This is a genomic window from Fodinibacter luteus (assembly GCF_039541575.1).
Taxonomy (GTDB): domain Bacteria; phylum Actinomycetota; class Actinomycetes; order Actinomycetales; family Dermatophilaceae; genus Fodinibacter; species Fodinibacter luteus.
Genome location: NZ_BAABGM010000010.1, coordinates 1 through 56,711, shown reverse-complemented (window position 1 = coordinate 56,711; position 56,711 = coordinate 1). Strand labels below are relative to the sequence as shown.

The following is a 56,711-nucleotide window of genomic DNA, read 5'->3' as shown; positions in this document are numbered from 1 at the left end:
GCGCCGGACATCGTCGGGTTCGGGTTCACCGACCGACCGGAGGGGTTCGACTACTCCCTCGACTCGTGGCGCGCGCACCTCCTCGGCTTCGCCGACGCGCTGGGGCTCGACCGCTTCTCCATGGTCGGCAACAGCTTCGGGGGCGCCCTCGCCCTGTCGATGGCGGCCCACGCACCGGAGCGCGTCGACCGGCTCGTCCTCATGGGCGCGGCCGGGGTGTCGTTCCCCATCACCGAGGGCCTGGACCGGGTCTGGGGCTACGAGCCGTCCCTGGAGACGATGCGCGGCCTGCTCGACGTCTTCGCCTTCGACCCCGCGTTCGCGACCGACGAGCTCGCCGAGCTGCGCTACGCGGCCTCCGTCCGCCCGGGGTTCCAGGAGTCGTTCGCGGCGATGTTCCCCGCGCCACGCCAACGGTGGGTCGACGCCCTCGCCACCCCGGAGGACGTCATCGCCGCCCTGCCGCACCGCACCCTCGTCGTCCACGGCCGCGACGACCGGGTCATCCCGCTGTCGAACTCCTACCGCCTGCTCGAGCTCGTCGACGACGCGCAGCTGCACGTGTTCGGCCGCTGCGGGCACTGGACCCAGATCGAGCACGCGGGCGAGTTCAACCGGCTCGTCGGCGACTTCCTCGCCTGAGGCAGACTGGGGGTCATGACCGACCCCACCCCCGCGACGCCCGAGCGCCAGGCGGAGGTGACCCTCCACGGCGGTGAGCTGCCCTGGCGGCCGGTGTCGCCCGGGCTGACCCGGGTCCGGCTCATCACGCTCGCCGCCGTGCTGCTGCCGGTCCTCGTCGCCGCCCTCGTCGTCGGGCTCCTCGTCACCCGCTGGGCCCTCGTCGGAGCCCTCGCCGTCGTGCTCGCCGGCCTGTGGGGTGCGTGGCTCGTCGCGCGGCAGGTCAGCGCGATCTCGTGGGTCGAGCTCGACGAGGAGATCGTCATCCGCAAGGGCCGCCTCTTCCGCTCGCTCGTGAGCGTCCCCTACGGCCGCCTCCAGTACGTCGACATCCAGTCCGGCCCGCTCGCCCGGGCGCACGGCATCGCGTCGTGCGAGATCCACACCGCCTCGCCGGAGAGTGGTGGCTCCCTCCCCGGCCTGCCGGTCGCCGAGGCCGAGGCCCTGCGCGCCCGGCTCGCGGCGCGCGGCGAGGCGCAGCGGGCCGGCCTGTGACCGCAGCCGGTCCGCAGCCCCCGGGGGAGTGGCAGCGGCTCCACCCGCTCTCACCCCTGCTGCGCGGCGGGCTCGTGCTCCTCGCCCTCCTCGGGTACGCCGCCTCCCAGGTCTTCGACAGCGTCCTCGCCTCGGTCGGGTTCGGTGGCATGGTGCCCGGTCCCGACCTCGACGAGGGGCCCGGGGGAGAGGGGCCGTTCGAGCAGGCGATCGCCCACCCGCTGCTCGCCCTCGTCGCCCTGCTGCTCTTCCTCGCCGTCATCGCGCTCGTCAACTGGGTCTCCTGGCGCTTCTCGCGGTTCCGGGTGGGGGGCGGGCAGGTCGAGCTGCGTCAGGGGGTGCTCTTCCGCCAGCACCGCCAGGTGCGCCTCGAGCGGGTGCAGGCCGTCGAGCTGTCCCGGCCGCTCCTCGCGCGGATGCTCGGCCTGGCGAGGGTCGTCGTGCAGTCCGCCGGGGGCTCGGACTCCACGCTCACCCTGTCCTTCGTCGACCTGGTCCGCGCCGAGGCGCTGCGCGAGCACCTCCTCGACCTCGCCGGACGGTCCGACGAGGCGACGACGGCCGGCCGGGCGGCGCCCACGACCCCGGACGCCGTCATCGGTGCCGGCCACCCCGTCCTCGAGGTGCCGAACGGCCGTCTCTTCGTCGCGACGATCCTCCACGGCTCGACGATCCTCCTCGGGGTCGTCGTCGTCGGCGCCCTGCTCGTCGCGGGGGTGCGCAGCGTCGGACCCCTCGCCCTCGCCGGCGTGCCGGCCCTGCTCCCCGTCGCCATCGCCGTCGGCCTCAACCGCGCCAAGGAGCTGCTGACCCACGGCAACTTCCGGCTCGCGGACGCCGGCACCGGGGTGCGGGTCCAGGAGGGGCTCACCGACCTGCGCACGACGACGATCCCGCTGCACCGCATCCAGGCCCTCGAGCTCGTGCAGCCGCTGTGGTGGCGGCCGGTCGGGTGGTGGCGGATCCGCGTCAACGTCGCCGGTTCCGGCGGCTCGGGTGACGGGGAGGGGGAGCGCGAGACGACCCTGCTGCCCGTGGGCACCCTCGACGAGGCGCTGCGCGTCCTCGGCCTCCTCGCGCCCGGCGTCCCGGCGCCCGGGTGGACGGTGGCCGTGCTCGGCGACGGGCCGGACCCGGGCTGGCGGGGGCTGCCCGAGCGCGCCCGGGTGCTCGACCCGGTCGCCTGGCGTCGCGCGGCGTGGGCCGACGCCGCGTCGGCGGTGCTGCTGAGGTCGGGCCGGCTCACCCGCCGGGCCGTCGCCGTGCCGCACGCCCGGATCCAGTCGGTGACCCTGCGCCAGGGGTGGCTGCAGTCCCGGCTGCGGCTCGCCACCGTGCACGTCGTGCCCGCGCCGGGTCCGGTGGCCCCGGTGCTCGCGCACCTGGACTGCGACGAGGCCGAGCTGCTCCTCGCCGACGTCACCGAGCGGGCCCGGGTCGCCCGGCGCCGGAGCGGTCCGCGACCCGGATCGCTTGCACCCGACCCACCGGGGTTGGTGGACTGGACCCGGCACCCGCCGCCCCCCGAGGAACGAGAGAGGCACTGAGACCGTGAACACCCCCGCTCCACCGCCGGCCGACCCCGGCCCGAACGGCTCGTCGGCCGTCGAGCGCCTCGGGATCGCCCGCGACCAGGTGGTCCAGGAGTTCGGCTACGACTCCGACGTCGACGACGAGTTCCGCTACGCGGTCGAGGACCTGTGCGGCGCCGAGATCGAGGACGAGGACTACACGGGCGGCGCGGACGCCGTGCTCCTGTGGTGGCGCGACGGTGACGGTGACCTCGGTGACGCACTCGTCGACATGGTCGGGGTGCTCGACGACGGGGGCTTCGTCGTCCTGCTCACCCCCAAGGCGACCGACGAGGAGGTCGACCCCAGCGACATCGACGAGGCTGCCGTCACGGCGGGCCTGCACGCCGCAGGCACGTTCAACGCGGCCGACGGCTGGCGGGCCCACAAGCTCGTCGCACCCAAGGCGCCGCTCCGGCGGTAGCGGCCTCCCGGCATCCGCCCGGACGTGCGACACACCCGGGCGGTCGGACCTGCTCCGGCTGGCAGGATGGACGCATGACCACGTCCACCGTCACCCCCCTCGCCGTCGGGCAGGTCGCGCCCGACTTCGCCCTGCGAGACCAGAACGGTGTCGAGGTCTCCCTGTCCGAGCTCACCGCGACGAAGAACGTCGTCATCGTCTTCTACCCGTTCGCGTTCTCGGGCATCTGCACCGGCGAGCTCGACGAGATCCGCGACCACCTCGAGCGCTTCGTCGCCGACGACCTGCAGGTCGTGTGCGTCTCGTGCGACCCGATGTTCGCGCTGCGCGCCTGGGCCGACCTGCAGGGCTACTTCTTCCCGCTACTGTCCGACTACTGGCCGCACGGCGAGGTCACCCGAGCCTACGGCGTGCTCAACGAGCGCACCGGCGCCCCGGTGCGCGGCACGTTCCTCGTCGGGCGCGACGGCACGGTGCGCTGGACCCTCGTCAACGGTCCGGGCGAGCGCCGCGACTTCAGCGCGCTCACGGCCGAGGTCGCCGCGCTGCGCTGAAGCGGCGCCCGGCACCTGCCACAATGTGCGCGGTCGGCCGACCGCCCCACGGGTCCTCAGGCCGCCACGGGCCTGTAGCTCAGCTGGTAGAGCGCCGCGCTTACACCGCGAAGGTCGTCGGTTCGATCCCGGCCGGGCCCACGTGAGCGACGTCGACACCCTGACCCTGCGCGAGGTGGTGGACGCCCTCGAGCGCCTCTACCCCCCGGGAACGGCCCAGTCGTGGGACCGCGTCGGCCTCGTCACGGGCGACCCCGAGCAGCCGGTGCGGCGGGTGCACCTCGCCGTGGACCCCACCCTCGCGGTCATCGAGGAGGCCCGGACCCTCGGGGCCGACCTGCTCCTCACCCACCACCCGCTCCTCCTGCGCGGGGTGCACAGCGTCGCGACGACGAGCGCCAAGGGCGCCAGCGTCACAAACCTCGTCGTCGGCGACGTCGCGCTGTACGTCGCGCACACGAACGCCGACGTCGCCGACGAGGGCGTCTGCGCCGCCCTCGCCGAGGCCTGCGGGCTGGGGGAGAGCGACCCGCTGACCGTCGTGGAGGGCCAGCCGCTCGGCCGGGTCGGCGACCTCGCCGACCACGTGCCGCTGCGCTCGTTCGTCGAGCGCCTGGCGAGCCGGCTGCCCACGGCGGCGGGCGGCATCCGGGTCGCCGGTCCGCCGGATGCCGTCGTGCGGCGCGTCGCGCTGCTCGGCGGCTCGGGCGACGACCTGTTCGATGCCGTGCGGGCGAGCGGTGCCGACGTCTACGTCACCGCCGACCTGCGCCACCACCCCGTGCTCGAGGCCCGCGAGGAGGCCCGCGGGGGCACCCCCTACCTCGTCGACGCCGGCCACTGGGCGAGCGAGCAGGTCTGGCTCGCCCGGGCCGAGCGCGCGCTGCTGGCCGAGCTCGGAGGGCGCGCGGCTAGGGTGGACACCCACATCAGCACAGTGCGCACCGACCCGTGGACCTTCGTCGTCGGTGCCGACCCCGGAGGTATGCCGTGAACGCCGAGTCCGCCCGCCAGCTGCGGCTGCTCGACCTCCAGGCCATCGACACCCGGCTCGACCAGATCGCGCACGCGCGCGTGCACCTGCCCCAGCTCGCCGAGCTCGCGGACCTCGAGAACAAGGCCCGCCTCATCGACGACCAGCTCGTGCGCTCGCGCACCGAGCTCGACGACATCCAGCGCGAGGTCGCGAAGGCCGAGGCCGACGTCCAGCTCGTGCGCGACCGCGCCGCCCGCGACCAGGCGCGACTCGACGCCGGCACGGGCACGGCCAAGGACCTCCAGGCCATCCAGCACGAGCTCGGCTCCCTGGCCCGCCGCCAGGCCGAGCTCGAGGACCTCGAGCTCGAGGTCATGGAGCGGGCCGAGTCCGCCGAGTCCGACGTCGCCGAGCTCGAGCGCGGCCGCGGTGAGCTCACCGCCCGCATCGACGCGCTCCGGGCCGCCCGTGACGAGGCCCTCGCCCGGCTCGACGCCGAGGCCGCCGACGTCGGGGCGCCGCGCTCCGCCGCGGTCGACGAGGTCGGTGCCGACCTCGTCGCGCTCTACGAGAAGATCCGCGCCTCCTCGGGTGGCACGGGTGCCGCCGCGCTGCGCCAGCGCCGCTGCGGCGGCTGCCAGCTCGAGCTCAACCCGGTCGAGCTCCAGCGCCTGCGCCTGGCCCCCGAGGACGAGGTGCTGCGCTGCGAGGAGTGCCGCCGCATCCTCGTGCGCACCCCCGAGTCGGGGCTGTGACCCGGCGGCTCACCGTCGAGGCCGACGGGGGGTCGCGCGGGAACCCGGGGGTGGCCGGCTACGGGGCGCTCGTGCGTGACACCGACACCGGCGACCTGCTCGCCGAGCGGGCCGAGCCGCTCGGGACCGCGTCGAACAACGTCGCCGAGTACCGAGGCCTCATCGCCGGCCTCGAGGCGGCGGCGGCCGTCGACCCGGGCGCGGAGGTCCTCGTGCGGATGGACTCCAAGCTCGTCGTCGAGCAGATGTCCGGCCGGTGGAAGATCAAGCACGAGGACATGCGTCGCCTCGCGCTCCGGGCCCGCGACGTCGCCGCGACGATCCGCGCGGCCGGCGGGTCGGTGCGCTACGAGTGGATCCCGCGCGCGCTCAACGCCGGTGCCGACGAGCTGTCGAACGTCGCGATGGACGGCCGCACCGTCGCCTGGACGAGGGGCGAGGCCGCCGCGGGCGACCCGGCCGCCGCGGGCGACCCGGCCGGCGCGCGCGACGTGTGCGCCCCCGCCCCCCGCCTTCCCGGCACCCCGGTGCGGGTCGTGCTCGTCGCCGAGGCGGCGTCCGAGGGCGCGCGCAGCGCGGCGGCGTCCGCAGTGTCCCGGCTGCTCGGCGGTGCCCCACGATGCCTGCTCACCGCGTCGTCTGGCGGCTGTGTCGAGACCGCTGCCGAGGTGGCGGCCGTGCTCGGCACCGAGCCCGTCGTCGACCCGGGGTGGGACGACCCGGGTGATCGGGCCCTCGAGGCCTGGGAGCGTGCCGTCGCGCGTGGCGGCACGACGGTCGTGGTGTGCCCCCCCGACGCCGTGCGCGGCGCGGTCGGCGACGTGCTCGGCGTCCCGGCCGACCGCCGCGAGCGCATCGCCGTCGCCCCGGGGTCGCTCGCCGGCGTCGAGGTGTGGGACGACGGCCGGGTGTCGGTCGCGTTCACCAACCACACCTGAGACACCCCGGCGGGCCGGGACCGCCGCGGCCTAGGCTCGTCCCCATGAGCTACGCAGGTGACGTCACGCCCGCCGAGGCGTACGCCGCGGTCACCGGTCCCGAGGGTGCGCTCCTCGTCGACGTGCGCACGCGGGCCGAGTGGACCTACGTCGGCGTCCCGGTGCTCGAGGGGGCCGGCCACGACGTGGCCTACGTCGAGTGGTCCAGCTACCCCGACGGCCGGGTCAACCCGCAGTTCGTCGACGAGGTCCGGGCCGCCGGCCTCGTGCCCGGGCGCCCGGTCTACCTGCTGTGCCGCTCCGGGGTCCGCTCCCGTGCGGCGGCCGACGCCCTCACCGCGGCCGGACTCGGCCCCGCGTACAACGTCCTCGAGGGGTTCGAGGGGGCGCACGACGCCCTGGGGCACCGCAGCGTGGCCGGGTGGAAGAACGCCGGCCTCCCGTGGCGCCAGGGATGAGCCCGGATGCCGGGCCGTGGCACCCGCAGACCCGGGCCGTGCGCGGTGGCCTGACCCGCAGCGGCTTCGACGAGACCTCCGAGGCGCTCTACCTCACGTCCGGGTTCGTCTACGAGTCCGCCGAGCAGGCCGAGGCGGCCTTCAAGGACGAGGTCGAGCACTACATCTACAGCCGGTACGGCAACCCGACGGTCGCGATGTTCGAGGAGCGGCTGCGCCTGCTCGAGGGGGCGCAGGCCTGCTTCGCGACGGCATCCGGGATGGCCGCGGTGTTCACCACGATGGCCGCGCTCTGCGGCGCCGGTGACCGGGTCGTCTCGAGCCGGGCGCTGTTCGGCTCGTGCTTCGTCATCCTCGACGAGATCCTGCCGCGGTGGGGGGTGGAGACGGTGTTCGTCGACGGCGCCGACCTCGACCAGTGGCGCGAGGCGCTGTCGGTGCCGACGACCGCGGTGTTCTTCGAGACGCCGAGCAACCCGATGCAGGAGCTCGTCGACATCGCCGCCGTGTCCGAGCTGGCCCATGCCGCGGGGGCGACGGTCGTCGTCGACAACGTCTTCGGCACCCCGGTGTTCTCGCACCCGCTCGACCACGGGGCCGACGTCGTCGTCTACTCCGCGACGAAGCACATCGACGGCCAGGGCCGGGCGCTCGGCGGCGCCGTGCTCGGGCCGCGCGAGTTCGTCGAGGGCCCGGTCAAGAACCTCATGCGCCACACCGGGCCGGCGATGTCCCCGTTCAACGCGTGGGTGCTTGCCAAGGGGCTGGAGACGCTCGACCTGCGGGTGCGCCGGATGGCCGAGTCGGCGCTCACCGTGGCGCGCGTGCTCGAGGAGTGGCAGCACGCCGGCCGCGGCATCACTCGCGTGCTCTACCCCCACCTGCCGAGCCACCCCCAGCACGAGCTCGCCCTGCGCCAGCTCGACGGCGGTGCCGGAACCGTCGTCACCTTCGACGTCGCGGGGGGCAAGGAGGCCGCGTTCGCGTTCCTCGACGCCCTCACCCTCGTCGACATCTCGAACAACCTCGGCGACGCGAAGTCGCTGACGACCCACCCCGCGACGACGACCCACCGGCGTCTCGAGCCGCAGGCCAGGGCGGCGGTGGGCATCACCGACGGCACGATCCGGGTGTCGGTCGGGCTCGAGGACGTGCGCGACCTCGTCGCCGACCTCGACGCCGCGCTCGAGCAGGCCGACGCCGTGCGGGGCCGGCCCGCCTGTTAGCGTCGCGAGCATGAGTGACGTCCTGTCCGTCCAGCGGCTCATCCCCGCCCCGCCCGAGCCCATCTTCGAGCTCCTCGTCGACCCCGCGGGGCACGCCGAGATCGACGGCAGCGGCAGCGTGCGCGGTGCCCGCAGCGGGGGGCGCCGCCTCGCGCTCGGCGACCGCTTCGGGATGGACATGCACCTCGGCGTCGCCTACTCCACGCGCAACACCGTCGTCGAGCTCGAGGAGAACCGCCGCATCGCGTGGCAGACGACCGCGAGCGGCCCGGTCGGCGCGCTGCTCGGCGGGCGGATCTGGCGCTACGTGCTCGAGCCGGTCGAGGGGGGCACGCTCGTCACCGAGTCGTGGGACCTGAGCAGGGAGCGGCTCACGAGCAAGCCGGTCGTCAAGCTGACGATGACCGGCACGACCCGCGGCAACATGGAGCGCACCCTCGAGCGCATCGAGCGGCTCGTCACCGACCGGTCGGCTCAGGATCCCGTGGCCGAGGACCCCTCGGCCACGAGCTGACGCTCCTCGGCGACACCCGCCATCGCCCACCGCACGGCCCCGGTCCCGAGCCGGCCGATGCCCCCGGCCACCGGGCCGAGCGGCCCGGCGAGCGGGAGGTCGAGGGTGCGGCGGGCCCAGGCCGGGAGCACGGCCACGCCACCCGTCGCGATGAGGCCGTAGCCCGGGCGGGCCGCCCACGGCAGGGGCGGGTCGAGCAGGAGGAAGCGCGCGGCATCCCGGGCGGCGTCGGTCGCCTCGAGCTCCGGGCGGAAGGCGGTGAGCGCGGCGTCGAGCCCTGCGACCGTCGTCGGCACCTCGGTGGCGCCGAGGCGGCGCGCCACGACGGCGGCCTGCTCGACGTACGTGTCGGCTTCGGCGGCGGTCAGCGGCTCGGGGGAGTAGCGCTGGTGGGCCGTGAGGAACGAGTACGCCTCGGCGACGTGCACCCACGACAGCAGCCGCGGGTCGCTGGCCCGGTAGGCCCGTCCCTGCGCGTCGGTGCCCCGGACCCGTTCGTGGATGGCGCGGACCCTCGCGATCGCCACCTCGGCGTCGGCGACGGTGCCGAAGGTCGTCGTCGCGAGGAAGTGCGAGGTGCGCTGGAGGCGGCCCCACGGGTCCCCCCGGTAGCCGCTGTGCCCGGCGACCCCGGCCATCGCCGACGGGTGGAGGGACTGCAGCAGCAGGGCCGCGACCCCGCCGGGGAACATGGCGGCGTCGGCGTGGACGCGCCACACCGGGTCGGCCGGGGTGAACCACCGCTCACCGGGTCGGCCCCAGATGACGCGCGCCCGGTCCGCGGCGTCGTCACCGGCCACCCTCGAGCGCAGGGCGGCCCCCAGCCGGCGCTGGGAGAGGCGGGCGAGGTCGGTGAGAGGGCGCATGGGGCTCCGATCGAGGACGGTGTTCACCCGGACCCAACGTCGGACCGCGCCCCGCCCACCGCGCTGTCGAACCGTGACCCGCGTCACACCCGCGGGCTTTCTCGGGTCACCCGACGCCATCCGGGCGGCTCAGGGCGCCGCGACGTCGAGCACCCACGGTGCCCGCGGACCGGCCGGCTCGTGCAGCCGCACGTCGAAGCCACGGGCCACGACGTCTGCGAGGGCCGGCACCGACCGCGGGTCGGCGCCCTCGACGCACAGGTGACGTGCCACGAGGCCGCGGGTGTGCTTGGCGAAGTGGCTCGCACCCGGCACCCGGACCTGCACCCAGCGTGCGGCGAGGTCCGCGCCCGGCCGCCACGCCGCGGCGTACGCCGCCGAACGGCAGTCGACGACGACCCCGCGGGCCACGGCATCCGGGAGCACCTCGTCCAGGGCGGGACGCCACAGCGGGGCGAGCGGGCCGAGCCCGGGCAACGTCGCCCCCATCGACAGCCGGTACGCCGTGATCCGGTCGCGCGGCCGCACGGCGCCGTACAGGGCCGACACGACGACGACCCACCGGTTGGCTCGCCGGCGCGCCGCGGTGTCGAGGGAGGACAGGCCGAGCGCGTCGTAGAGCACGCCGGTGTAGACCTCGGCGGCGGGCGTCGCGGGCGCGGTGCCGAGGACGAGGTTGCGGGCGACCTCGTCGAGCAGGAGGGCCGACACCCCGAGCAGGGCCGGCGCGTCGGGGGAGCGGCTCACCTCGGCGAGGGCCTCGGCGACCCTGGCCCGGGTGGGGGCCAGCTCGGGGAAGGACCACGTCGCCGGGTCGGCCGGCCCACCCCGGCGCCGGTTCGACTTCGACTCCGACGGCGGGAGCAGGATGAGCACCGGGGCAGCCTACGGCGGTTAGGTTGGGCGGCATGCCACACCCCCGCGTCCGCCTCGCCCCGACCGGCGCCGACATCCCCGACGGCGTCCTCGCCGCGCTGCGCGACCGCTTCGCGGCGGTGCGCGCCGAGCTCGACCTCTCCCTCGACTACCCGGCCGACGCGCTCGCCGAGGCGGCCCGGGTCGCCGCCGAGCCCTCGGGCCTGCCGACGCGCGACGAGACCGACCTGCCGTTCTTCACCGTCGACCCGCCCGGCTCGATGGACCTCGACCAGGCGATGCACCTCGAGCGCGACGGCGACGGCCACCGCATCCGCTACGCGATCGCCGACGTGCCGGCGTTCGTCGTGCCGGGCGGCGACCTCGACCGCGTCACCCGGGAGCGCGGCCAGACGGTCTACTGCCCGGACGTGCGGGTGCCGCTCCACCCCGAGGTGCTGTCCGAGGCGGCCGCCAGCCTGCTCCCGGATGCCGTGCGCCCGGCCTTCGTCTGGGACCTGCGCCTCGACGGGTCCGGCGACCTCGTCGACGCGCAGGTGCACCGCGCCATGGTGCGCAGCGTCGAGCGGCTCGACTACGCCCACGTCCAGGCTGCCGTCGACGCGGGGACCGGCGACGAGCGGTTCCTCCTGCTCCGCGAGATCGGGGAGCGACGCATCGAGCAGGAGCGGGCCCGGGGCGGGGCGAGCCTGCCGATGCCCGAGCAGCAGGTCAGCGAGCGCGAGGGCGGCGGGTTCACCCTCGAGTTCCGTCCCCCGGTGCCGGCCGAGGAGTGGAACGCCCAGGTCTCGCTGCTCACCGGGATGGCCGCGGCGGCGATGATGGTCCAGGCCGGGGTCGGCGTGCTGCGCACCATGCCCCGGCCGACCGCCGAGGCGGTGGCCCGGTTCCGGCGGGCCGCGAAGGGCCTCGGGGTCGACTGGCCGGCCGACGTGCCCTACGGCGACCTCGTGCGGGGCCTGGACCGCACCAACCCCCGGCACCTGGCCCTCATCCACGAGGCGACCTCGCTCTTCCGCGGGGCCGGCTACACCGCGTTCGACGGCGAAGCCCCGGCCGAGCGTGAGCACGCGGCCGTCGCCGCTCCCTACGCCCACGTCACCGCGCCGCTGCGCCGCCTCGTCGACCGCTTCGGCCTCGTCGTGTGCGAGGCGGCCTGCCGCGACGCCGACGTGCCGGATGCCGTGCGCGCCGCGCTGCCGGACCTCGCCGAGCTCATGCGGACCTCCGACGGACGGGCCCGGGCCGCCGAGCGCGCGTGCGCCGACGCGACCGAGGCCGCGGTGCTCCACGGCCGCGAGGGCGAGTCGTTCGACGCCATCGTGCTCGACCACACCGAGCGCGGTCTCGACGTGCAGCTCCTCGACCTGCCCGTCGTGACCCGTGCGACCGGCCGCCGGGTGGGGCTCGGTGCCCGGGTCCGGGTGCGCCTCGACCGGGCCGACGTGCGGGCGGGGGCGCTCGCCTTCAGCCTCGTCGAGGCCACGACTCACGCCGGCCCGTAGACTGGCGGAGGACGAGTCGGGCGGACGGTCGCGTCGGTGGGCAACCACCGCCGAGGAAGGTCCGGGCTCCGAAGGGCAGGATGGTGGCCAACAGCCACCCGGGGCGACCCGCGGGACAGTGCCACAGAGAACAGACCGCCCCTCCACCGGCGCGAGCCGGCGGGGGAGCAAGGGTGAAACGGTGGTGTAAGAGACCACCAGCGGCCTGGGTGACCAGGTCGGCTCGGTAAACCCCATCCGGAGCAAGCCCAGACAGCGTGCGTTCGAGGGCGGCCCGCCCGAGCACGCGGGTAGGGCGCTGGAGGTGGTCGGCAACGGCCACCCGAGATGGATGACCGTCACCGTGCGGCCGGCGACGGCGGCGCGGGACAGAACCCGGCCTACAGCCCGACTCGTCCACGACACCGGGCCTGAACTGCGAAACGCCGATCCACTGCGACGAGGGGCGCGGGCGAATGCCCGGTTGCGCATCCAGTCGCGGAAGGACGAGTCTGTCGGGTCCCACCAGCTCGCGCCCGTGCCAGTACTCGCCGTTCCGCTGAGCGGTCGGAGCCGGTTGCCCCGGACGAGTCCCCGCTGCGGCGTCGGCGTCGTCCCATCCTCGGGTTCCCTGAGGTGTCCGCCCACCATGACGGTGTCACGGCCGAGAGGGGTGACATCCTCGTCAGTCCGTCTGGCAGCCCCCATGTCGCCCACGCGGCGGACATGGGACGCTCGTGCGTGGCGTCTGGCGTGGATCCCGATTCAAACCTCTGGCAACTGGGCTGCCCGTCGACTGAACCAGGGTCCTCCGTCGTGGCGTTCAGTGGGTAGGCGACCTTCTTGGGCCCGCCTGCGACGAAGGAGGCGAGATGCGACGCAGCGACGAGGAGGCGTTCACCGCGTTCGTCGCCGAGCACAGCGCCACCTTGTTCCGCACCGCCTACCTGATCACCGGTGACTACCAGCGCGCCGAGGACCTTCTCCAGGACTCGCTGGTGCGGGTCTACCAGCGCTGGGCCCTGGTCGAGGCGACGGACCACCCGGTCGCTTACACCCGCAAGATCCTGGTCAACCAGGCCACGTCGTGGTGGCGCCGCCGCTCCTCGCACGAGTGGCCCGTGCTCGTGCGCGACGACCGCCCGTGGGACGGTCGGCTCGAGGACGTCGGCGAACACGAGCGGGTCTGGGCTGCTGTGCTGGCGCTGCCCCCGAGGCAACGTGCGGTGGTGGTGTTGAAGCACTACGAGGACCTCAGCGAGGCGGAGATCGCCGCCGCCCTGGACATGGCGCCGGGCACCGTCAAGAGCCACGCCCACGCCGCCGCGCGGCGGCTGGCCGTGCTGCTCGCCGAGCCGGGCGTCGCGCCGGCACCAGCTCGGGAGGCCGCGCCATGAACCTGGATCAGCAGCTGTCCCAGACCCTCCGCCACGTGGCCGAGCAGGTCGACCCGCCCGACGTCACCCTCGACGGCATCCGCTCCCGGGCGCACGCCAGCCGGCGGCGCACCCTCGCTGCCACCGCAGCCGCCGCTCTCCTCACGCTCGCCCTCGCCGGCATCCCTCTGCTCACTGGCGGCCGTGACACCACGGCACCGCCAGTGGCACCGGAGCCAACCGGTGAGCTTTTCCGAGCCGACCTGAGGGATCCCTCCCGCTGCGTGGACAAGGGGATCGACGGGGAGCGGCCGCAGGAACCTGGCTTCCCGGCCGGGCCCGGACTGCAGGCGTGGATGGACGACCTTCCGGTCGGGGAGCCGCCGCTGTCCCCGTACTGGCACGACGGCGTGCTGCACGCGCGCGGAGTACAGGTCCCGGCGCCTTACGCCTCCGTGGTGCTCGAGGCCGCCGGTGAGACCGTCCTGGTCGGAGGCTTCGTGGACGACAGCAGGTTCGAGGAGGGCGGCACGTGGTCGCCGCAGTGGATGTTGGTGCGCGGCGACCAACTCACGCCCCTTCCCGTCCCAGAGAACCAAAGCCCACGGTTGAGCGCCGATGGCCGGATCGCGTTCTGGGCGGACCACCCCACCGCTGAGACGACGCGGTTCGTCACCTGGGACACCGGGACGAACGCCCCTCTGGCTTCCCGAACCGTGCCGGGGAACACGTCGCTGCAGGGTTCCCTGTGTCGAATCGACCTGCTTGGTATCGACGCAGCCGGGATCGGCCTCGTTCTGGACGAAGCGAGCAAGGCGCCAGTTGCGCGCTGGGACGTGCGCGCCGACACCGTCGCCCCGACCGACCTGACCTACGACCCCACCAAGAGGCTCAACCAGTTCGACGCGTTCAAGGGTCTCGAGAGCGCATTCGTGTCCCCGGACGGGACGCGTGAGGTCTTCACCGAAGCCGCCCCGGGAGACTCCCCAGCCGGCTGCTGTGGCACCCAGCTGCGGGTGCGCCCGAACGGACCGTCGGACCAGCCCGGCGACATCGTCACCCTCCAGCTCCCCCAGGGCATCCCCTCGATGCGACTGTGGGACGCCAGGACCGACCGCGGGACCTGGATGGTGTGGTGGGAGACGACCCAGACTGTGCTCTTCGACGCCTCCGTCGACAACCACAGCTACCTCGTGCGCTGCTCGACCCGCAACGGGGCCTGCGAGCGAGTCCTGGACCTCGGCCGCAACAGCAACGAAGGCGCCCAGTACGCCCCCGACTGGGAAAGCGACTGGGCCTTCGCCCGCGCCCCGGCTGCGGAGTAGCAGCCTCGGAGCCGTGCGAGTGAGTCGTCCAGGGTCCCGGCTCGTCCCCTCACCCAGCTGTGAGGAAGGCGCCGACGAGCTCGTCCCAGCCGGCATGTCGGGGACGAGCGCGGCGCGCAGGGCGTCCGACTGGACACGACGAGCGCAAGGACCACCCAGAGCCGAGTGGCTCCACGCCCAGTCTTTCGCCTCACGGCCACCGCACCGCGTCGCTGTCTGCCGGATCACAGCGACCACGCACCCCTCGGGGCATCCATCCCGGGGCGGAACGGCCCGCCGTGACGTAGCGTCGTCCCGTGGTCGACAGGGGCTCGGAGCGGACGCCCATGGCCCAGGGGCACGACATCGCGCGGCGCAGGGTCATGGCGGCGGTCCGCGACCTCGACGGCGCGACGGTGCGCGACGTCCTCCTCCAGTCCCTGCTCGTCCACGGGGTCGACGACACCGTCGCCGAGGTGGTCATGCCCGTCCTGCGCGACGTCGGCGACAGCTGGGAGCGCGGCGAGCTGGGGGTGCTGCACGAGCACTTCGTGTCGAGCACGTTCCGCGGGGTGCTCGGCGAGCTCCGGGTGCCGGTGGAGGGGGAGGAGGCACGCACCGTCGTGCTCGCCTGCCCGCCCCGAGAGCTGCACGACCTGCCCCTCGAGCTCTTCGGGGCGATGCTGCGCGCCCGCCGGTGGCGCGTCGTCAGCCTCGGCGCCAACACCCCCATGACCGCCATCGCCGAGGCGGTGCGCGTCCTCTCCGCGGACGCGTGCGTCATCGCCGGCGTGCGGCGCTCGGCCTTCGAGTCGCGGATGCCGTCGCTGAGCCGGCTCGGCGGGCGCGTCCCGGTCCTCCTCGCGGGGGAGGGGGCCCTCGGCCTGCCCGCCCCGCCGCCACGCACCGCCGTGCTGCCGGCCGACCTGCGGGCCGCGGCCGACGTCGTCGACGCGATCGCCCCCGCCGTTCGAGCGGGTGCAGGGGCGAGCGGACCGGGGGCGAGCGGACCGGGGGGGACAGGCGGCCGCAGGGAGCCGGCGGTCGGCTGACCCCCGAGGCGACGCGACCCGGCATACCGTGGGGTCATGCGGATCACCCACCTCGGACACGCCTGCCTCCTCGTCGAGATGGCGGACACCCGCGTCCTCGTCGACCCGGGCACCTTCGCCGACGACTTCGGGTCGCTGCGCGACCTCGACGCGGTGCTCGTCACCCACCAGCACCCCGACCACCTCGACCCCGAGCGGCTCCCGGGGCTGCTCGGCGCCAACCCCGACGCGCTCGTGCTGTGCGACCCCATGAGCGTCGAGGTGCTCGCCGGCCTCGGGGTCGAGGCGCGCGAGCACGGGGGAGCGGCGACGACGGTCGGGGCCGTCACGGTGACCCCGGTCGGGGACCAGCACGCGCTCATCCACGACGAGCTCCCGCGGATCACGAACGTCGGCGTTCGCCTCGATGCCGCCGGCGAGCCGTCCTTCTTCCACCCGGGCGACGCCCTCGACGCCGAGCCCGGCGCGGTCGACGTGCTCGCCTTCCCGCTCCAGGCGCCGTGGCAGCGCAGCCGGGAGATGACGGCGTTCCTGCGCCGGCTCGGCGCGCCGCACGCCGTCCCGGTGCACGACGGACTGCTCCAGCGCCGCGGTCGCGACCTCTACCTGGGCCAGGCCGAGCGGCTCGGGTCCGCGAGCACCCGCATCCACGACCTCGCCGGCGCCGGCCCCGTGGAGTTCCGCGCGGGGGACTGAGGCGACGGCGGCCAGGTCAGTCCAGGTGCCGACCGCGCTCCTGCTGGGTCCGCGTCGCCAGCACCGCGGCGCCGATGATCCCGGCGGAGTTCTCGAGCACGGCCGGGATGATCGGGGTGCGCAGGTCGAGCAGCGGGAGGAACTTGTCGGCCTTGCGCGAGATGCCCCCTCCGACGACGAGCAGGTCGGGCCACATGAGGTCCTCGAGGTGGCGGTAGTAGCGCTGCAGGCGTGGGGCCCACTCCTCGTAGCTCAGGCCCTCGCGGGTCTTGGCCGAGCTGGCGGTCACGGTCTCGGCGTCGACGCCGTCGATCTCGAGGTGGCCGAGCTCGGAGTTGGGCACGAGCACGCCCCGGTTGATGACCGCGGTGCCGATGCCGGTGCCGAGGGTCGTCATGATGACGAGCCCGTCCTGCCCCTGCGCCGCACCGTAGTACAGCTCACCGACCCCGGCGGCGTCGGCGTCGTTGACGACGACGACGTCGTGCTGCAGGCGGTCCTCGAGCAGCTTCTCGATCTCGCAGTCGATCCACGACCGGTGGATGTTCGCCGCGGTCTTCACGACGCCGTGCTGCACGACCCCCGGGATCGTCACGCCGATCGGCGAGCCGTCGTGGACGTCGTCGAACCGGTCGACGATCTCGGCGATGACGTCGCACACCGCCTCGGGGGTCGACACCTCAGGGGTCTCGATCTTGAACCGCTCCTGGGCGAACCGGCCCGCGTCGAGGTCGACGGGCGCGCCCTTGATGCCGCTGCCGCCGACGTCGATGCCGAGGGGCCTACCTGTGCTCATGCTGCGTCTCCCTGGGTGAGGATCTGCGGACCGTCGTCGGTCACGAGGATCGTGTGCTCGAACTGTGCCGACCGTCGGCGGTCCTTCGTCACGACAGTCCACCCGTCGTCCCACATCTCCCACTCGTGCGTGCCGAGGTTGAGCATCGGTTCGACGGTGAAGGTCATCCCGGCCTCGATGACGGTGGAGTACGCCGGGGCCGCGTCGTAGTGGGGGATGACGAGGCCGCTGTGGAACGCCGCGCCGATGCCGTGCCCGGTGAAGTCCCGCACGACGCCGTAGCCGAACCGGCGCGCGTAGGACTCGATGACCCGGCCGATGACGTTGACCTCGCGCCCGGGCACCGCGGCCCGGATGCCGCGCATCATCGCCTCGTGGGTGCGCTCGACGAGCAGCCGGGACTCCTCGTCGACGTCGCCGACGAGGAACGTCGCGTCGGTGTCGCCGTGGACCCCGCCGATGTAGGCGGTGATGTCGATGTTGACGATGTCGCCGTCCTCCAGCGGCCGGCTGTCCGGGATGCCGTGGCAGACCACCTCGTTGACCGACGTGCACAGCGACTTGGGGAAGCCCTTGTACCCGAGGGTCGAGGGGTAGGCGCCGTGGTCGAGGAGGTACTCGTGGCCGACCCGGTCGACCTCGTCGGTCGTGACCCCCGGCGCGATGACGGCGGCCGCGGCGGCCATGGCGTCGGCGGCGATGCGGCCGGCGACCCGCATCCGCTCGATCGTCTCGGCGTCCTTGACCTCGGGCCCGGTGTAGCGCTCCGGGGTGGGACGGTCGACGTACTCGGGCTGCGCGATGGACGGCGGCACGGGGCGTCGGGGGGAGACCGCACCGGGAGCGACGGATGCGTACGTCAACGGCATACGGTGGAGTCTAGGCACCCCGCCGCGACCGAGGAGGACACCGATGCCCTACTGGTTCAACGTCGAGACCGGCCAGGTCGAGACCGACGAGACCCGCAGCCAGGACGCCACCGTCATGGGTCCCTACGACAGCCACGAGGCCGCGGCGAGCGCCCTCCAGCACGCCCGGGAGAACACCGAGCGGTGGGACCGCGAGGACAAGGAGTGGGACGAGGGCAGCAGCTGGGACCCCGAGAGCCAGGAGGACTGAGGTCCAGCGGGTCCCCCGCTCCGCGTGCGCGGCCCGAGGCCAGCGGGATCAGCCGCCGGTGCGGCGGTGCACCGACACGGCATACGTCGCACCCGGCACGAACGGCCCCTTGTCCCACGTCGCGTAGCGCGCGATGAACGACAGCCCGGCGGCCTCGGCGAGCCGGTCGTACATCCGCAGGTCGACGACGGCTGCCTCCGCGGGCAGCGCGCCCGGGGTGAGGCCGAACCCCGCGACCAGGTAGCCACCGGGCGCGAGGTGGGCGGCGAGGCGGTCCAGGACAGCGGGCAGGGTGCCGTCGGCGAGGTACGGCACGACGTTGCCGGCCATGAGGATGCAGTGGAACTCCTGCTCGGTACGCAGGGCGAGCGTCGACAGGTCGGCGACGAAGAAACGGGTGTCCGGGTCCTCGCGGGCGAGCTCGATGAGGTGCTCGTCCGCGTCGACGCCGATCGCGGTGTGCCCCAAGCGGGTCAGCTCGCTGGCGACCCGCCCGAACCCGCAACCGGCGTCGAGCACGCGGGACGGCGGTGGGGTGAGCCGGGTGACGAAGCGGGCCTCGCCGTGGACGTCCTCACCCGAGGCCTCGAGGTCGAGGAAGCGCTTGCGGTAGGCGTGGGCCGCCTCGGGGCCGCTCTGCAGCGCGGACCAGCGCGTCGGCGACGGGGCGTTGGGGGTGTCCATGGGCCACATGTTCGTTCGACGCTCTCCGGCCGGGGCCGTGTCAGGACTCGAAGGAGTGCTCGGGGGCCGGGAACGAGCCGCCGGCGACGTCGACGGCGTAGGCGGTGGCGGCGTCGCGCAGCGCGGTGCGCAGGTCGGCGTACTTCTTGACGAAGCGTGGCGCCCGTCCACCGCGCAGGCCGGCCATGTCCTGCCACACGAGCACCTGGGCGTCGCAGTGCGGGCCGGCCCCGATGCCGATCGTCGGGATGCGCAGCGCCTCGGTGACCCCGGCCGCGACCGGCGCCGGCACCATCTCCATGACGATCGCGAAGCAGCCCGCGGCCTCGAGGGCGAGGGCGTCCTCCATGAGCCGGTCGGCGCCGGCGCCTCGGCCCTGCACCTTGTAGCCGCCGAGCACGTGCTCGCTCTGCGGCGTGAAGCCGATGTGCCCCATGACGGGGATGCCGGCCCGCACGAGCAGCTCGACCTCCGGCACCATGGGTGCGCCGCCCTCGAGCTTGACGGCGTGCGCCAGCCCTTCCTTCATGAACCGGGTGGCCGTCGCGAGGGCCTGCTGGGGGCTGGCCTGGTAGGAGCCGAACGGCAGGTCGGCGACGACCATGGCCCGCTTCGCCGCGCTCGTCACGGCCCGGGTCAGGGGCACGAGGTGGTCGACCGTGACGGGGACGGTCGTCTCGAACCCGTAGACGTTGTTGCCGGCGCTGTCGCCGACGAGGAGCACCGGGATGCCGGCCTCGTCGAAGATCTCGGCCGTGTACATGTCGTATGCCGTGAGCATCGCCCACCTCTCGCCGCGCTCCTTCATCTGCATGAGGTGCGGGATGCGCACCCGCCGCTGGGGCGCGGCCTGGGCGCCGGTGCCGTAGGGCGCCGTGCCCTCGGGGGCGGGGGCCTCGGGGGTGGTCGGCGACGACTCGGTCATGGGCCGATCGTATGCCGTGCGCAGGACGCCCCGTCGCCGCTCGGCGAGCGGCCGGGCGGTGCGGACCGGAAAGCCGCGCAGAATCCCCGCGTGGCGGACCGGGGGTTCGGGCCGCAGTCCGTGGTTTCCTGTCCCGGGCCCCGAACCGGGGCCGGACATCTGCAACTGGAGGACCAGTGAGACCACGCACCATCGCGGCCCTGACCGGCGCCGCAGCGGTGGCGTGCGCCCTTGCCGTCACGGCACCGGCGCAAGCACAGCAGTCCGAGGGGAGCCCGAGCGCGTCGCAGGCCACCCCGCGTCCCGACAACCGCCCGGGACCCAAGACCGCCGAGCAGGCCCAGAAGCGCGCCAAGGCACTCGCCCTGCTGCGCAACGGCAAGGCCGAGCTCGTGCCCCAGAAGGGTGGCGGCTCGACCGTCACGATGACCAACGCCGAGGGGGAGACCGAGTCGGTGTACTTCCCGACGGCGGCGGACGACGCGACGACCACCGACAGCGTCTTCACGATCCTCGCCGAGTTCGGGACCGAGGGGTCGGGGCGGTTCGGCACGACTCCGGGGCCGGTGCACAACGCGATCCCTGAGCCCGACCGCACCGTCGACAACTCCACCTACTGGGTCGAGGACTTCAGCACGGCGCACTACGAGGAGCTGTTCAACGGCGACGGCGAGTCGTTCAAGAACTACTACCTCGCGCAGTCCGGGGGGAAGTACACCGCCCTGAACGCCGTGACCGACTGGGTGACGGTGCCCGGCAACGCCTCGAGCTACGGCGACAACGCCGTCGAGGACGCCGGGGGATCGTGGGCCTTCATCGCGGACGCGGCGGACGCCTGGTACGCGGAAGCGGTCAGCGGCAAGAGCGAGGACGAGGTCAAGGACTTCCTCGCGAAGCAGGACACGTGGGACCGCTACGACTTCGACGAGGACGGCAAGTTCAACGAGCCCGACGGCTACGTCGACCACTTCCAGGCCGTCCACGCCGGCGAGGGCGAGGAGGCCGGCGGCGGCGAGGACGCGATCTGGTCGCACCGCTGGTACGTCAACTCCACCGACTACGGCACCACTGGCCCGACGGTGACGCAGGACGGCAAGACCGTCGACAACCTCTACGGCGGGACCCAGATCGGTGACTCCGGCATCTGGATCGGCGACTACACCGTCGAGCCGGAGAACGGCGGCCTCGGCGTCTTCGCCCACGAGTTCGGCCATGACCTCGACCTGCCCGACTTCTACGACACGGCCGGCGGCGAGAACGGCAGCGCCTTCTGGACGCTCATGTCGTCCGGGTCGTGGCTCGGGCACGGTGCGGCGGCCGGGGACGGCATCGGCACGACGCCCGGTGGCCTCGGCCCCGAGGAGAAGCTGTTCCTCGGCTGGCTCGACCACGTCGAGGTCGAGGCCGGCAAGTCGGGCGAGTTCACGCTCAGCCCCTCCGAGCGGACCGTCGACGGTCAGCACCAGGCCGTCAAGGTCAACCTCCCCAACTCGACGCGCACCGACGTGTACACGACGCCCGCCGCGGGTGACCGCTCGTGGTGGTCAGGTCGTGGCGATGGGCTCAACACGACGCTGACGCGCACCGTCCCCGTCGGCGCCGGTGACTCGGTGCTCGTCACCGCCGACCTCTGGTACGACATCGAGGCCGGGTACGACTACCTCTACGCCGAGTACTCGACGAACGGTGGGGCCAACTGGACCCAGGTCGGCCGCCCGGTCACGGGCTCCGGCACGAGGTGGGCCGGCAAGCGATGGTCCTTCAAGCCGGGCGTGGAGGGCGACGTGCTCTTCCGCTTCCGCTACGCCACCGACGGCGGTGTCAACGAGGCCGGGGCCTTCCTCGACTCCATCGTGACCAAGGTCGGCCGCACGGTGCTCGACACCGAGGGCGCGGAGGGCGGTGACTCGGTGTGGACCGCCGACGGCTGGAAGGTGTCGACCGGCACCGAGGTCACGAACGCCGAGCGCTACTACCTCATCGAGAACCGGCAGTACGTCGGCTTCGACGAGACCCTCGAGTCCGGGCCCTACCAGTTCAGCGAGGCCTACACCCGCCCCGACTGGGTCGAGTTCTTCTCGTACCAGCCGGGCATGCTCGTCTGGCTCGTCGACCAGGGCTACACCGACAACAACGTCAGTGAGCACCCGCGGTCGGGCTACGCCCTGCCCGTCGACGCCCGGCCGGACACCCTGACCTACCCGGACGGCACGAGCCCGAGCAACCGCCGCGAGCCGTTCGACGCCGTCTTCGGGCTCGACGCCCTGCGCGAGGTCTGCCTCCACAAGCAGGTGGCCACGAAGGTCAAGGGGAAGACGGTCACCGACACCGTCGCCGCCTGCAACGACGCCGACGGCGCACGCGACGCGATCCCGTCCTTCGACGACAGCGACCCGCTGGCCTACTGGGACGAGGACGCCCCGCAGAACTCCGTCGAGGTCGCGGGGGTCGGTGTCACCGCAACGGTGACCGGCGCCGGTGACGACGGGTCGATCCGGGTCGCGGTGGACAACTCGGCACAGCGCTGACGAGCTGACGCACCGCACCACCAGGAGGGGTCCCGGCACGCGCCGGGGCCCCTCCGCCGTGCCCGGCGTCTCACCCCACGCCTGCGGGCACGGCGGATGTACCCGCACGACACACCGGTGCGGCAGGATTCGACCCATGGACCGTCAGCAGGAGTTCGTCCTCCGCACCATCGAAGAGCGCGACATCCGGTTCGTCCGGCTCTGGTTCACCGACGTGCTCGGCACCCTGAAGTCCGTGGCCATCGCCCCCGCCGAGCTCGAGGGCGCCTTCGCCGAGGGGATCGGCTTCGACGGCTCGGTCATCGAGGGGTTCGCGCGGGTCTACGAGGCCGACATGCTCGCCAAGCCCGACCCGAGCACCTTCCAGGTGCTGCCCTGGCGGGGGGAGAGCCCGGGCACGGCGCGGATGTTCTGCGACCTCACCCTCCCCGACGGCACGCCGAGCATGGCCGACCCCCGGCACGTGCTCCAGCGGGCGCTCACGAAGGCCTCCGACCAGGGGTTCACCTTCTACACCCACCCCGAGATCGAGTTCTTCCTCCTCAAGCAGGGGTGGGAGCCCGGACGCCGCCCCGAGCCGATCGACCAGTCCGGGTACTTCGACCACGTGGCCCACGGCAACAGCCACGACTTCCGCCGGGCGGCGATCTCGATGCTCGAGACGATGGGGATCTCGGTGGAGTTCAGCCACCACGAGGGCGCCCCGGGGCAGAACGAGATCGACCTGCGCTACGCCGACGCCCTGTCGACGGCCGACAACATCATGACCTTCCGCGCGGTCATCAAGGAGGTCGCCCTCGAGCAGGGCATCGTCGCGTCGTTCATGCCCAAGCCGTTCGCCGAGCACCCCGGGTCGGGGATGCACACCCACCTGTCCCTCTTCGAGGGCGACACCAACGCCTTCCACGAGCCCGGCGCCCCCTACCAGCTCTCGCGGACCGGCCGGCAGTTCATCGCCGGGCTGCTGCGGCACGGGGCCGAGATCACCGCGGTCACCAACCAGTGGGTCAACTCGTACAAGCGGCTGTGGGGCGGGGGAGAGGCACCGGCACACCTCACGTGGGGGCACAACAACCGCTCCGCCCTCGTGCGGGTGCCGATGTACAAGCCGAGCAAGGGCAACAGCACCCGGGTCGAGGTGCGCAGCATCGACTCGGCGTGCAACCCCTACCTCGCCTTCGCGGTGCTCCTGTCCGCGGGGCTCAAGGGCATCGAGGAGGGCTACGAGCTGCCGCCCGAGACCGAGGACGACGTGTGGAGCCTCACCGACGCCGAGCGCCGGGCGATGGGCATCAAGCCGCTCCCGGCGAGCCTCAGCGACGCGATCACGGTCATGGAGGGCAGCGAGCTCGTCGCGGAGACCCTCGGGGAGCACACCTTCGAGTTCTTCCTGCGCAACAAGCGGGCCGAGTGGAACGACTACCGCAACCAGGTGAGCGCCTTCGAGCTCGACCGCTACCTCCTGCGCCTCTGACGAGCCCGTGAACGCTCGCGGTCCCGGCTCGATCCCCGTCGCCATCGCGCGGCTGGGGTTCGACGACCCGGCGCGCGCGTACGTCCTCCTGCAGGAGCCCGCCGTCGCCGACCTCATCCGCTCGCGCGAGCACATCGAGGACCAGGGGCTCGCCGAGGCGCTCGCCTCGGTCCCGGACCCCGACGGCGCCCTTCTCGGGCTCGTCCGGTTCATGGAGTCGGCCGGCCGCGACCCCGGGCTGCTCGGCCCGGTCACCGAGGCGCTCGCCTCGCCCGGGCGTCCCCGGGACCTCCTCCTCGCGGTGCTCGGCAGCTCGGCAGCCCTCGGCGACCACCTGTGCGCCCACCCGCACCACTGGACGGCGGTGACGCGGGCCGAGCCGCTCACCGTCGACGAGCGGGTCCGGCGGCTCGTCGACGCCGTGAGCGGCCTGCCGGACGCCACGGCGGTCGACGTGCTCCGCACCGCCTACCGCGAGCAGCTGCTCGGCATCGCCGCTCTCGACCTCACCTCGCCCGACCCGCTCGCCACCCTGCCCGACACCGCGGCCGCGCTCGCCGACCTCGCGCAGGCCGCGCTCGAGGCGGCCCTGGCCATCGCCCGGTCCGAGGTCGGCCCGGATGCCGGGCGCACCCGGCTCGCGGTCGTCGCGATGGGCAAGACGGGGGGACGCGAGCTCAACTACATCTCCGACGTCGACGTCATCTTCGTCGCGGAGCCCGCGGACGGGGTCGACGAGGCCGAGTCGACCGCCGTCGCGACCGACCTCGCGACCCGCCTCATGCGGATCTGCTCCGCGTCGACGGCCACCGGTGCGCTCTGGCAGGTCGACCCCGCCCTGCGCCCGGAGGGCAAGAACGGCCCCCTCGTGCGCACCGTCGCGAGCCACCTGTCCTACTACGAGCGGTGGGCCAAGACGTGGGAGTTCCAGGCGCTGCTCAAGGCGCGCCCCGTCGCCGGGGACACCGAGGTCGGTCGCGCCTACTGCGAGGCGGTGCAGCCGATGGTCTGGCAGGCGTCGACCCGCGAGAACTTCGTCGACGACGTCCAGGCGATGCGCCGTCGGGTCGAGCAGCACATCCCCTCCGCCGAGGCCGGCCGCCAGCTCAAGCTCGGGGCCGGGGGGTTGCGCGACGTCGAGTTCTCGGTGCAGCTGCTCCAGCTCGTGCACGGGCGCGCCGACGAGACGCTGCGCACCGGCACGACGCTCGACGGCCTCGCGGCCCTGTCCGCCGGCGGCTACGTCGGGCGCGAGGACGCCGCGACGCTCGCGACGGCATACCGGCTGCTCCGTACCCTCGAGCACCGTATCCAGCTCTTCCGGCTGCGCCGAACCCACCTCATGCCGACGGCCGACCGCGACCTGCGCCGGCTCGGGCGCGCCCTCGGGCACCGCTCCTCGCCGGCCGAGGCCGTCGTCACCCAGTGGCGGGCGCAGCAGCGCGACGTGCGCCGCCTCCACGAGCGGATCTTCTACCACCCCCTGCTGTCGGCCGTGGCGAGGCTGTCCGACTCCGACGTGCGACTCACCCCCGAGGCCGCGCGGGAACGCCTGTCCGCGTTGGGGTTCCGCGACCCCAGAGGCGCGCTGCGCCACCTGGAGGCGCTCACCGAGGGCATCAGCCGGCGAGCCGCGATCCAGCGCCAGCTCCTGCCCGTCATGCTCGGCTGGTTCGCCGACGAGGCCGACCCGGATGCCGGCCTGCTCGCCTTCCGCCGGATCAGCGACGAGCTCGGCTCGACGCACTGGTACCTCCGGCTGCTGCGTGACGAGGGGTCGGCCGCCGAGCGGCTCGCGCACACCCTCGCCCGCAGCCGGTTCGCGGCGGACCTGCTCGAGCAGGCGCCCGAGTGCGTCCAGTTCCTCGGCGACGCCTCCGGGCTCCAGCCGCGCGAGCGCGAGGACGTGCTGCGCCGGATGCGGTCGGCGGCCGGGCGCAAGGATGACGCCGAGTCGGCGGTGCTGGCCGCCCGCACGATCCGCCGGTCCGAGCTGTTCCGGGTCGCGGTCGCGGACCTCACCGGTGCGCTCACCCTCGACGCCCTCGGCGCCGCGATGACCGACCTCACCGCCGCGCTCCTCGAGGTGACCCTCGAGGTGTGCCTGCGCGACCTCGAGCAGCGCACCGGCGGGCCGGCGCTCACCCGGGTGCTCGTCGTCGGGATGGGGCGCCTCGGTGGGGGGGAGCAGGGCTACGGCTCCGACGCCGACGTGCTGTTCGTCCACGAGCCGCTCGAGGGCGCCGACGAGGGGGAGGCCCAGGCGCAGGCGCTCGAGGTCGTCAAGGAGCTCATCCGGCTGTTGGGGCTGCGCGGCCCCGACCCCAACCTCGACGTCGACGCCACCCTGCGACCCGAGGGCAAGAGCGGACCCCTCGTACGCTCCCTCGGGTCGTACCGCGAGTACTACTCCCGCTGGTCGCTCGTCTGGGAGGCGCAGGCGCTGCTGCGTGCGACGCCCGTGGCGGGCGACGCCGGCCTCGCCGATCGGTTCCTCGAGCTCGTCGCGCCGCTGCGATGGCCCGCCGGCGGGCTCGATGCCGGCCAGGTGCGCGAGATCCGCACGCTCAAGGCCCGGATGGAGGCCGAGCGCCTGCCCCGCGGCGCCGACCGCAAGACGCACTTCAAGCTCGGCCACGGGGGGCTGTCCGACGTCGAGTGGGTCGTGCAGCTCGTCCAGCTGCGGCACGCCCACGCGCACCCCGAGCTGCGCACGCCCTCGACGATGGAGGCGCTCGCGGCGGCCGAGCGGCTCGGCCTCGTCGACGCCGGCCACGCGGCCGACCTCGCCGCGGCCTGGCGCCTCGCGTCGTCGATGCGCAACGCCGGGGTGCTCTTCCGGGCCAAGGCCCTGGACTCCGTGCCGACCGACCCCCGCGACGCCGACGGCATCGCCCGGATCCTCGGCCTGCCCGGCGGCTCGGGCCAGGAGCTCGCCGAGCGCTACCGCCGGGTGGCCCGCCGGGCCCGCGCCGCCCACGAGGTCGAGTTCTACGACGCCTGACCCGCCGGTGGACGCCGTTCGGTGCGGCGGGCGTCGAAACCTAGACTTGGCGCATGTCCACCGGCACCACCGGCAGCCCCTCCGCGCCCACGACCCGCGTCATCGGGCGGCTCGACCTGCGGGGCCGGCACCTCACGCTCCGCGAGCTCAAGGCCGCCCTGCCGCGCGCCGAGTTCGACGTCGAGGCCGCGCTGGATGCCGTGCGCCCGATCGTCGACGACGTGCGCGCCCGGGGCGCCGCGGCCCTCTACGACGCCGCCGAGCGGTTCGACGGCATCCGCCCGCCGAGCCTGCGGGTCCCGGCCACCGTCGTCACCGGGGCCCTCGACGCCCTCGACCCCGCCGTGCGGGCCGCCCTCGAGGAGTCGATCCGCCGGGCCCGGCTCGTGCACGCCGACCAGCGCCGCACCGACACGACGACCCACGTCACGTCCCGCGGAACGGTCACCGAGCGGTGGGTCCCGGTCGACCGGGTGGGCCTCTACGTGCCCGGCGGCCTCGCGGTCTACCCGAGCAGCGTCGTCATGAACGTCGTCCCGGCGCAGCTCGCCGGCGTCCCGAGCCTGGCCGTCGCCAGCCCGCCGCAGGCCGACCACGGCGGCTGGCCGCACCCGACGATCCTCGCCGCGTGCGCGCTCCTCGGCGTCGACGAGGTGTGGGCCATGGGCGGCGCCCAGGCCGTCGCCGCCTTCGCCCACGGGATCGACGACGGTGCCGACGTCTGCGACCCGGTGAGCCTGGTCACCGGTCCCGGCAACGTCTACGTCGCCGCCGCCAAGCGCCTCCTCAAGGGGCTCATCGGTATCGACGCCGAGGCCGGCCCCACCGAGATCGCCGTCCTCGCCGACGACAGCGCGGATGCCGAGCACGTCGCCTCCGACCTCGTCTCGCAGGCCGAGCACGACCCCCTGGCCGCCGCCGTGCTCGTCACCGACTCCACCGAGCTCGCGGATGCCGTCGAGGCGGCCCTCGTGCGCCGGGTCGCCGCGACGAAGCACGCCGAGCGGGTGGGCACCGCCCTCGCCGGCACCCAGTCGGCGATCGTCCTCGTCGACGACCTCGATGCCGGCCTCGACCTCGTCAACGCGTACGCCGCCGAGCACCTCGAGATCCTGACCCGGGATGCCGCGGCCGTCGCCTCCCGGGTCCGCAATGCCGGCGCGGTCTTCGTCGGCACCTGGTCTCCGGTGAGCCTCGGCGACTACGCCGCCGGGTCCAACCACGTCCTGCCCACCGGCGGGTGCGCGTGCCACAGCAGCGGGCTGTCGGTGCAGAGCTTCCTGCGCGGCATCCACGTCGTCACCTACTCCCGGGAGGCGCTGCACGAGGTCGGCGGGCACGTCGTCACCCTCGCCCGCGCCGAGGACCTCCCGGCCCACGGTGAGGCCGTGCTGGCCCGGCACCCCGACCTCGACCCGCTCGGCTGAGGATGGACGCCCGCTCGGCCGTCGAGTCCATGCTGCGCCCGGACCTGCGCGGACGCACCGCCTACGGCGCGCCGCAGCTCGACGTGCCCGTGGCCCTGAACACGAACGAGAACTCGTACGCGGTGCCCGACGTCGTCGTGTCCGCGATGACCGAGGCGGTGGCCGCCGCCGCCGCCGGGCTCAACCGCTACCCCGACCGGGAGTTCACCGCGCTGCGCGAGGCCCTTGCCGGCTACCTGTCGCGGGGCGCCACGATGGTCACGCCGGACGAGGTGTGGGCCGGCAACGGCTCGAACGAGGTGCTCCTCCACCTCCTCCAGGCGTTCGGGGGGCCGGGACGCACCGCCCTCGGCTTCACCCCCGCGTACTCGATGCACCCGATCATCACGACGACGACGGGCACGACGTGGGTCGACGGGATGCGCGGGGTGCCGGGCGCGGGAGCGTTCGACCTCGACCCGGCATCCGCCGTCGCGCAGGTGCGCGACCACCGGCCCGACGTCGTCTTCCTCTGCTCGCCGAACAACCCGACGGGCACGGCGCTCGACCTCGCGGTCGTCGAGGCCGTGCACGACGCCGCCCCGACCGCGCTCGTCGTCGTCGACGAGGCCTATGCGGAGTTCGCCCGGCCGGGCACGCCGAGCGCGCTGACGCTGCTGGCGGGCCGCCCACGGCTCGTCGTGACCCGCACGATGAGCAAGGCGTTCGCGCTCGCCGGCGGTCGGGTGGGCTACCTCGCCGCCGACCCGGCTCTCGTCGACGCCCTCCGACTCGTCCGGATGCCGTACCACCTCTCCACCCAGACCCAGGCGGTCGCCCTCGCGGCCCTGCGACACGCCGACCTCATGCTCGAGACCGTCGGGGCCATCAAGGAGCAGCGCGACCGGCTCGTCGAGGGGCTCGCGGCGATCGGCCTCGACCCCGTGCCGAGCGACGCCAACTTCGTGCTCTTCGGTGGCCTCGCCGACGCGCACGGGACGTGGTCGGCGCTGCTCGAGCGGGGCGTCCTCGTCCGCGACGTCGGCATCCCCCACTATCTTCGTGTCACGGCCGGCACCCCGCAGGAGACCACCCGGTTCCTCGACGCCATCACCGACCTCGTCCCCACGCACCGCACAGGAGCAGCACCGTGAACAGCGCCGCAGCCCCCCGCACCGCCACGGTGCGCCGGGGCACCTCCGAGAGCACCGTCGAGGTGAGCGTCGACCTCGACGGCAGCGGCCGCGGCGAGGTCAGCACGGGCGTGCCCTTCTACGACCACATGCTGCTCTCGCTCGCGAAGCACTCCCTCATCGACCTCACGGTCCGGGCCGAGGGCGACACCCACGTCGACGCACACCACACCGTCGAGGACGTCGCCATCGTGCTCGGCCAGGCCGTCCGCGAGGCCCTCGGCGACAAGAGCGGCATCGCCCGCTTCGGCGACGCGACGGTCCCGCTCGACGAGGCCCTCGTCCAGGCCGTCGTCGACGTCGCCGGTCGCCCGTACTGCGTCCACGAGGGGGAGCCCGAGGGCCAGCAGTACGTCGTCATCGGCGGACACTACGTCGGGTCGCTGACCCGGCACGTCCTCGAGTCCTTCGCCTTCCACGCCCAGCTCGCGCTCCACGTGCGGGTGCTCGCGGGCCGCGACCCGCACCACGTCGTCGAGGCGCAGTTCAAGGCGCTCGCCCGTGCCCTGCGCGCGGCCGTCGCCAGGGACCCCCGCGTCGAGGGGATCCCGAGCGCCAAGGGTGCGCTCTAGCCCGTGGCCGAGCAGCTGCGGTCGGGAGCCGGTCACGGGCTCGTCCTCGTGCGCCGGCCGCCGGGCGCGCTGACGCGGTGGCTGCGGCGGGGGCTCGTCCCGGTGACGGTCGCCCCGCTCGGGACGTGGACCGGCATCACGCTCGCCGAGGAGCGGGCCCGCAGTGCGGCACCCCACGACGTCGGGCTCGAGGTCCTCGCCGCCCGCCCCGCACCGCGGCGCGCCCGACCGGCGATCGGGCTCTTCGACATCCACGGCCGCGCGGCGCTCACGGTGCAGCCGCACGGCATCCGGTCGCACGTGCACTGGCTCGTGTGGGAGCCCCGGCGGGGCGTCGTGCCCACGCCGCAGCTCACCCCGCTGCGCCTGCCCATGCTCCTCGCCGCCGCCGGGGCGTCGGGGCGGGTGCGCGAGGAGGCGCTCGCCGACGTCCTGCGCAGCGGCACGGGCACGCCCGTCGACCTCCTCGTCACGGTGCTCGGGCTGCTCGGCCTGCCCGGGCGCGACCTGCTCGTGCGGGGTGACTGCGAGGGGGCGAGCGACGTCGAGCCGTCGACGCGTGCGGTCGTGGCCTTCGACCGGCTCGTGGCCGAGGAGGCCGCCCACCGCGCCGAGACCTCCGGCGGGCCGCGGCCCGGGCCCGACGGGGGAGGCCGACGATGAGCCCGGGCGTCGTCGTCCTCGACTACGGCAGCGGCAACATCCGCAGCGCCGTGCGGGCCCTCGAGCACGTCGGGGCCGACGTCACCCTGACCGGCGACCGCGAGGCCGCGCTCGCCGCCGACGGGCTCTTCGTCCCCGGCGTCGGCAACTTCCACGCCTGCATGGCCGGCCTCGCCACGGCCGACGGGCCGCGGATCATCGACCAGCGCCTCGCGGGCGGGCGGCCCGTGCTCGGCGTGTGCGTCGGGATGCAGGTGATGTTCGAGGGCTCCACCGAGCCGAGCGAGGCGCCGGTCGAGGGCGTGGGGGAGTGGCCGGGCACCGTCTCGCGACTGCTCGCCCCGGTCGTGCCGCACATGGGCTGGTCGACGGTCGAGGCCCCCGAGCGCACCGTGCTCTTCGCCGGCGTCGAGCACGAGCGGTTCTACTTCGTCCACTCGTACGCCGCCCACACGTGGGACCTCCTCCCGCCCGACGGCCCCTTCGCCGCCGTCGAGCCACGGGTGACGTGGGCGACCCACGGCGAGCGCTTCGTCGCTGCCGTCGAGAACGGACCGCTGGCGGCCACCCAGTTCCACCCCGAGAAGAGCGGCGACGCGGGCCTGGCACTCCTGCGCAACTGGGTCCGGTCCCTCTGACCCCGGGGGGGCCGGGGCGTGGGCTCGCCGGCGAGGCAGGCAGACTGGTGCCCGACCAGAACCGGCGTGGGTGCCCAGACGGTCGCCAGGGCAGCCGCCTGAGCACCCGACGCGACGACGACCGTGGAGCACACCGTGACCGAGCAGCCCCGCCTGGAGCTCCTGCCCGCCGTCGACGTCGCCGGGGGCCGTGCCGTCCAGCTCGTCCAGGGTGTCGCCGGCACCGGCGGTGAGTTCGGGGACCCCCTCGACGCGGCGCTCGCGTGGCAGGAGCAGGGCGCGGAGTGGCTCCACCTCGTCGACCTCGACGCCGCCTTCGGGCGCGGTTCCAACGCCGAGCTCCTCGCGTCCATCGTCCGCACGCTCGACATCAAGGTCGAGATGAGCGGCGGCATCCGCGACGGCGACACCCTCGAGCGGGCGCTGGCCACCGGGTGCCGCCGGGTCAACCTCGGCACCGCCGCCCTCGAGGACCCCGCGTGGACGGCGCGCGCGATCGCCGAGCACGGCGACCGGGTCGCCGTCGGGCTCGACGTCCGCGGGACGACCCTCGCCGCGCGGGGCTGGACCCGCGAGGGCGGGGACCTGTGGGAGACCCTGACCCGCCTCGACGCCGAGGGGTGTGCGCGCTACGTCGTCACCGACGTCGCCAAGGACGGCATGCTCCAGGGCCCGAACCTCGCCCTCCTGCGCGACGTGTGCGCCCGCACCGACCGCCCGGTCGTCGCCTCGGGCGGGGTCTCGACGCTCGACGACGTCGTCGCGATCCGCGGGCTCGTGGGCGCCGGCGTCGAGGGGGCGATCATCGGCTCGGCCCTCTACCGCGGTGCGTTCACGCTGCCCGAGGCGCTCGACGTGGCGGGCCGGCCGTGACCGCCCCAGGTTTCTCGGGTGACCCGAGCAACCGGAACCGCACCGGGGAAGGGTGGCCCGGTGAGGAGGGGGTTTCCCCCGCAGGGTCGCCCGAGGGACGCGGCCCGACAGACTCCGCCGAGGTGCCGTGGGCCGGGCGCGACCTGTCCCCGAGCGGCTTCGAGAGCGACACCGGGGCGGCCGACCCGGTTCTCCTCACCGCACTGGCCACCCCCGGCGACGACACCGGCCTCATGGCGGCCGTCGAGGCCTCCCGCTTCGTCGTGCCCGTCGTGGCCGAGCCGACCGAGACCGACCCGAGCGGTGACCACGTCGTCGACAAGCAGGTCGACCTCGCGGCGGTGACGCTCGTCGCCCCGGACGGCCAGCGCGCCCTGCCCGTCTTCTCGGGCACCGACGCCCTCGCCGCCTGGGACCCCGCCGCCCGCCCGGTGCCGGTGACCCCCGCACGCGCCGGCCAGGCCGCGGTCTCCGAGGGGTGCGACGTCATCGTCGTCGACGTCGCGGGCCCCGCCACCCGCGTCCTGCGGCCGTCGATGGTCTGGGCGCTGGCCCAGCAGCGCCCCTGGCAGCCGCCGCACACCGACCCGTTCGTCGAGCGCAGCGTCGCGGCCGCCCTCCGGGAGGAGGAGGACGTCACGGCATCCGCGGTCGAGGAGGGCACCCCTCGCGGCGAGGGGGTGCTCGGCGTCGTGCTGGAGCTGCGTCCCGGCCTCGCACCCGAACAGGTGCGGGCGGTCGCCACCCGCGTCGGGGAGCGGCTCGCGGCCGACGGTGAGCTGCGTGCGCGCATCGACGGCCTGGCGTTCCGGATCCGCTGACCGCGGGAGGCCCTGCTGCCGGATTTCGGCGGATGCCGTCACGCTGGTAGCCTTGCTCGCTGACCGACCGCCCTCACGGGCGGTGTGCAAGAGAAGCCCGGCTTCCACCCGCGTCGACCACCAGGTCGCCGGGTCCCGAACAGGTCCGCGACGTCATGTCGTGCCCCGCCCGCGAGGCGACGGCGACGGCATCCCACGTGGCGGTCCGGTCCGGACGGAACACCCAGGCTCCTCGTGCACCCGGCACGGGGAGCCTTTCTCGTGCCAGCGCGTCACGCGACGTGATCGAAGGAGAAGCACATCAGCGAGCCACGCATCAACGACCGCATCCGGGTTCCCGAGGTGCGGTTGGTCGGCCCGAACGGCGAGCAGGTCGGCATCGTCCGCGTCGAGGACGCCCTGCGCCTCGCCGCCGAGGCCGACCTCGACCTCGTCGAGGTGGCACCGATGGCGAAGCCGCCGGTCGCCAAGCTCATGGACTTCGGCAAGTTCAAGTACGAAGCCGCCATGAAGGCACGCGAAGCACGCAAGAACCAGGTCAACACGGTCATCAAGGAGATCAAGCTCCGCCCCAAGATCGACCCGCACGACTACGGCACGAAGAAGGGCCACGTCGAGCGCTTCCTCAAGGGCGGCGACAAGGTCAAGGTGACGATCATGTTCCGGGGCCGCGAGCAGTCGCGCCCCGAGCTCGGATTCCGCCTGCTCCAGCGCCTCGCCGAGGACATCGTCGAGCTCGGCACCGTCGAGTCGGCACCGAAGCAGGACGGCCGCAACATGGTCATGGTCATCGCCCCGACGAAGAAGAAGGCCCAGGCCATGGCCGAGCAGCGGCGCCGCCGCGACGATTCCGCAGCAGCCGCCCACCACGAGGTGGCGGCCGGCGCCGAGGATGAGGCGGTCCCGACCGTCGAGACGGCCCCGACGGTTCCGACCGCCGAGACGGCTCCGACCGTCGAGACGGCCCCGACCGCCGAGACGGCTCCGACCGTCGAGACGGCTCCGACCGTCGAGGCGGCCCCGGCCGCCGACGTCGCGCCGTCCCCCACCCCGACCCCGTCCCCGAGGCCGGCGCCGACGCCTCGGCCCAGCGCCGGCGCCTGAGCGGCGACGCCCCCGAACACCAGCACCACCGACACAAGGAGACCGGCACCATGCCGAAGAACAAGACGCACAGCGGCGCCAAGAAGCGGTTCCGCGTCACCGGGTCCGGCAAGGTCATGCGCCAGCAGGCCGGCCACGTCCACAAGTTCCACGAGAAGACCCCGCAGAAGGCCCGCGCCCTCAGCAAGGACATCCTCGTCTCGAAGGGCGACCTCGCGAAGGTCAAGAAGCTCCTCGGCCGCTGACGCCGCCGACCCCCACCAGTTTTCGCACCAGAAGCAAGGAGTACTCACGTGGCACGCGTGAAGCGGGCGGTCAACGCCCAGAAGAAGCGCCGGGTCGTCCTCGAGCGCGCCAGCGGCTACCGCGGGCAGCGCTCGCGGCTGTACCGCAAGGCCAAGGAGCAGGTCCAGCACAGCCTCGGCTACGCCTACCGTGACCGGCGCGCCCGCAAGGGCGACTTCCGCCGGCTGTGGATCCAGCGGATCAACGCCGCGGCCCGCGCCAACGGCATGACCTACAACCGGTTCATCCAGGGCCTGAAGGCCGCGGAGATCGAGGTCGACCGCCGGATGCTCGCCGAGCTCGCGGTCAACGACGAGGCCGCCTTCACCGCGCTCGTCGAGATCTCGAAGGCCAACCAGCCGGCCCGCGAGCCCGCCAAGGCCTCCGCCTGAGGCTCCCTCCCATGCTGACCAACCCCCGGGCCGACCGGGTCCGGTCGGTGCGGGCGCTGTCGAAGCGGTCGGTGCGCGAGCGCACCGGCCGCTTCGCCGTCGAGGGCCCCCAGGGGGTGCGCGAGGCGGTGCGGTACGCCGCGCCGCGGGTCCGGGACGTCTACCTCACCTCCGAGGCGATCGAGCGCCACGCCGACGACATCGTCGGCCCCGCGCGCGCCGCGCAGCTGTGGGTCCACGAGGTGACCCCCGACGTGCTCGCGGCGATGGCCGAGGCCGACGCCCCCCAGGGAGTGCTCGCCGTCGTCGACACCGCCGGCGACAGCCTCGACGACGTGCTGGCCGCCCGTCCGCGACTCCTCGTCCTGCTCACCCATGTCCGCGACCCCGGCAACGCGGGCACCGTCATCCGGGGCGCCGATGCGGCCGGTGCCGACGCGGTGCTCGTCAGCGAGGCCTCGGTCGACGTCCTCGGGTCCAAGGTGGTGCGGTCGACCGCGGGGTCGCTCTTCCACCTGCCGGTCGTCACGGGGCTAGACGTCGCGTCGACCCTGTCGACGCTGCGCGCGCACGGCATCCGCACCCTCGCCGCGGACGGCGCGGGCGCGACCCTCCTGCCCGATGCCGACCTCGACGGGCCGCACTGCTGGGTCATGGGCAACGAGGCGTGGGGGCTCGGCGAGCCGGTGCGGGCCGCCTGCGACGACGTCGTGCGGGTCCCGATCCACGGCCGGGCCGAGTCGCTCAACCTCGCGATGGCCGCGACCCTGTGTCTCTATGCCTCGGCAGGGCGACGCCCGTCCGGCGACCCCGACGGGTAGCCTGCGCGCCATGTCGACGCCGTTCAGGGTTCCCGACGACCTCGTCGCCCATGGCCTGGAGTTCATCCCCGACGGCCTCGTCGCGGCCGTCGGCCCCGAGCGCACCGTGCGCTTCATGAACTCGCCCGCCGAGCGCATCACCGGCCTGCGGGCGGGCGACGTCGTCGGTCAGGACATCCGCGAGGCCCTGCCCCTCCAGGATCTCGCCGGTGCGTACTGGTGGGAGCTCACCGACCCGTGGCACGGACTCACCACCCGCACGGGGCACCGCGAACGGCTCCTCGTGCTGCCGTCGGGGCGCGAGCTGCTCGTCACGGCGAAGTACCTGCGCGACGAGACCGGCTCGCCGGTGCGCGCCGTCGTGCTCGGGCTGCGGGATGCCGAGGCGCGCCGCCGAGCGGAGGCCGAGGGTGCTGCGCTGCTCACGACGGTCGCCCACGAGCTGCGCTCACCCCTCACCGGGGTCAAGGGCTTCTCGTCGACGCTGCTGCGCAACTGGGACCGCTTCACCGACGACCAGAAGCGGCTCATGCTCGAGACGATCGAGGCCGACGCGGACCGGGTGACCCGGCTCATCACCGAGCTGCTCGACGCCTCGCGGATCGACGTCGGCCGGCTCACCGTGCACGCCCAGCCGCTCGACGCCCGCTCCCGTCTCCAGGCCCAGGTGGAGCGGCGCGTCGCCTCGGGCGCCGACCGCCTCCACTTCGTCGTCGACGTGCCCGACGACCTCGGCCCGCTGTGGGCGGACCCCGACCGGCTCGAGCAGGTCGTCGCGAACCTCGTGGACAACGCGGTGCGCCACGGTCGCGGCACGGTGCGCCTGTCGGCGCAGCCCGCCCGCCTCGGCGACCGCCCCGCCGTCGACCTCCTCGTGGCCGACGACGGCCACGGGATCGCCCCTCAGCACCGCGAGCTCGTGTTCTCGCGGTTCTGGCAGGGCGGGGCCAAGCACGGCACGGGGCTCGGCCTGTACGTCGTGCGGGGCCTCGTCGAGGCGCACGGCGGGGTCGTCGTCGTCGAGGACGCGCCCGGAGGCGGCGCCCTCCTGCGGGCGACCTTCCCCGACCGGGAGACCTGAGGCCGGGACAGGCTCAGTGCAGCTCGTAGAGCATCTGGCCGTGCTCACGGTCAACGGGTACGCCGAGCCCCGAGAGCCACGCCGGGAGCTTCTTGGCCGTCGGCCACACGATCCACGCGACGCCGTAGCGGGTGAGCAGCTCATCCCGCACCTCGGGGGAGGACCGCGCGTTCAGGATGGCCGCCTGGTCCTCGCTGCGTTCGACGGCGTCCTCGACACCGGGGCTCGGCCACTGTGGCGCCACCGTGAACAGGCCTCGGGCCGGCAGCTGCCGGGCGACGCGCCAGTCCTGCGCGATGACCACCGCACCCTGCGGAATCCGCGACCAGAGGGTGTCGACGTCCGGGTACGGCGCCACCACGTGGTTACCGTCGTCGGGGTTTCGGCGCGCCTCCTCGTCGAACGTGACGCGACTCCACGCGTTGGCCTGCGTCAAGCTGCCGAGACCGACAGCCAGGATCCAGGTGGACACGAGGGCCACCCGCGGCAGCAGTGCGCGGTCGCGTCGGGCAGACTCCGCCGGCGTGGCGCCCTCGCGGTGGAACGCCTCAGCCGCCCCGATGCCCAGGGCCATCGTCGCCGCCGTCGTCGCGAGGGGGAGCACCCGACCCAGGGACTCGACATCGAGGAGGCCGCCGGCGACCCAGATGCCCACGCCGGCAATCGCCGACCAGGCCAGGGCGTCGGAGCGCCGCCGCCAGAGCCGGAGGGCGACGGCAGGGACCGTGAGGAGCAGCAGGCCGAACTTCGCGAAGATGTCGCGGTAGAAGAACGTGTGGAAGGCGTCGAACCCGCGCGGGTTGCTGAGCAGGTCGAGGAGCGAGGTCCAGGGCCACAGGGCAGCCAGGCCGACGGAGGCGAGCGCCGCGAGGGTCCCCCCGAGCCACCGCCTCCTGGGCCATCGCAGGAGCACCGTTACCGCGCACGCGGTGGCTGCGCTGATGAACGTGAAGGGGTGGATGAGGAGGAGCAGCCCGGGGATGATGACCAGGGCCGCGACCAGGCCCCGCGTCATCCGGGTGCTCGTCCACACGCTCGCCCAGAGGTAGAACCACAGGGCGGTCGCGAGGACGCTCGGCCACGAGGACCCGACGACGAGCGTGGTCAGGCTGAGGAAGCCGCTCCAGAAGAAGACCTTGCTGCCCCACACCGTGAGGAACGCCGCGAGCACCGCGACCGGAGCCCAAGGAGCCGGGCTCACTGCACGCGTCAGGCGGAACAGTGCGTGGACCAGCAGGAGCGGGGACACGATGCCGAAGACGGCCAGCACGTTCTGTGGGGCGACCGAGAGAGCGCGGACAGCCAGGGCGCCGACCGCGGTCCACGGCGAGAAGTACGGAAACGGGACGTTCTCCCCGACGAGGGGCTCCACGGGCGACCAGAAGTCCCGGGACATCTCGTGGATTGCGGCCAGGTGGATCCACGAGTCGCTCACCCACTCACCGTGCAGCGTCGCCACGGTGGCCCCCATCACGACGAGACCGGCCAGGACCCCGTAGGCGACCGTCGCGCCACGCCTCCCGTCCGATGTCACGCCCGAGAGTGTATGGGCGCAGTGGATCGCCACCGACGGCGGCATGCGAAGCACTCGGTCGTCGCCCTCGGCCCCGCGTGCCAGAGTGAGGCGCATGCCCGCCGTGTCGCTCGCGCCCTACCGGCGAGCCCTCGCGAGCCGCCCCCTGCGCTCGGCGCTCGTGCTCGGCGCGCTCGTCCGCGGACCGGTGTTCGCGAGCGGGGTGCTCCTCACCATCCACACCGTCTCGACCCTCGGGCGCTCGTACACGGCGGCGGGTGCGCTCGCCGCGGCGGCGACCGTCGCGATCGCGGTGAGCGGACCGTGGCGGGGCCGGCTGCTCGACCGGTTCGGGCTGCGCCGGGTCGTGCTCCCGTCGGTGCTCGTCGCGCTCGCGTGCTGGAGCGTCGCACCGTTCGTCGGCTACTGGCTGCTCCTCGTGCTCGCCGTCGTCGCGGGGCTGTTCGTCATCCCGACCTTCTCCATCACCCGGCAGGCCGTCATCGCCGCGGTGCCTGAGAACGACCGCCGCACGGCGATCTCCCTGGACTCGGTCGCCGTCGAGATCGCGTTCATCGTCGCGCCCGCGCTGGCGGTCTGGGCGGCGACGCAGTGGTCGACGGCGTGGGTGCTCTTCGCGACCCAGATGCTCGGGGTCGCCGCGGGCCTGCTCATGTGGGTCGTCGACCCGCCCCTGCGCGGGGAGGGCGAGGCGCGTGTCGGCAGCGCGAGGGCACCGCGCAGGTCGTGGTTCCGCCTGCCCTTCCTCGCGGTCTGCCTCGCGGCGACGGCGACGACCGTCGTGCTCGCCGGTTCCGACATCGCCATCGTCGCGGTCATGCGCGAGCTCGGCTCGACCGCCCAGATCGGCCTCGTCCTCGCCGTGTGGGGCCTCGGCTCGCTCGTCGGGGGGCTGCTCTACGGTGCCCTGCACCGGTCGATCTCCGCGTTCTGGCTCCTCGGCGGTCTCGCCGTCGCCACCTTCCCGATGGCGCTCGCGACGTCGCCGTGGGGCCTGGCCGGCCTCGGGTTCGTCGCCGGCCTGCTCTGCGCCCCGACGATCACGGCGACCGTCGACCAGGCCAGCCGGATCGTCCCGGCCGAGGTCCGCGGCGAGGCGATGGGCTGGCACGGGTCGTTCCTCACGACCGGGGGAGCCCTCGGCGCACCGCTCGCCGGCCTGGCGATCGACGGACGCGGCCCGTCGGCCGGGTTCGTCGCCGTCGCGCTCGTCGGCCTCGCGGTGGCCGGCCTCGGCCTCACGGCGGTGCACGCCCGCCGCTACGCTGGTGGGGTGACCGTCGACGCGCGCCGATTTACCAGGCCCTCGGGCCCGGACGGCCGCGCGCGCTGAGCGCCGGTCCCGGCACGGCATCCACGCCGTCCCACCCGCGGCCCGGGGGCCAGACCACATCCGTCCCCCGCGCGCCCCGCACCTAGACTCGGGCGCGCCCCACCCCCGCCCGAAGTGGACACCATGTCAGGACCCAACACCAGCTACGACCCCGTCGAGGTCGCGGCCCTGGACCCCCGCGCCGTCGAGGATGCCGTCGAGCAGGCTCTCGCCGCCGCCGCGGCCGCGACCTCGCTCGAGGAGCTCAAGGCCGCCCGCACCGCGCACCAGGGCGACCGGAGCGCGCTCGCCCTCGCCAACCGCGAGATCGGCGCCCTCCCGCCGAGCGCGAAGGCGGATGCCGGCAAGCGCGTCGGTCAGGCGCGCGGGCGCGTCGCACAGGCCTTCAGCGCCCGCCAGGCCGAGCTCGAGGCCGAGCGCGACGAGCGCATCCTCACCGAGGAGGCCGTCGACGTCACGCTGCCGACGGGGCGGCGCCCGCTCGGGCGGCGACACCCCATCGAGCTCATGTCCCAGCGCATCGCCGACCTGTTCGTCGGCATGGGCTGGGAGATCGCCGAAGGGCCCGAGATCGAGGCCGAGTGGTTCAACTTCGACGCCCTCAACTTCGACGCCGACCACCCGGCGCGCCAGATGCAGGACACCTTCTACGTCGACCCGCCCGAGGGCGGGCTCGTCCTGCGCACCCACACCTCGCCGGTGCAGGCGCGAACCCTGCTCGACCGGGGTGTGCCGGTGTACGTCGCGGCGATCGGCCGGGTCTTCCGCACCGACGAGCTCGACGCGACGCACATGCCGGCCTTCCACCAGGTCGAGGGCCTCGCCGTCGACGAGGGCATCACGATGGCGCACCTCAAGGGCACCCTCGACCGGCTCGCGGTCGAGCTCTTCGGGGCGGGCATCACGACCCGGCTGCGGCCCTCGTTCTTCCCGTTCACCGAGCCGAGCGCCGAGATGGACCTGCGCTGCTTCGTCTGCCGCGGCGAGGACGCCGACTGCCGTACCTGCGGGGGCACCGGCTGGATCGAGTGGGGTGGGTGCGGGATGGTCAACCGCAACGTGCTCACGGCGTGCGGCGTCGACCCGGACCGCTACACCGGCTTCGCGTTCGGGATGGGCATCGACCGGGCGCTGATGTTCCGCACCGGTGTCAGCGACATGCGGGACATGATCGAGGGTGACGTGCGCTTCGACGCACAGTTCGGGATGGAGATCTGATGCGCGTTCCCGTCGACTGGCTACGGGAGTACGTCGAGGTCCCCGCGGACGCCACGGGGGTCGACATCGCGGCCTCCCTCGTCGCCGTCGGCCTCGAGGAGGAGGGCCTGCACACGGGCGGCGTCACCGGCCCCCTCGTCGTCGGCCGCGTCCTCACCCTCGAGCCCGAGAAGCAGCGGAACGGCAAGACGATCAGCTGGTGCACCGTCGACGTCGGTGACGCCAACGGCACCGGCGAGCCCCAGGGGATCGTCTGCGGCGCGCACAACTTCGCCGCCGGCGACCTCGTCGTCGTCATCCTCCCGGGCGGCGTGCTGCCGACCCCGCACGGGCCGCTGACCGTGAGCGCCCGCAAGACCTACGGCCACGTCTCCGCGGGGATGATCTGCTCCGAGCACGAGCTCGGCATCGGCGACGACCACACCGGCATCCTCGTGCTCGACCGGCGCTTCGCCCGCGACGCCGAGACCCTGGCCCGGCTCGTCCCCGGCACCGACGCGATCCCGCTGCTCGGGCTGGACCGCGAGACGGTCGAGGTCAACGTCACGCCGGACCGGGGTTACTGCTTCTCGGTGCGGGGCATCGCCCGCGAGTACTCGCACGCGACCGGCGCCCGGTTCACCGACCCCGCCCTTGCCCTGGCCGCCGCGGCCCCGGAGGCGACGGCCGGAGGCTTCCCGGTCCAGCTGCGCGACGAGGCCCCGATCCGGGGGCGGGCCGGCTGCGACCGCTACGTCGCCCGGGTCGTTCGCGGCCTCGACGTCGGCGCCCCGACCCCGCGCTGGATGGCACTGCGCCTCACCGAGGCGGGCATGCGACCGATCTCGCTTGCCGTCGACGTGACGAACTACGTCATGCTCGGGCTCGGCCAGCCGCTGCACGCCTTCGACCTGGCGACCCTCCAGGGGCCGCTCGTCGTGCGCCGGGCCCGCCGTGGCGAGCGACTCACGACGCTCGACGACGTCGAGCGCGCCCTCGACCCCGGCGACCTGCTCATCACGGACACCGGCGGCGACCGGCCCGTGGCTATCGCCGGCGTCATGGGTGGCGCCGAGACCGAGGTGGGGGCCGGCACGCGCGACGTGCTCATCGAAGCCGCGCACTTCGAGCCGGTCACCATCGCGCGGTCGGCGCGCCGCCACAAGCTCCCGAGCGAGGCCTCGCGGCGCTTCGAGCGCGGCGTCGACCCGGCCCTGGCCGCCGCGGCCGCCCAGCTCGCCGTCGCGCTGCTCGTCGAGCACGGCGGCGGGGTGGCCGACCCCGAGGTCACCGACGTGGGCACGCCGGCCGCCCCGGCTCCCGTGAGGATGCACGTCGGCTTCCCGAGCCGGATCGTCGGCGTCGAGTACACCGACACCGAGGTCGTCACGACCCTCGAGGCCATCGGCTGCACCGTGACCCGCGACGGCGACCTGCTCACGGTGAGCCCTCCGACCTGGCGCCCCGACCTCACGACGGGCGAGGACCTCGTCGAGGAGGTGGCCCGCATCCACGGCTACGAGCACATCCCGTCGGTCCTGCCGACCCCTCCGGGTGGCGCCGGGCTCACCCACGCGCAGCGGGTCCGTCGCGTCGTCGCCGACGTGCTCGCCGGCCAGGGCCTGTCCGAGGTGTGGAGCGCGCCGTTCGTCGGCGCCGACCGCTACGCGGCACTCGGGCTCGACGTCGACGCCGAGCTCGCCCGCACGGTCCGCCTCGCGAACCCGCTCTCCGACGAGCACCCGCTGCTGCGGACCCGGCTCCTCGCCACCCTCGTCGACGCGCTGCGGCGCAACGTCGCCCGCGGCGTCCGGGACGTCGGCCTCTTCGAGCTCGGCCTCGTCGTCGCGCTCGACGGACCGCAACGCAGCGCACCGACCGAGGACGTCGGCGTCCACCCGTCCGAGGTGACCCTCGCGGCCATCCGGGATGCCGTGCCACCGCAGCCGCGCCACCTCGCCCTCCTCCTCGCGGGCGACCGGGAGCGGCCCGGGTGGTGGGGGGAGGGCCGCCGCGCCGACGTCGCCGACGTCGTCGAGCTCGCGCGCACGGTCGGGGAGGCGCTCGGCGTGCCGCTCGAGGTCGCCGCGGATGCCGTCGCGCCCTTCCACCCGGGACGGTGCGCCCGCGTCACGCTCGCCGACGGCACCGTCGTCGGGCACGTCGGCGAGCTGCACCCGAAGGTCCTCGCTGCGCTCGGGCTGCCGGAACGCACCGTGGGCGGCGAGCTCGACCTCGACGTGCTCACCGTGGCCGCCGACGTGACGGTCCAGGCGCGCACCCTGCACACCTTCCCGCTCGCGCAGAGCGACGTCGCACTCGTCGTCGACGAGCACGTGCCCGCCGACGCCGTGCAGCGCTCGCTGCGCGCCGGGGCCGGCGACGACCTCGAGTCGCTCACCCTCTTCGACGTCTACCGGGGCGACCAGGTCGGCGAGGGGCGCAAGTCGCTCGCCTACCGGCTCACCTTCCGCGCCCCCGACCGCACCCTGACGACCGAGGAGGTCAGCACCCTGCGCGACGCGGCCGTCGAGGCCGCCGCCATAGCCATCGGGGCAGTTCAGCGGGCATGATCACCCTCATGGACCTTCCTGTCGACGACGACGGAGAAGTGACACCGGAGGCCCTCGCCGCAGAGGGGCGCGGTGGTCACCTCGTGGCCGTCGTGACCGGTGCCTCACGAGGGATCGGCCGGTACATCGCCGATGCCCTCGAGGACGCCGGGTACGCCGTCGAGCGCGGCTCGAGCGCGGTGGCGCCGGTCACCGACCGGGCAGCCCTCACCGCCTGGGTCGAGGAGATCGTGGAGCGGCACGGCCGCATCGACGTCCTCGTCAACAACGCGGGCGTCATCGACGCCGAGGTCGACATCTTCGCCTCGGACCCGGAGGAGTGGTGGCACGTCCAGGAGGTCAACGTCCGAGGCCCCTACCTCATGACCTGGCTCGTCGCACCGCACATGCTCGCCGCCGGAGGGGGACGGATCGTCAACCTCAACAGCGGCGCCGCGCTGCACGCCGGGAGTGTCGCCAGCGCCTACAACGTGAGCAAGACGGCGCTCGCGCGGGTCACGGGCTCCACGCACCTGTCGGGGTGGGACCGCGGCATCCGTGCTTTCGACCTCATGCCCGGGGTCGTGAGCACGGACATGACCGCGGGGATGGCGGCGCACACGGGACGCACCGACTGGACCGACCCGGCCGACGTCACCGACCTCGTCCTGGCCCTCGTCTCCGGCGATCTCGACGCGTGGTCGGGGCGCTTCCTGCGGGCCGGGGTCAGCACCGTCGCCGAGCTGCGGCAGCGGGCCGAGTGCGGCCTCGACGACCAGGAGCGCACGCTGGTCCTCGTCCGTGGGCGGAACGACCCCCTCCGCTGACGCCCCCACCCCGACCTCGTGCGACCTCCCCACGGTTCTGGGACGCGCCGATGCCGGAAACCGCACCCAGGTCGCACGGAGTCGGGAGGGGGAGCGAGCGGTGCCTGCATGGATTCACGCGGTCCTGTATGGTCATGCACCATGATGCGGGTCGCAGTCGCCGGGGCGAGCGGATACGCCGGGGGCGAGGTCGTGCGCCTCCTCCTCCAGCACCCCGAGCTCGAGGTCGGGGCCCTCACGGCCTCCTCGAACGCCGGGCAGCCGCTCGGTGCGGTCCACGCCCACCTCACACCCCTCGCCGACCGGGTCCTCGAGGACACCTCCGCCGACGTGCTCGCCGGCCACGACGCGGTCGTCCTCGCGCTGCCGCACGGCCACTCGGCCGCGCTCGCGGCACAACTCCCCGACGACGTCGTCGTCGTCGACTGCGGCGCCGACTTCCGGCTCACCGACGCCGACAGGTGGACGCGCTTCTACGACACGCCGCACGCCGGTTCGTGGCCGTACGGGATGCCGGAGCTACCCACCGCCGGCGGCCCGCAGCGCGCCGCGCTCGCCGGGGCGACCCGCATCGCCGTGCCAGGCTGCTACCCCACTGCGGTCTCGCTCGCCCTCGCCCCCGGTCTCACCGCCGGTGTCATCGAGCCCGACGACATCACGGTGGTCGCGGCGTCCGGCACGTCGGGGGCCGGGCGGGCGCTCAAGCCCCACCTCCTCGGCGCCGAGGTCATGGGTGCCATGTCGCCCTACGGCGTCGGCGGGGTGCACCGGCACACCCCCGAGATCGAGCAGAACCTCACCGCTGCCGGTGCCGGCCCGGTCACGGTGTCCTTCACGCCGACGCTCGCGCCGATGCCGCGCGGCATCCTCGCCACGTGCACCGCCCGGGTACGTCCCGGCACGACGGCCGCCGCGGTGCGGCGGGCGTGGTCGGACGCCTACGGGGAGGAGCCGTTCGTGCACCTGCTCCCCGAGGGGCGGTGGCCGAGCACCGGCAACGTGCTCGGCAGCAACGCCGTGCACGTCCAGGTCGTGCTCGACGAGCGGGTCGGCCGGGTCGTCGCGGTCGCCGCCGTCGACAACCTGACGAAGGGGACGGCGGGGGCGGCCGTGCAGTGCCTCAACCTCGCACTCGGCCTGCCCGAGACGACCGGGCTGCCGGTCGCGGGGGTGGCGCCGTGAGCCGGATGCCGCGCCACCTGATGGAGCACCCCGAGGACGTCTCGATCGTGCGCCTGCCCGGTGGGGCCGAGCCCGAGTTCGAGTGGGCCCATGGCCCGTTCGCCTCGCTGACCCGCACGCCCGACGAGACCTCGGTGATCTGCCCGACCGCCGCCGTGCCGCCCGCTGCGAGCGCCGAGGGGCCGTTCAAGGTCGTCGAGGTCGCCGGCCCGCTCGCGTTCGGGTCGGTCGGCGTCTTCGCCGAGATCCTCGAACCGCTCGTCGCGGCGCGCATCCCGGTGCTCGGCTTCTCGACGTTCGACACCGACTGGGTCCTCGTCCCGAGCGATGCCGTGCACGCAGCCGCCGACGCGTGGCGGCGCGCCGGCCTCGTCGTCACCCCGACGTCCCTGACCGGAGGAACCCACTGATGTCCGTCACCACCCCGCGGGGTTTCCGGGCCGCGGGCGCCACGGCGGGGCTCAAGGCCTCCGGGCGCCCCGACGTCGCGCTCGTCGTCAACGACGGCCCCGACCACGACGCGGCCGCGGTCTTCACGAGCAACCGCGTCGCGGCGGCGCCGGTCACCTGGTCGCGCACCGTCGTCGCGGACGGACGGGTCGATGCCGTCGTCCTCAACAGCGGCGGCGCCAACGCCTGCACCGGCGCGCCGGGCTTCCAGGACACCCACCGCACCGCCGAGCACGTCGGCGCGGCGCTCGGCATCGCCCCCGGCGACGTCGTCGTCTGCTCGACCGGCCTCATCGGCGAACGGCTGGCCATGGACCTGCTCCTGCCCGGCGTCGACGCCGCAGCGGCCGCCCTCTCGGTCGACGGGGGCCCGGCCGCGGCCGAGGCGATCATGACGACCGACACCGTGGCCAAGACCGCCACCGCCGAGCGCGACGGCTGGTCGGTCGGCGGCATGGCCAAGGGTGCGGGCATGCTCGCCCCGGCCCTGGCGACGATGCTCGTCGTCGTCACGACGGACGCGGCCGTCGACGGGGCGTCCCTCGACGACGTCCTGCGCGCCGCCACCGCCGAGACCTTCGACCGGGTCGACTCCGACGGCTGCATGTCGACGAACGACACGGTCGTCCTCCTCGCCTCGGGCGCCTCCGGTGTCGCGGTGGGGGCCGACGAGCTCACGGATGCCGTGACCCGGGTGTGCGCCGACCTCGCCCGCCAGCTCGTCGCGGACGCCGAGGGGGCCCACCACGACATCGCGGTCGAGGTGCGGTCCGCGGCGTCCGTCGACGACGCGCTCGAGGTGGCCCGCTCGATCGCCCGCAACAACCTCGTCAAGTGCGCCGTCTTCGGCAACGACCCGAACTGGGGACGGGTGCTCGCCGCCGTCGGCACGACGAGCGCCGCCTTCGACCCGGCATCCCTCGACGTGTCCATGAACGGGGTCCAGGTCTGCCGGGCCGGGGGCGTGGGGGAGGACCGCTCGCTCGTCGACCTCACCGCCCGCGAGGTGCACGTCGTCGTCGACCTCCACGCCGGCGAGGCGGCGGCGACGGTCTGGACGAACGACCTGACCCACGACTACGTCCACGAGAACTCCGCCTACTCCACCTGACGACAGGACCGAGCATGACTCCCCCCGACCAGGCCCTGCGCGGCGCGATCGACGCCGCCGCCCTGCGGGTCGCGCAGTCCAAGGCGACGACGCTCGTCGAGGCGCTGCCCTGGCTCGAGCGGTTCCGCGGCGCGCTCGTCGTCGTCAAGTACGGGGGCAACGCGATGGTCGACGACCGCCTCAAGGCGGCCTTCGCCCAGGACGTCGTCTTCCTGCGGTACGCCGGGCTGCGGCCGGTCGTCGTCCACGGCGGGGGCCCGCAGATCAAGGGCATGCTCGACCGGCTCGGGCTCGAGAGCGAGTTCAAGGGCGGGCTGCGGGTGACGACCCCCGAAGTCATGGACGTCGTGCGGATGGTGCTCACCGGGCAGGTCGGACGCGAGCTCGTCGGCCTGCTCAACCAGCACGGCCCGGTGGCCGTGGGGCTCTCGGGCGAGGATGCCGGCCTGTTCGGCGCCCGCCGCCGCGGCGTCGTCGTCGACGGCGAGGAGCACGACATCGGCCTCGTCGGCGACGTCGTGCAGGTCGACCCGACGGCCGTGCTCGACCTCCTCGAGGCGGGCCGCATCCCCGTCGTCTCGACGATCGCACCCGACCTCGACGTCGACGGCCGGGTGCTCAACGTCAACGCCGACACCGCCGCCGCCGCCCTCGCCGCCGCCCTCGGGGCGCGCAAGCTCGTCGTCCTCACCGACGTCGAGGGGGTCTACGCGAGCTGGCCGGACCGCGACTCGCTGTTGTCCGAGCTGTCCGTGACGGCGGCCCGCCGCCTGCTCGCCACCGTGGACGCCGGGATGATCCCCAAGCTCGAGGCGTGCATCCGCGCGGTCGAGGACGGTGTGCCCCAGGCCCACGTCGTCGACGGCCGCCAGCCGCACGGCCTCCTGCTCGAGGTGTTCACGTCCGAGGGCATCGGCACGATGGTCCTGCCCGACGAGGAGGTCGACGGTGCCTGACCCCACCGCCCCCGCGTCCGGGCCCGGGGCGGCCACGGCCGCCTGGCTCGAGCGCTACGAGCACGCCCTCCTCACCGTCTTCGGACGCCCCCAGCTCGTCCTCGAGCGCGGCGAGGGCGCGTGGGTGTGGGACATCGAGGGCCGCCGGTACCTCGACCTCGTCGGCGGCATCGCCGTCAACGCGCTGGGTCACAACCACCCCGCGCTCGTCGTCGCCGTCTCGAAGCAGGCCGGCCAGCTCGTCCACGTGTCGAACTTCTACACCTCCGTGCCGCAGGTCGAGCTCGCCGAGCGGGTGCTGCGCCTCGCTGGGGCGCCCGAGGGGTCGGCCGTCTTCTTCTGCAACTCGGGCACCGAGGCCATCGAGGCGGCGGTCAAGCTCGCCCGCCGCACGGGGCGCACCGGGATCGTCGCGGCCGAGGGCGCCTTCCACGGCCGCAGCACCGGCGCCCTCGCGCTGACCCACAAGGCCGCGTACCGCGAGCCGTTCGAACCGCTCCTGCCCGGCGTGACCCACGTGCCGTGGGGCGACGTCGCCGCCCTGCGCGCGGCCGTCACCGACGAGACCTCGGCCCTGGTCCTCGAGCCGATACAGGGCGAGGCGGGCGTGCGACCCGGCACGAGGGACTACCTGCGGGCGGCGCGCGCGGTCACCCACGACGTCGGGGCCCTGCTCGTGCTCGACGAGGTGCAGACCGGCATCGGCCGCACCGGCACGTGGTTCGCCTTCCAGCAGGCCGGCCTCGTGCCCGACGCCGTCACGCTGGCCAAGGGACTGGGCGGCGGTGTGCCGATCGGCGCCCTCGTGACCTTCGGCCCGCAGGTGAGCACGATGCTCACGCCGGGGATGCACGGTTCGACGTTCGGCGGCAACCCGCTCGCGTGCGCCGCCGCGCTCGCCGTCCTGGAGACGATCGAGGGCGAGGGACTCCTCGCGCACACCGTCGAGGCGGGGGAACACCTCGAGCGCGCGGTGCTCGCCCTCGGGCACCCGCTGGTCACGGGGGTCCGCGGCGCCGGGCTGCTGCGTGCGATCACCCTCGCCGGCGACCACGCCGTGGCCCTCGCGGCCCACGCCCGGGACGCCGGGTTCATCGTCAACCCCGTCGCGCCGGACGCCATCCGCCTCGCGCCGCCGCTCGTCGTCACGACGGCCGAGCTCGACCTGTTCGTCGACGCCCTCCCCGGCCTGCTCGACGCCGCCACGGCCCCCGCCACCCCCCGCCAGGACACGACCGCCCCGCCTGACCGAGCCACGAAGGACGCCCCATGACCCTGCGACACCTCCTCGCCGACGACGACCTCAGCGCCGCCGAGCAGCGGGCGGTGCTCGAGCGGGCCCTCACCCTCAAGGCCGCACCGTTCTCCGACCGCTGCCTCGAGGGGCCGCAGACCGTGTCGATCCTGTTCGACAAGCCGACCCTGCGCACCCAGGTGTCCTTCGTGGGGGCCGTCGCACAGCTCGGCGGCTTCCCGATGGTCGTCGACGGACGGCTCGCGGGGGTCGGGGTGCGCGAGTCCGTCGCCGACGTCGCCCGCATCCTCGGGCGGCAGTCGGCCGCGGTCGTCTGGCGCACCTTCGAGCAGGCCCGGCTCGAGGAGATGGCCTCCCACGCCGGCGTGCCGGTCGTCAACGCCCTCACCGACGACTACCACCCGTGCCAGGTGCTCGCCGACCTGCTCACGGTGCTCGAGGCCAAGGGCCGGACCGCTGGCCTGACGCTCGCCTACCTCGGCGACGGCGCGAACAACATGGCGCACTCCTACCTCCTCGGCGGGGCGCTCGCCGGGATGCACGTGCGCATCGCCACCCCCGCCTCCCACCCCCCGCGCGCCGCCGTCGTCGACCGGGCCCGGGGGCTCGCCGCCGAGCAGGGCGGGTCGGTCACCGTCACCGACGACCCCGTCGGCGCCGTCTCCGGGGCCGACGTCGTCGCCACGGACACGTGGGTCTCGATGGGCCAGGAGGCCGAGAGCGAGCAGCGCAAGGGTGCCGCGAGCCCCTTCGAGGCGTTCCGGGTCACCAGGGCACTCATGGCTGCCGCGTCCGAGGATGCCGTGTTCCTCCACTGCCTGCCGGCCTACCGCGGCTCCGAGGTCGACGCCGAGGTCATCGACGGCCCGGCATCCCTCGTGTGGCAGGAGGCCGAGAACCGCCTCCACGCGCAGAAGGCGCTCCTCTCGTGGCTCGTCGAACAGCACCGGGACGACGCGTGACCGTCTCGACGTCACGGGCCGCCCGCCAGCAGCGCATCGTCGAGATCCTCGCATCGACGCCCGTGCGCTCGCAGACCGAGCTGCTCGACCACCTCGCGGAGGACGGCATCGAGGTCACCCAGGCCACCCTGTCCCGGGACCTCGTCGACGTCGGCGCGGAGCGGGTGCGGGTCGGCAAGAACCTCGTGTACGCCGTTCCGGGGGAGGGGGGCGACCGCACCGTGCGCGCCGCACCCGACGGCGAGGAGCGGGCCACCCGGCTCCAGTCGCGCTCCCACGAGCTGCTCGTCTCGGCCGAGGCCTCGGCCAACCTCGTCATCCTGCGCACCCCGCCGGGGGCCGCGAGCTTCCTCGCCTCGGCGCTCGACCACGCCGGGCTCGAGGGGGTGCTCGGCACGATCGCCGGTGACGACACCATCATGGTCGTCACCGAGGGTACGGGCCGCAGCCGCGAGCTCGTCGAGCGCCTCCTGTCCTACACGCGGAAGGACCCCCAGTGACCGACCCGACCGACCCGACCGACCGGGCCGACCCGGCCGACCCGGCCGACCCGGCGGACCCGACCCACGCGACCGACCCGGCGGGCCGGGCCGACCCGGCGGACCCGGCCGACCGGACCGACCGGGGCGACGCGACCCGGGCGGCAGCGACCGCTTTGTGGGGGGGACGCTTCGCCGGCGGCCCCGCCGAGGCCCTCGCGGCGCTGTCGAAGTCGACGCACTTCGACTGGCGCCTCGCCCTGCACGACCTCGCCGGATCGCGGGCGCACGCCCGGGTCCTCCACGGCGCCGGCCTCCTCGACGACGCAGCGCTCGCGGCGATGCTCGACGCCCTCGACCGGCTGCGCGCCGACGTCGAGTCGGGCGCCTTCGGGCCCGAGGAGGCCGACGAGGACGTCCACACCGCCCTCGAGCGGGGCCTCATCGAGCGCGCCGGTGCCGAGGTCGGCGGGCGGCTGCGGGCCGGGCGCTCGCGCAACGACCAGGTCGCGACCCTGTTCCGGATGTACCTGCGCGAGCACGCCCGGGTCGTCGCCGGGCTCGTGCTCGACGTCGTCGACGCCCTCGTCGAGCAGTCGACCCGCCACCTCGGGGTCGCGATGCCGGGGCGCACCCACCTCCAGCACGCCCAGCCGGTGCTGCTGTCGCACCACCTCCTCGCGCACGCCTGGGCGCTGCTGCGCGACGTCGACCGGCTGCGCGACTGGGACGCCCGGGCGGCGGTGTCGCCGTACGGCTCGGGGGCGCTCGCGGGATCCTCCCTCGGGCTGGACCCGGAGGCGGTCGCTGCCGACCTCGGCTTCGAGACCTCGGTCGAGAACTCCATCGACGGCACGGCCGCGCGCGACGTCGTGGCCGAGTTCGCCTTCGTCGCGGCGATGACCGCCGTCGACGTCTCCCGGCTCGCCGAGGAGGTCGTGCTCTGGGCGACCAAGGAGTTCTCGTTCGTCACCCTCGACGACGCCTACTCCACCGGGTCGAGCATCATGCCGCAGAAGAAGAACCCCGACGTCGCCGAGCTCGCCCGGGGCAAGGCCGGCCGGCTCGTCGGTGACCTGGCCGGGCTCCTCACGACCCTGAAGTCCCTCCCGCTCGCCTACAACCGTGACCTCCAGGAGGACAAGGAGCCGGTCTTCGACGCCGTCGACACCCTCGAGCTCCTGCTGCCGGCCTTCAGCGGGATGGTGGCGACGATGGTCTTCGACACCGCCCGCCTGGAGTCGCTCGCCCCCCAGGGCTTCTCGCTCGCCACCGACGTCGCCGAGTGGCTCGTGCGGGAGGGGGTGGCCTTCCGGGTGGCCCACGAGGTGGCCGGCGCGTGCGTGCGCGCCTGCGAGGAGCGCGGGATCGAGCTGTGGGACCTCACCGACGACGACCTCGCCGCGATCAGCCCGCACCTCACCCCGGGGGTGCGCGGGGTGCTGTCCGTCGAGGGCTCCCTCGCCTCCCGCTCGGCCAAGGGCGGCACGGCACCGGTGCGGGTGGGCGAGCAGCTCGAGCGCGTCGTCGCGACGGCGGCGGAGCACCGGTCGTGGGTGCTCGTGCAGCCCACCGTGCGCTGACGTCCTCCGCTGTCGCCGTCGCCCGCCACACTGGGGGCATGACGTCGACCCCCCTGCCCCAGGAGTTCTTCGCCCGCGACGTCCTCGTCGTCGCCCGTGAGCTCCTCGGCTGCCGGGTCACCCACGCAGGCGTCACCGTGCGCCTCACGGAGGTCGAGGCGTACGCCGGCGGCGCCGACCCGGGCTCGCACGCCTTTCGGGGGCGGTCGCCGCGCACCGACGTGATGTTCGGCCCGCCCGGTCGGCTCTACGTCTACTTCACCTACGGCATGCACCACTGCGCCAACGTCGTGACCGGCACCGAGGGGCGGGCGTCGGCGGTGCTGCTGCGTGCCGGTGAGGTGGTCGCCGGCCATGAGGTCGCGGCCGCGCGGCGACCGGCCGTGCGCGACCGGGACTGGGCCCGCGGGCCGGCCCGGCTGGCGACGACGCTGGGTCTCGGGCGGGAGCAGAACGGCCTGGCCCTCGTCGGCGCCCGGGCGGGGGCACGCGTCGAGCCGCCCGACGTCGCCGTCGACCCGGCCCTCGTCCGCACCGGCCCCCGCGTGGGCGTGAGCGGCGCGGGCGGCGACGGCACGGCATACCCCTGGCGCTTCTGGCTCGACGCGGAGGCCACGGTGAGCGCCTACCGCGCCGCCCGCCCACGGAACGCCCGCTCGGCCTGACGCGTCCGACCCGCATGCGACTGCTCACCGTCCCCGTCCTCGCCGCCGCGCTGCTGCTCGCAGCGTGCGGCACCAGCTCGAGCGGGCCCGGCTCCACCGGTACGCCCACGGTCCCGACCATGGCGCCGCCCGGCGCCGGCATCCCGCCCGCCGCGGGCAGGGTCACGGGGGTCGGGATGGTCATCGAAGGGCCCGGCACCCCGCCGGAGGTCTGCCTCGGGCCGGTGCGGGAGTCCTGGCCCCCGCAGTGCGACGGCATCGCCCTCTCGGGGTGGGACTGGGCGCAGCACCCGCCCGAGCAGGAGACCGACCCGGAGGGCCCCCCGACCCGGTGGGGGAGCTTCGCCGTGGCGGGGACCTTCGACGGGATGACGCTCACGGTCACCGACGCCGTTCCGCTCGCGCTCTACGACACGATGGCGGAGCCGACCCCGACCCCGCCGACCCCGCCCGACCTCACCGACGACGAGTGGGCCGCCGTCCTCGCGGGGGCGGCCGCCGCCCCCGGGATGCTCGGCGTCGACCGGGGCGAGAGCGGCCCCGTCCACCTGTCCGTCGTCCACGACGACGGCACGATCCAGGCCTGGGCGGACGCGTCGTTCGGGGCCGGGGCGGTCCTCGTCAGCTCGGCGCTGCGGTGACCCCCGAGGTGTAGGCCTCGATCTCCGCGCGCAGGCGCGCCACCACGTCGTCGGGAGCGAACGACGCGTCGACCGCGGCGCGGGCCAGGGCCGCCACGCCGGCCTCGTCCAGGCCGAGCAGACCGGCGGCGATCTCGTACTCGTGGTTGAGCGTCGTCCCGAACATCGGGGGGTCGTCGCTGTTGACGGTCACGACGACGCCGGCATCGCGCATGGCGCGAATCGGGTGGTCCTCGAGTCGCTCGACGACGCGGGTGGCGACGTTGCTCGTCGGGCAGACCTCGAGCGGGATGCCGCGCTCGGCCAGGTGCTCGAGCAGCCGCCGGTCCTGCACGGACGACGTGCCGTGCCCGATGCGCTCGGCGCCGAGCAGGGTCAGGGCGTCCCACACCGACTGCGGACCGGTCGACTCACCCGAGTGGGGCACCGAGTGCAGCCCGGCGGCGCGGGCGGCCGTGAAGTGGCGCTCGAACTGGGCCCTCGGCACCCCGATCTCCGGGCCGCCGAGCCCGAACCCGACGAGGGCATCCGGGCGGTGGTCGAGCGCGTAGGCCAGGGTCGCGTCCGCCGCCTCCAGCCCCGACTCGCCGGGGATGTCGTAGATCCACCGCAGCACGACCCCGTGGTCCCGCTCCGCGGCGACGCGGGCGTCCTCGATCGCCTCGGTGTACGCCTCGATGGGGATGCCGCGCACGACGGACGTGTACGGGGTCATGGTGAGCTCGGCGTAGCGCACCTGCTGCGCTGCGAGGTCGCGTGCGACCTCGTACGTGAGCATCCGCACGTCCTCGGCGGTGCGCACGAGGTCGACGGTCGCGAGGTAGAGCTCGACGAAGTGCGCGAAGTCGGTGAACGTGAAGAACCGGGCCAGTGACTGCGGGTCGCGGGGCACCGGGCTGTCGGGGTGCCGGCCCGCGAGCTCGGCGACGATGCGCGGTGACGCCGACCCCACGTGGTGCACGTGCAGCTCGGCCTTGGGCAGGCCGCTGATGAACGAGCGCAGGTGAGGGCGGTGGGCGCCCCGGGCGGCATCGTCATCGGTGGTGGCGGCGGCGGTGGTGGTGGCGTCGGCGGTGGCGTCGGCGGTGGCGTCGGCGGTCGTGGCGTCGGCGGTGGTGGTGGAGTCAGCGTCGGCGGTCGTGGGGTCGGTGGGGGTGGTGGCATCGGCGGCTGAGTCGGAGCTCATGGCCGGGCAGTCTGCCGGATCTCGCGAAGTCAGGAGCACTTCGCCCGGTCAGGGCCGTACCCGGTCCTGACCGGGCGAAGTGCTCCTGAGCCCGCGCGGTGCGCCGCCCTCGGAATCACCTGCGCCCTCCTCGCGCGGTGCCGGCGTCGAGGCACGTGTCCGCCGGGTAGGCCGCGCCGACGGGGCACCCGGGCGCGTGGCAGGCTGTGGCGGGCGCACGGCATCCGGTCGGTGCGCCGACGGCGGAAGGGAACGACCCGTGAGCGACATCCTCGACGAGCTGCAGTGGCGGGGACTGGTGGCGCAGACCACCGACGAGTCCGCGCTGCGCACGGCACTCGCCGACGGGCCGATCACGGCGTACTGCGGGTTCGACCCGACGGCACCCTCGCTGCACTTCGGCAACCTCGTGCAGCTCGTCGTGCTGCGCCACCTCCAGCGGGCCGGCCACCGCGTGATCTGCCTCGTGGGCGGGTCGACCGGTCTCATCGGCGACCCGCGCCCGAGCGCGGAGCGAGCGCTCAAGACCAAGGAGCAGACAGCGGAGTGGGTGGCGAACATCCGCCGCCAGGTCGAGCCGTTCCTCGCCTCCCACGGCGAGAACCCGGCGGTGTTCGTCAACAACCTCGACTGGACCGCGCCCCTCTCGGCGCTCGACTTCCTGCGCGACGTCGGCAAGCACTTCCGGGTCAACCACATGGTGAAGAAGGAGGCCATCGCGGCGCGCCTCAACAGCGACGAGGGCATCTCCTACACCGAGTTCAGCTACCAGCTGCTCCAGGGCCTGGACTACCTCCAGCTCTACCGTGAGTTCGGCTGCACGCTGCAGACGGGCGGCAACGACCAGTGGGGCAACCTCACCGCGGGCTCCGACCTGATCCACCGGGTCGAAGGCGCCTCGGTGCACCTCCTCACGACGCCGCTGCTCACCGACTCCTCAGGGGAGAAGTTCGGCAAGAGCGCGGGCAACGCCATCTGGCTGTCGGCGGAGATGACGAGCCCGTACGCGTTCTACCAGTACTGGGTCAACGTCGAGGACGCCTCGGTCGTCACCCTCCTCAAGGTCTTCACCGACCGAACCAGGGAGGAGATCGCCGATCTTGAGCGGCAGGTGGAGCAGGAGCCCTTCCGGCGTGCGGCGCAGCGAGCCCTCGCCGCCGACGTCACGACCCTCGTCCACGGCGCCGCCGCGACCGCCGCGGTCCAGGCGGCATCCGAGGCGCTGTTCGGCAAGGGGGACCTGCACGCGCTCGACCTCGCGACGCTGCGCGACGCCACGGCCGAGCTGCCCGGCGGGGAGGTGACCGTGGGGATGTCGCTCGTGGACGCCCTCGTCGCGGTCGGGCTCGTCGACTCGCGCAACGCCGCCCGGCGGGCCATCGGGGAGGGTGGCGCATCGGTCAACGGTGTGAGGGCGAGGGACGCCGAGCAGCTGATCCTCGAGGAGGACCTGCTTCACGGGCAGGTCGTCGTCCTGCGGCGCGGCCGGCGCAACCTCGCCGCCGGCCGGCTCACGTCGACGTCCTGACGGGCCTCGCGTCGCGGCGGGGGCCGATGTGCGTCGCGGCGGGTGGCGATTTGGTGACGCCGTCACGGGTCGTCTACTGTCGTCGACGTCAGCCCGAGAGGGAGGAACGGACGCCAAGCGGTGGGATGCAGATCCCGCACCAAGCAGGCCGGTCCCCCGGGCGAGGCACACCAACACGACGAGGCCGATCGGTCGCGTCACGGTGGCCCCGCACCCCCGACCAGGCCGCGCCGCTCCTCGCGACGCGGATTTGACCGGGACGAGGCGGGACAGGTAACTTGGAGTGGTTGCCCCGAGCCGGAACGGCTGGGAGCGACGCTTCAGCACGGGAGCCCCGGCTCCGACGCCCAGGCGTCGGAGGTGGTGCGCGTCCGGTTCTTGAGAACTCAACAGCGTGTCAAAAATCGATGCCAAGTTTTACCTCGTCGTGCCGTGTTCTGGGGTGGCCCTGTTGTGGGGTTGTTCTGGGGTGTGGTGGATGAGTTTTTCCTTTGGTTGGACAACGAACATCAGTGATTGTTTTGCTGGTTGTTTGTGCTCAGCTGGACAAGCCCTTTGGGGTTATGTTTTTTCCTGGCGCCTCTGCTTGTTGGTGGGGGTGTTGGGTTGTGAACATCAACGGAGAGTTTGATCCTGGCTCAGGAC

At 74.1% G+C, this 56,711-nt stretch carries 55 protein-coding genes, 1 tRNA gene and 1 other RNA gene (1 of these 57 running past the window's edge); 49 read left to right on the top strand and 8 right to left on the bottom strand.

The window, feature by feature from the left end; translation table 11 throughout:
- From ABD899_RS07375 to ABD899_RS07320, 12 genes are all read left to right on the top strand, one after another.
- Positions 1-642: the 3' portion of an alpha/beta fold hydrolase gene (locus tag ABD899_RS07375; protein WP_345204145.1), read on the top strand. 177 nt of this gene lie to the left of the window's left edge; only the last 642 of its 819 coding nucleotides appear in the window; its start codon lies off the left edge, out of view; it ends in the stop codon at positions 640-642.
- Positions 643-657: 15 nt separating this feature from the next.
- Complete coding sequence (locus ABD899_RS07370) at positions 658-1,176, top strand: PH domain-containing protein (RefSeq protein WP_345204142.1); 519 nt, start codon at positions 658-660, stop codon at positions 1,174-1,176.
- On the top strand, positions 1,173-2,723 hold the full coding sequence (locus ABD899_RS07365; protein ID WP_345204140.1) for a PH domain-containing protein: 1,551 nt from the start codon (positions 1,173-1,175) through the stop codon (positions 2,721-2,723). Before ABD899_RS07370 ends, ABD899_RS07365 begins: the two co-directional genes overlap by 4 nt.
- 4 nt (positions 2,724-2,727) lie before the next feature.
- Positions 2,728-3,171, top strand: a complete 444-nt coding sequence (locus ABD899_RS07360) for a DUF3052 domain-containing protein (RefSeq protein ID WP_345204138.1) — start codon at positions 2,728-2,730, stop codon at positions 3,169-3,171.
- A gap of 74 nt (positions 3,172-3,245) precedes the next feature.
- Positions 3,246-3,725, top strand: coding sequence for a peroxiredoxin (locus ABD899_RS07355; RefSeq protein ID WP_345204136.1), 480 nt, complete (start codon positions 3,246-3,248; stop codon positions 3,723-3,725).
- A 68-nt stretch (positions 3,726-3,793) separates the two neighbouring features.
- A tRNA-Val gene (locus ABD899_RS07350) sits at positions 3,794-3,866 on the top strand.
- 1 nt (position 3,867) lies between these two features.
- Positions 3,868-4,719, top strand: coding sequence for a Nif3-like dinuclear metal center hexameric protein (locus ABD899_RS07345; protein WP_345204134.1), 852 nt, complete (start codon positions 3,868-3,870; stop codon positions 4,717-4,719).
- Entirely contained in the window at positions 4,716-5,456 is a 741-nt protein-coding gene (locus ABD899_RS07340; RefSeq protein ID WP_345204132.1) for a zinc ribbon domain-containing protein, read from the top strand. Before ABD899_RS07345 ends, ABD899_RS07340 begins: the two co-directional genes overlap by 4 nt.
- Complete coding sequence (locus ABD899_RS07335; protein WP_345204131.1) at positions 5,453-6,394, top strand: reverse transcriptase-like protein; 942 nt, start codon at positions 5,453-5,455, stop codon at positions 6,392-6,394. Before ABD899_RS07340 ends, ABD899_RS07335 begins: the two co-directional genes overlap by 4 nt.
- Positions 6,395-6,438: 44 nt before the next feature.
- Positions 6,439-6,852 (top strand): rhodanese-like domain-containing protein, encoded by a 414-nt coding sequence (locus ABD899_RS07330; RefSeq protein ID WP_345204129.1) that lies wholly within the window; start codon positions 6,439-6,441, stop codon positions 6,850-6,852.
- Entirely contained in the window at positions 6,849-8,078 is a 1,230-nt protein-coding gene (locus ABD899_RS07325) for an O-succinylhomoserine sulfhydrylase (protein ID WP_345204126.1), read from the top strand. Before ABD899_RS07330 ends, ABD899_RS07325 begins: the two co-directional genes overlap by 4 nt.
- A gap of 10 nt (positions 8,079-8,088) precedes the next feature.
- Positions 8,089-8,592, top strand: coding sequence for an SRPBCC family protein (locus tag ABD899_RS07320; protein WP_345204124.1), 504 nt, complete (start codon positions 8,089-8,091; stop codon positions 8,590-8,592).
- On the opposite strand, the gene ABD899_RS07315 is transcribed toward ABD899_RS07320, so the two are convergent.
- Both ABD899_RS07315 and ABD899_RS07310 read right to left on the bottom strand, forming a co-directional pair.
- Positions 8,553-9,458 (bottom strand): oxygenase MpaB family protein, encoded by a 906-nt coding sequence (locus ABD899_RS07315; RefSeq protein ID WP_345204121.1) that lies wholly within the window; start codon positions 9,456-9,458, stop codon positions 8,553-8,555. The genes ABD899_RS07320 and ABD899_RS07315 overlap by 40 nt on opposite strands.
- A gap of 129 nt (positions 9,459-9,587) precedes the next feature.
- On the bottom strand, positions 9,588-10,334 hold the full coding sequence (locus ABD899_RS07310) for a YaaA family protein (RefSeq protein ID WP_345204119.1): 747 nt from the start codon (positions 10,332-10,334) through the stop codon (positions 9,588-9,590).
- A 32-nt stretch (positions 10,335-10,366) separates the two neighbouring features.
- On the opposite strand from ABD899_RS07310, the gene ABD899_RS07305 reads away from it, so the two are divergent.
- The 6 genes from ABD899_RS07305 to ABD899_RS07280 all read left to right on the top strand — a co-directional run bounded on the left by ABD899_RS07305 (position 10,367) and on the right by ABD899_RS07280 (position 16,246).
- A complete protein-coding gene (locus tag ABD899_RS07305) occupies positions 10,367-11,839 on the top strand; it encodes an RNB domain-containing ribonuclease (protein ID WP_345204117.1) in 1,473 nt (490 codons plus the stop codon).
- A gap of 12 nt (positions 11,840-11,851) precedes the next feature.
- Positions 11,852-12,238, top strand: an RNA gene (gene rnpB, locus ABD899_RS07300) — RNase P RNA component class A.
- A gap of 452 nt (positions 12,239-12,690) precedes the next feature.
- Positions 12,691-13,215: a SigE family RNA polymerase sigma factor gene (locus ABD899_RS07295; protein WP_345204114.1), complete on the top strand. Its 525-nt coding sequence runs from the start codon at positions 12,691-12,693 to the stop codon at positions 13,213-13,215.
- Positions 13,212-14,519 carry a hypothetical protein gene (locus tag ABD899_RS07290; RefSeq protein WP_345204112.1) on the top strand — a complete coding sequence of 436 codons (1,308 nt, stop codon included), beginning with the start codon at positions 13,212-13,214 and terminating at the stop codon, positions 14,517-14,519. Before ABD899_RS07295 ends, ABD899_RS07290 begins: the two co-directional genes overlap by 4 nt.
- A 296-nt stretch (positions 14,520-14,815) precedes the next feature.
- Complete coding sequence (locus ABD899_RS07285) at positions 14,816-15,550, top strand: cobalamin B12-binding domain-containing protein (protein WP_345204109.1); 735 nt, start codon at positions 14,816-14,818, stop codon at positions 15,548-15,550.
- A 36-nt stretch (positions 15,551-15,586) separates the two neighbouring features.
- Positions 15,587-16,246 (top strand): MBL fold metallo-hydrolase, encoded by a 660-nt coding sequence (locus tag ABD899_RS07280; RefSeq protein ID WP_345204107.1) that lies wholly within the window; start codon positions 15,587-15,589, stop codon positions 16,244-16,246.
- Positions 16,247-16,262: 16 nt separating this feature from the next.
- On the opposite strand, the gene ppgK is transcribed toward ABD899_RS07280, so the two are convergent.
- Together ppgK and map are read right to left on the bottom strand one after the other, a co-directional pair.
- On the bottom strand, positions 16,263-17,042 hold the full coding sequence (ppgK, locus tag ABD899_RS07275; RefSeq protein ID WP_345204105.1) for a polyphosphate--glucose phosphotransferase: 780 nt from the start codon (positions 17,040-17,042) through the stop codon (positions 16,263-16,265).
- The gene (gene map / locus ABD899_RS07270) at positions 17,039-17,911 is read right to left on the bottom strand and encodes a type I methionyl aminopeptidase (protein WP_345204102.1); all 873 of its coding nucleotides are present in this window, start codon (positions 17,909-17,911) and stop codon (positions 17,039-17,041) included. The genes ppgK and map overlap by 4 nt, the downstream gene beginning before the upstream one ends.
- 43 nt (positions 17,912-17,954) lie before the next feature.
- Here map and ABD899_RS07265 point away from each other — a divergent pair, with 43 nt between their 5' ends.
- Positions 17,955-18,161: a methionine aminopeptidase gene (locus ABD899_RS07265; protein WP_345204100.1), complete on the top strand. Its 207-nt coding sequence runs from the start codon at positions 17,955-17,957 to the stop codon at positions 18,159-18,161.
- A 48-nt stretch (positions 18,162-18,209) separates the two neighbouring features.
- On the opposite strand, the gene ABD899_RS07260 is transcribed toward ABD899_RS07265, so the two are convergent.
- Both ABD899_RS07260 and panB read right to left on the bottom strand, forming a co-directional pair.
- Positions 18,210-18,845, bottom strand: coding sequence for a class I SAM-dependent methyltransferase (locus tag ABD899_RS07260; RefSeq protein ID WP_345204097.1), 636 nt, complete (start codon positions 18,843-18,845; stop codon positions 18,210-18,212).
- 40 nt (positions 18,846-18,885) lie between these two features.
- Positions 18,886-19,770 carry a 3-methyl-2-oxobutanoate hydroxymethyltransferase gene (gene panB, locus ABD899_RS07255; protein WP_345204095.1) on the bottom strand — a complete coding sequence of 295 codons (885 nt, stop codon included), beginning with the start codon at positions 19,768-19,770 and terminating at the stop codon, positions 18,886-18,888.
- Between the two features lie 176 nt (positions 19,771-19,946).
- On the opposite strand from panB, the gene ABD899_RS07250 reads away from it, so the two are divergent.
- The 15 genes from ABD899_RS07250 (at position 19,947) to ABD899_RS07180 (ending at position 36,625) form a co-directional block, all read left to right on the top strand.
- Positions 19,947-22,298, top strand: coding sequence for an immune inhibitor A domain-containing protein (locus ABD899_RS07250; RefSeq protein WP_345204093.1), 2,352 nt, complete (start codon positions 19,947-19,949; stop codon positions 22,296-22,298).
- 136 nt (positions 22,299-22,434) lie between these two features.
- Positions 22,435-23,772, top strand: coding sequence for a type I glutamate--ammonia ligase (glnA, locus tag ABD899_RS07245; protein WP_345204090.1), 1,338 nt, complete (start codon positions 22,435-22,437; stop codon positions 23,770-23,772).
- A 7-nt stretch (positions 23,773-23,779) separates the two neighbouring features.
- On the top strand, positions 23,780-26,776 hold the full coding sequence (locus ABD899_RS07240) for a bifunctional [glutamine synthetase] adenylyltransferase/[glutamine synthetase]-adenylyl-L-tyrosine phosphorylase (protein ID WP_345204087.1): 2,997 nt from the start codon (positions 23,780-23,782) through the stop codon (positions 26,774-26,776).
- Between the two features lie 53 nt (positions 26,777-26,829).
- The gene (gene hisD / locus ABD899_RS07235; protein WP_345204085.1) at positions 26,830-28,203 is read left to right on the top strand and encodes a histidinol dehydrogenase; all 1,374 of its coding nucleotides are present in this window, start codon (positions 26,830-26,832) and stop codon (positions 28,201-28,203) included.
- A 2-nt stretch (positions 28,204-28,205) separates the two neighbouring features.
- Positions 28,206-29,336, top strand: a complete 1,131-nt coding sequence (locus ABD899_RS07230) for a histidinol-phosphate transaminase (RefSeq protein ID WP_345204082.1) — start codon at positions 28,206-28,208, stop codon at positions 29,334-29,336.
- The gene (hisB, locus tag ABD899_RS07225; protein WP_345204080.1) at positions 29,333-29,947 is read left to right on the top strand and encodes an imidazoleglycerol-phosphate dehydratase HisB; all 615 of its coding nucleotides are present in this window, start codon (positions 29,333-29,335) and stop codon (positions 29,945-29,947) included. The genes ABD899_RS07230 and hisB overlap by 4 nt, the downstream gene beginning before the upstream one ends.
- Before the next feature lie 3 nt (positions 29,948-29,950).
- Complete coding sequence (locus ABD899_RS07220) at positions 29,951-30,610, top strand: hypothetical protein (protein ID WP_345204077.1); 660 nt, start codon at positions 29,951-29,953, stop codon at positions 30,608-30,610.
- Positions 30,607-31,248, top strand: a complete 642-nt coding sequence (hisH, locus tag ABD899_RS07215; protein ID WP_345204074.1) for an imidazole glycerol phosphate synthase subunit HisH — start codon at positions 30,607-30,609, stop codon at positions 31,246-31,248. The genes ABD899_RS07220 and hisH overlap by 4 nt, the downstream gene beginning before the upstream one ends.
- A 135-nt stretch (positions 31,249-31,383) precedes the next feature.
- Positions 31,384-32,121 carry a bifunctional 1-(5-phosphoribosyl)-5-((5-phosphoribosylamino)methylideneamino)imidazole-4-carboxamide isomerase/phosphoribosylanthranilate isomerase PriA gene (priA, locus tag ABD899_RS07210; RefSeq protein ID WP_345204072.1) on the top strand — a complete coding sequence of 246 codons (738 nt, stop codon included), beginning with the start codon at positions 31,384-31,386 and terminating at the stop codon, positions 32,119-32,121.
- Positions 32,122-32,243: 122 nt separating this feature from the next.
- On the top strand, positions 32,244-32,942 hold the full coding sequence (locus tag ABD899_RS07205; RefSeq protein ID WP_345204070.1) for an SseB family protein: 699 nt from the start codon (positions 32,244-32,246) through the stop codon (positions 32,940-32,942).
- A 342-nt stretch (positions 32,943-33,284) separates the two neighbouring features.
- Positions 33,285-34,046: a translation initiation factor IF-3 gene (infC, locus tag ABD899_RS07200; RefSeq protein WP_425474948.1), complete on the top strand. Its 762-nt coding sequence runs from the start codon at positions 33,285-33,287 to the stop codon at positions 34,044-34,046.
- A 50-nt stretch (positions 34,047-34,096) separates the two neighbouring features.
- On the top strand, positions 34,097-34,291 hold the full coding sequence (gene rpmI / locus ABD899_RS07195) for a 50S ribosomal protein L35 (protein ID WP_345204067.1): 195 nt from the start codon (positions 34,097-34,099) through the stop codon (positions 34,289-34,291).
- Positions 34,292-34,339: 48 nt separating this feature from the next.
- Complete coding sequence (gene rplT / locus ABD899_RS07190) at positions 34,340-34,723, top strand: 50S ribosomal protein L20 (protein WP_345204065.1); 384 nt, start codon at positions 34,340-34,342, stop codon at positions 34,721-34,723.
- Positions 34,724-34,734: 11 nt separating this feature from the next.
- Positions 34,735-35,544 (top strand): TrmH family RNA methyltransferase, encoded by an 810-nt coding sequence (locus tag ABD899_RS07185; protein ID WP_345204062.1) that lies wholly within the window; start codon positions 34,735-34,737, stop codon positions 35,542-35,544.
- Positions 35,545-35,554: 10 nt separating this feature from the next.
- Positions 35,555-36,625 (top strand): sensor histidine kinase, encoded by a 1,071-nt coding sequence (locus tag ABD899_RS07180; RefSeq protein WP_345204059.1) that lies wholly within the window; start codon positions 35,555-35,557, stop codon positions 36,623-36,625.
- A gap of 13 nt (positions 36,626-36,638) precedes the next feature.
- On the opposite strand, the gene ABD899_RS07175 is transcribed toward ABD899_RS07180, so the two are convergent.
- The gene (locus tag ABD899_RS07175; RefSeq protein WP_345204056.1) at positions 36,639-38,159 is read right to left on the bottom strand and encodes a glycosyltransferase family protein; all 1,521 of its coding nucleotides are present in this window, start codon (positions 38,157-38,159) and stop codon (positions 36,639-36,641) included.
- 94 nt (positions 38,160-38,253) lie between these two features.
- On the opposite strand from ABD899_RS07175, the gene ABD899_RS07170 reads away from it, so the two are divergent.
- The 14 genes from ABD899_RS07170 to ABD899_RS07105 all read left to right on the top strand — a co-directional run bounded on the left by ABD899_RS07170 (position 38,254) and on the right by ABD899_RS07105 (position 53,352).
- Positions 38,254-39,492, top strand: coding sequence for an MFS transporter (locus tag ABD899_RS07170; RefSeq protein WP_345204054.1), 1,239 nt, complete (start codon positions 38,254-38,256; stop codon positions 39,490-39,492).
- A 123-nt stretch (positions 39,493-39,615) separates the two neighbouring features.
- Positions 39,616-40,710 carry a phenylalanine--tRNA ligase subunit alpha gene (gene pheS / locus ABD899_RS07165; protein ID WP_345204051.1) on the top strand — a complete coding sequence of 365 codons (1,095 nt, stop codon included), beginning with the start codon at positions 39,616-39,618 and terminating at the stop codon, positions 40,708-40,710.
- Positions 40,710-43,262, top strand: coding sequence for a phenylalanine--tRNA ligase subunit beta (gene pheT, locus ABD899_RS07160; RefSeq protein WP_345204048.1), 2,553 nt, complete (start codon positions 40,710-40,712; stop codon positions 43,260-43,262). The genes pheS and pheT overlap by 1 nt, the downstream gene beginning before the upstream one ends.
- An 8-nt stretch (positions 43,263-43,270) precedes the next feature.
- Positions 43,271-44,068, top strand: coding sequence for an SDR family NAD(P)-dependent oxidoreductase (locus tag ABD899_RS07155; protein ID WP_345204046.1), 798 nt, complete (start codon positions 43,271-43,273; stop codon positions 44,066-44,068).
- Positions 44,069-44,209: 141 nt separating this feature from the next.
- Positions 44,210-45,250: an N-acetyl-gamma-glutamyl-phosphate reductase gene (argC, locus tag ABD899_RS07150; RefSeq protein WP_345204044.1), complete on the top strand. Its 1,041-nt coding sequence runs from the start codon at positions 44,210-44,212 to the stop codon at positions 45,248-45,250.
- Positions 45,251-45,255: 5 nt separating this feature from the next.
- The gene (locus ABD899_RS07145) at positions 45,256-45,660 is read left to right on the top strand and encodes an ACT domain-containing protein (protein ID WP_345204431.1); all 405 of its coding nucleotides are present in this window, start codon (positions 45,256-45,258) and stop codon (positions 45,658-45,660) included.
- Positions 45,660-46,811, top strand: a complete 1,152-nt coding sequence (gene argJ / locus ABD899_RS07140) for a bifunctional glutamate N-acetyltransferase/amino-acid acetyltransferase ArgJ (protein WP_345204041.1) — start codon at positions 45,660-45,662, stop codon at positions 46,809-46,811. Before ABD899_RS07145 ends, argJ begins: the two co-directional genes overlap by 1 nt.
- Before the next feature lie 14 nt (positions 46,812-46,825).
- Entirely contained in the window at positions 46,826-47,767 is a 942-nt protein-coding gene (gene argB, locus ABD899_RS07135; protein ID WP_345204039.1) for an acetylglutamate kinase, read from the top strand.
- Positions 47,760-49,040, top strand: a complete 1,281-nt coding sequence (locus tag ABD899_RS07130; RefSeq protein ID WP_345204037.1) for an acetylornithine transaminase — start codon at positions 47,760-47,762, stop codon at positions 49,038-49,040. The genes argB and ABD899_RS07130 overlap by 8 nt, the downstream gene beginning before the upstream one ends.
- Positions 49,037-49,984, top strand: a complete 948-nt coding sequence (gene argF / locus ABD899_RS07125) for an ornithine carbamoyltransferase (RefSeq protein ID WP_345204035.1) — start codon at positions 49,037-49,039, stop codon at positions 49,982-49,984. The genes ABD899_RS07130 and argF overlap by 4 nt, the downstream gene beginning before the upstream one ends.
- On the top strand, positions 49,981-50,484 hold the full coding sequence (locus ABD899_RS07120; protein ID WP_345204032.1) for an arginine repressor: 504 nt from the start codon (positions 49,981-49,983) through the stop codon (positions 50,482-50,484). Before argF ends, ABD899_RS07120 begins: the two co-directional genes overlap by 4 nt.
- 155 nt (positions 50,485-50,639) lie before the next feature.
- Positions 50,640-52,046, top strand: coding sequence for an argininosuccinate lyase (argH, locus tag ABD899_RS07115; protein ID WP_345204429.1), 1,407 nt, complete (start codon positions 50,640-50,642; stop codon positions 52,044-52,046).
- Positions 52,047-52,084: 38 nt separating this feature from the next.
- Positions 52,085-52,711: a DNA-3-methyladenine glycosylase gene (locus ABD899_RS07110; RefSeq protein WP_345204029.1), complete on the top strand. Its 627-nt coding sequence runs from the start codon at positions 52,085-52,087 to the stop codon at positions 52,709-52,711.
- Between the two features lie 14 nt (positions 52,712-52,725).
- Positions 52,726-53,352, top strand: coding sequence for a hypothetical protein (locus tag ABD899_RS07105; protein ID WP_345204027.1), 627 nt, complete (start codon positions 52,726-52,728; stop codon positions 53,350-53,352).
- On the opposite strand, the gene ABD899_RS07100 is transcribed toward ABD899_RS07105, so the two are convergent.
- Positions 53,333-54,538, bottom strand: coding sequence for an adenosine deaminase (locus ABD899_RS07100; protein ID WP_345204025.1), 1,206 nt, complete (start codon positions 54,536-54,538; stop codon positions 53,333-53,335). The two genes, ABD899_RS07105 and ABD899_RS07100, sit on opposite strands and share 20 nt — an antisense overlap.
- 259 nt (positions 54,539-54,797) lie before the next feature.
- On the opposite strand from ABD899_RS07100, the gene tyrS reads away from it, so the two are divergent.
- Positions 54,798-56,066: a tyrosine--tRNA ligase gene (gene tyrS / locus ABD899_RS07095; protein WP_345204023.1), complete on the top strand. Its 1,269-nt coding sequence runs from the start codon at positions 54,798-54,800 to the stop codon at positions 56,064-56,066.
- Positions 56,067-56,711: the final 645 nt, after the last annotated feature.

Bases quoted from the DNA above. Each gene is read 5' to 3' on its own strand.
- ABD899_RS07370 (WP_345204142.1), top strand. From the start codon at position 658: ATGACCGACCCCACCCCCGCGACGCCCGAGCGCCAGGCGGAGGTGACC.
- ABD899_RS07355 (WP_345204136.1), top strand. From the start codon at position 3,246: ATGACCACGTCCACCGTCACCCCCCTCGCCGTCGGGCAGGTCGCGCCC.
- ABD899_RS07330 (WP_345204129.1), top strand. From the start codon at position 6,439: ATGAGCTACGCAGGTGACGTCACGCCCGCCGAGGCGTACGCCGCGGTC.
- ABD899_RS07325 (WP_345204126.1), top strand. From the start codon at position 6,849: ATGAGCCCGGATGCCGGGCCGTGGCACCCGCAGACCCGGGCCGTGCGC.
- ABD899_RS07320 (WP_345204124.1), top strand. From the start codon at position 8,089: ATGAGTGACGTCCTGTCCGTCCAGCGGCTCATCCCCGCCCCGCCCGAG.
- ABD899_RS07315 (WP_345204121.1), bottom strand. From the start codon at position 9,458: ATGCGCCCTCTCACCGACCTCGCCCGCCTCTCCCAGCGCCGGCTGGGG.
- ABD899_RS07305 (WP_345204117.1), top strand. From the start codon at position 10,367: ATGCCACACCCCCGCGTCCGCCTCGCCCCGACCGGCGCCGACATCCCC.
- ABD899_RS07295 (WP_345204114.1), top strand. From the start codon at position 12,691: ATGCGACGCAGCGACGAGGAGGCGTTCACCGCGTTCGTCGCCGAGCAC.
- ABD899_RS07290 (WP_345204112.1), top strand. From the start codon at position 13,212: ATGAACCTGGATCAGCAGCTGTCCCAGACCCTCCGCCACGTGGCCGAG.
- ABD899_RS07280 (WP_345204107.1), top strand. From the start codon at position 15,587: ATGCGGATCACCCACCTCGGACACGCCTGCCTCCTCGTCGAGATGGCG.
- ppgK (WP_345204105.1), bottom strand. From the start codon at position 17,042: ATGAGCACAGGTAGGCCCCTCGGCATCGACGTCGGCGGCAGCGGCATC.
- map (WP_345204102.1), bottom strand. From the start codon at position 17,911: ATGCCGTTGACGTACGCATCCGTCGCTCCCGGTGCGGTCTCCCCCCGA.
- ABD899_RS07265 (WP_345204100.1), top strand. From the start codon at position 17,955: ATGCCCTACTGGTTCAACGTCGAGACCGGCCAGGTCGAGACCGACGAG.
- ABD899_RS07260 (WP_345204097.1), bottom strand. From the start codon at position 18,845: ATGGACACCCCCAACGCCCCGTCGCCGACGCGCTGGTCCGCGCTGCAG.
- panB (WP_345204095.1), bottom strand. From the start codon at position 19,770: ATGACCGAGTCGTCGCCGACCACCCCCGAGGCCCCCGCCCCCGAGGGC.
- glnA (WP_345204090.1), top strand. From the start codon at position 22,435: ATGGACCGTCAGCAGGAGTTCGTCCTCCGCACCATCGAAGAGCGCGAC.
- hisD (WP_345204085.1), top strand. From the start codon at position 26,830: ATGTCCACCGGCACCACCGGCAGCCCCTCCGCGCCCACGACCCGCGTC.
- ABD899_RS07230 (WP_345204082.1), top strand. From the start codon at position 28,206: ATGGACGCCCGCTCGGCCGTCGAGTCCATGCTGCGCCCGGACCTGCGC.
- hisH (WP_345204074.1), top strand. From the start codon at position 30,607: ATGAGCCCGGGCGTCGTCGTCCTCGACTACGGCAGCGGCAACATCCGC.
- rpmI (WP_345204067.1), top strand. From the start codon at position 34,097: ATGCCGAAGAACAAGACGCACAGCGGCGCCAAGAAGCGGTTCCGCGTC.
- ABD899_RS07185 (WP_345204062.1), top strand. From the start codon at position 34,735: ATGCTGACCAACCCCCGGGCCGACCGGGTCCGGTCGGTGCGGGCGCTG.
- ABD899_RS07180 (WP_345204059.1), top strand. From the start codon at position 35,555: ATGTCGACGCCGTTCAGGGTTCCCGACGACCTCGTCGCCCATGGCCTG.
- ABD899_RS07170 (WP_345204054.1), top strand. From the start codon at position 38,254: ATGCCCGCCGTGTCGCTCGCGCCCTACCGGCGAGCCCTCGCGAGCCGC.
- pheS (WP_345204051.1), top strand. From the start codon at position 39,616: ATGTCAGGACCCAACACCAGCTACGACCCCGTCGAGGTCGCGGCCCTG.
- pheT (WP_345204048.1), top strand. From the start codon at position 40,710: ATGCGCGTTCCCGTCGACTGGCTACGGGAGTACGTCGAGGTCCCCGCG.
- ABD899_RS07155 (WP_345204046.1), top strand. From the start codon at position 43,271: ATGGACCTTCCTGTCGACGACGACGGAGAAGTGACACCGGAGGCCCTC.
- argC (WP_345204044.1), top strand. From the start codon at position 44,210: ATGATGCGGGTCGCAGTCGCCGGGGCGAGCGGATACGCCGGGGGCGAG.
- ABD899_RS07145 (WP_345204431.1), top strand. From the start codon at position 45,256: ATGCCGCGCCACCTGATGGAGCACCCCGAGGACGTCTCGATCGTGCGC.
- argJ (WP_345204041.1), top strand. From the start codon at position 45,660: ATGTCCGTCACCACCCCGCGGGGTTTCCGGGCCGCGGGCGCCACGGCG.
- argB (WP_345204039.1), top strand. From the start codon at position 46,826: ATGACTCCCCCCGACCAGGCCCTGCGCGGCGCGATCGACGCCGCCGCC.
- argF (WP_345204035.1), top strand. From the start codon at position 49,037: ATGACCCTGCGACACCTCCTCGCCGACGACGACCTCAGCGCCGCCGAG.
- ABD899_RS07110 (WP_345204029.1), top strand. From the start codon at position 52,085: ATGACGTCGACCCCCCTGCCCCAGGAGTTCTTCGCCCGCGACGTCCTC.
- ABD899_RS07105 (WP_345204027.1), top strand. From the start codon at position 52,726: ATGCGACTGCTCACCGTCCCCGTCCTCGCCGCCGCGCTGCTGCTCGCA.
- ABD899_RS07100 (WP_345204025.1), bottom strand. From the start codon at position 54,538: ATGAGCTCCGACTCAGCCGCCGATGCCACCACCCCCACCGACCCCACG.